This is a genomic window from Syntrophorhabdaceae bacterium, from assembly GCA_028698615.1.
Classification (GTDB): domain Bacteria; phylum Desulfobacterota; class Syntrophorhabdia; order Syntrophorhabdales; family Syntrophorhabdaceae; genus Delta-02.
In genome coordinates this window covers 20453-62081 of record JAQVWF010000015.1, presented here as the reverse complement: position 1 = coordinate 62081, position 41629 = coordinate 20453, and the positions used below count along the sequence as shown (strand labels likewise).

The 41629-nt window shown below is 53.2% G+C and carries 36 protein-coding genes, 2 tRNA genes, 1 other RNA gene and 2 pseudogenes; 26 read left to right on the top strand and 15 right to left on the bottom strand.

Going from position 1 to position 41629, the window contains the following annotated elements; genetic code table 11:
- Positions 1–2: 2 nt before the first annotated feature.
- Positions 3–96: transfer RNA gene (locus tag PHC90_07520), tRNA-Ser, on the bottom strand.
- 570 nt (positions 97–666) lie between these two features.
- On the opposite strand from PHC90_07520, the gene PHC90_07515 reads away from it, so the two are divergent.
- The 18 genes and pseudogenes from PHC90_07515 (at position 667) to PHC90_07430 (ending at position 18545) form a co-directional block, all read left to right on the top strand.
- The gene (locus tag PHC90_07515) at positions 667–1152 is read left to right on the top strand and encodes a crossover junction endodeoxyribonuclease RuvC (protein MDD3846193.1); all 486 of its coding nucleotides are present in this window, start codon (positions 667–669) and stop codon (positions 1150–1152) included.
- Entirely contained in the window at positions 1149–1763 is a 615-nt protein-coding gene (locus PHC90_07510; protein ID MDD3846192.1) for an OB-fold domain-containing protein, read from the top strand. Before PHC90_07515 ends, PHC90_07510 begins: the two co-directional genes overlap by 4 nt.
- The gene (ruvB, locus tag PHC90_07505; GenBank protein MDD3846191.1) at positions 1760–2830 is read left to right on the top strand and encodes a Holliday junction branch migration DNA helicase RuvB; all 1071 of its coding nucleotides are present in this window, start codon (positions 1760–1762) and stop codon (positions 2828–2830) included. The genes PHC90_07510 and ruvB overlap by 4 nt, the downstream gene beginning before the upstream one ends.
- 114 nt (positions 2831–2944) lie before the next feature.
- Positions 2945–4234, top strand: coding sequence for an adenylosuccinate synthase (locus tag PHC90_07500; protein ID MDD3846190.1), 1290 nt, complete (start codon positions 2945–2947; stop codon positions 4232–4234).
- A gap of 119 nt (positions 4235–4353) precedes the next feature.
- The gene (locus tag PHC90_07495; GenBank protein MDD3846189.1) at positions 4354–5049 is read left to right on the top strand and encodes a glycosyl hydrolase 108 family protein; all 696 of its coding nucleotides are present in this window, start codon (positions 4354–4356) and stop codon (positions 5047–5049) included.
- A gap of 149 nt (positions 5050–5198) precedes the next feature.
- Complete coding sequence (gene rpsU / locus PHC90_07490; protein ID MDD3846188.1) at positions 5199–5408, top strand: 30S ribosomal protein S21; 210 nt, start codon at positions 5199–5201, stop codon at positions 5406–5408.
- A gap of 6 nt (positions 5409–5414) precedes the next feature.
- On the top strand, positions 5415–5861 hold the full coding sequence (locus PHC90_07485; GenBank protein MDD3846187.1) for a GatB/YqeY domain-containing protein: 447 nt from the start codon (positions 5415–5417) through the stop codon (positions 5859–5861).
- A 21-nt stretch (positions 5862–5882) separates the two neighbouring features.
- The gene (locus PHC90_07480; GenBank protein MDD3846186.1) at positions 5883–8174 is read left to right on the top strand and encodes a Smr/MutS family protein; all 2292 of its coding nucleotides are present in this window, start codon (positions 5883–5885) and stop codon (positions 8172–8174) included.
- Positions 8171–9883 carry a DNA primase gene (gene dnaG / locus PHC90_07475; GenBank protein ID MDD3846185.1) on the top strand — a complete coding sequence of 571 codons (1713 nt, stop codon included), beginning with the start codon at positions 8171–8173 and terminating at the stop codon, positions 9881–9883. The genes PHC90_07480 and dnaG overlap by 4 nt, the downstream gene beginning before the upstream one ends.
- Before the next feature lie 10 nt (positions 9884–9893).
- Positions 9894–10196, top strand: a pseudogene (locus tag PHC90_07470) (sigma-70 factor domain-containing protein).
- A gap of 489 nt (positions 10197–10685) precedes the next feature.
- Positions 10686–11441 (top strand): annotated as a pseudogene (gene rpoD / locus PHC90_07465) (RNA polymerase sigma factor RpoD).
- 329 nt (positions 11442–11770) lie between these two features.
- Positions 11771–12562: an electron transfer flavoprotein subunit beta/FixA family protein gene (locus tag PHC90_07460; protein ID MDD3846184.1), complete on the top strand. Its 792-nt coding sequence runs from the start codon at positions 11771–11773 to the stop codon at positions 12560–12562.
- Positions 12563–12577: 15 nt separating this feature from the next.
- Entirely contained in the window at positions 12578–13558 is a 981-nt protein-coding gene (locus PHC90_07455) for an electron transfer flavoprotein subunit alpha/FixB family protein (protein ID MDD3846183.1), read from the top strand.
- A gap of 5 nt (positions 13559–13563) precedes the next feature.
- The gene (locus PHC90_07450; protein ID MDD3846182.1) at positions 13564–14853 is read left to right on the top strand and encodes an FAD-dependent oxidoreductase; all 1290 of its coding nucleotides are present in this window, start codon (positions 13564–13566) and stop codon (positions 14851–14853) included.
- A gap of 11 nt (positions 14854–14864) precedes the next feature.
- On the top strand, positions 14865–15143 hold the full coding sequence (locus tag PHC90_07445) for a 4Fe-4S dicluster domain-containing protein (protein ID MDD3846181.1): 279 nt from the start codon (positions 14865–14867) through the stop codon (positions 15141–15143).
- A 246-nt stretch (positions 15144–15389) separates the two neighbouring features.
- Positions 15390–16928, top strand: coding sequence for an adenylate/guanylate cyclase domain-containing protein (locus PHC90_07440; protein MDD3846180.1), 1539 nt, complete (start codon positions 15390–15392; stop codon positions 16926–16928).
- Between the two features lie 140 nt (positions 16929–17068).
- The gene (locus PHC90_07435; protein MDD3846179.1) at positions 17069–17800 is read left to right on the top strand and encodes an ABC transporter ATP-binding protein; all 732 of its coding nucleotides are present in this window, start codon (positions 17069–17071) and stop codon (positions 17798–17800) included.
- Complete coding sequence (locus PHC90_07430; protein ID MDD3846178.1) at positions 17790–18545, top strand: ABC transporter permease; 756 nt, start codon at positions 17790–17792, stop codon at positions 18543–18545. The genes PHC90_07435 and PHC90_07430 overlap by 11 nt, the downstream gene beginning before the upstream one ends.
- Before the next feature lie 7 nt (positions 18546–18552).
- Here the strand turns inward: PHC90_07430 and dacB are convergent, their stop codons facing one another.
- The 7 genes from dacB to PHC90_07395 form a co-directional block, all read right to left on the bottom strand.
- A complete protein-coding gene (gene dacB / locus PHC90_07425) occupies positions 18553–20067 on the bottom strand; it encodes a D-alanyl-D-alanine carboxypeptidase/D-alanyl-D-alanine-endopeptidase (GenBank protein ID MDD3846177.1) in 1515 nt (504 codons plus the stop codon).
- Positions 20068–20109: 42 nt separating this feature from the next.
- The gene (locus PHC90_07420) at positions 20110–21756 is read right to left on the bottom strand and encodes a glycosyltransferase family 39 protein (protein ID MDD3846176.1); all 1647 of its coding nucleotides are present in this window, start codon (positions 21754–21756) and stop codon (positions 20110–20112) included.
- Between the two features lie 6 nt (positions 21757–21762).
- Complete coding sequence (locus PHC90_07415; protein ID MDD3846175.1) at positions 21763–23337, bottom strand: glycosyltransferase family 39 protein; 1575 nt, start codon at positions 23335–23337, stop codon at positions 21763–21765.
- Between the two features lie 206 nt (positions 23338–23543).
- Positions 23544–23911, bottom strand: an RNA gene (rnpB, locus tag PHC90_07410) — RNase P RNA component class A.
- Positions 23904–24302 carry a ribonuclease HI family protein gene (locus tag PHC90_07405; protein MDD3846174.1) on the bottom strand — a complete coding sequence of 133 codons (399 nt, stop codon included), beginning with the start codon at positions 24300–24302 and terminating at the stop codon, positions 23904–23906. Before PHC90_07405 ends, rnpB begins: the two co-directional genes overlap by 8 nt.
- The gene (locus PHC90_07400) at positions 24302–25012 is read right to left on the bottom strand and encodes a C4-type zinc ribbon domain-containing protein (protein ID MDD3846173.1); all 711 of its coding nucleotides are present in this window, start codon (positions 25010–25012) and stop codon (positions 24302–24304) included. Before PHC90_07400 ends, PHC90_07405 begins: the two co-directional genes overlap by 1 nt.
- Positions 25013–25119: 107 nt before the next feature.
- Positions 25120–25192, bottom strand: a tRNA-Ile gene (locus tag PHC90_07395).
- A gap of 226 nt (positions 25193–25418) precedes the next feature.
- Here PHC90_07395 and PHC90_07390 point away from each other — a divergent pair.
- From PHC90_07390 to PHC90_07370, 5 genes are read left to right on the top strand one after another with little or no spacing between them, the layout of a single operon-like run.
- Positions 25419–26765 (top strand): NADP-dependent malic enzyme, encoded by a 1347-nt coding sequence (locus PHC90_07390; protein ID MDD3846172.1) that lies wholly within the window; start codon positions 25419–25421, stop codon positions 26763–26765.
- 9 nt (positions 26766–26774) lie between these two features.
- A complete protein-coding gene (locus PHC90_07385; GenBank protein MDD3846171.1) occupies positions 26775–27614 on the top strand; it encodes a fumarate hydratase in 840 nt (279 codons plus the stop codon).
- Positions 27611–28168, top strand: a complete 558-nt coding sequence (locus PHC90_07380; protein ID MDD3846170.1) for a Fe-S-containing hydro-lyase — start codon at positions 27611–27613, stop codon at positions 28166–28168. The genes PHC90_07385 and PHC90_07380 overlap by 4 nt, the downstream gene beginning before the upstream one ends.
- Before the next feature lie 59 nt (positions 28169–28227).
- Positions 28228–29319 (top strand): inositol-3-phosphate synthase, encoded by a 1092-nt coding sequence (locus PHC90_07375; protein ID MDD3846169.1) that lies wholly within the window; start codon positions 28228–28230, stop codon positions 29317–29319.
- A 10-nt stretch (positions 29320–29329) separates the two neighbouring features.
- On the top strand, positions 29330–29911 hold the full coding sequence (locus PHC90_07370) for a CDP-alcohol phosphatidyltransferase family protein (protein ID MDD3846168.1): 582 nt from the start codon (positions 29330–29332) through the stop codon (positions 29909–29911).
- 76 nt (positions 29912–29987) lie between these two features.
- On the opposite strand, the gene ispG is transcribed toward PHC90_07370, so the two are convergent.
- Entirely contained in the window at positions 29988–31049 is a 1062-nt protein-coding gene (gene ispG / locus PHC90_07365) for a flavodoxin-dependent (E)-4-hydroxy-3-methylbut-2-enyl-diphosphate synthase (protein MDD3846167.1), read from the bottom strand.
- 128 nt (positions 31050–31177) lie between these two features.
- Between ispG and PHC90_07360 the strand changes: the two genes are divergently transcribed.
- Positions 31178–31522, top strand: coding sequence for a hypothetical protein (locus tag PHC90_07360; GenBank protein MDD3846166.1), 345 nt, complete (start codon positions 31178–31180; stop codon positions 31520–31522).
- A 201-nt stretch (positions 31523–31723) separates the two neighbouring features.
- Here PHC90_07360 and PHC90_07355 read toward each other — a convergent pair whose 3' ends face one another.
- The 4 genes from PHC90_07355 to PHC90_07340 form a co-directional block, all read right to left on the bottom strand.
- Positions 31724–33067 (bottom strand): sodium:proton antiporter, encoded by a 1344-nt coding sequence (locus PHC90_07355; GenBank protein MDD3846165.1) that lies wholly within the window; start codon positions 33065–33067, stop codon positions 31724–31726.
- Between the two features lie 4 nt (positions 33068–33071).
- Entirely contained in the window at positions 33072–33911 is an 840-nt protein-coding gene (locus tag PHC90_07350) for a cytidylate kinase-like family protein (protein ID MDD3846164.1), read from the bottom strand.
- Positions 33912–34162: 251 nt separating this feature from the next.
- On the bottom strand, positions 34163–34807 hold the full coding sequence (locus PHC90_07345) for a TrkA family potassium uptake protein (GenBank protein ID MDD3846163.1): 645 nt from the start codon (positions 34805–34807) through the stop codon (positions 34163–34165).
- Positions 34808–34816: 9 nt separating this feature from the next.
- Positions 34817–36196: a TrkH family potassium uptake protein gene (locus tag PHC90_07340; GenBank protein ID MDD3846162.1), complete on the bottom strand. Its 1380-nt coding sequence runs from the start codon at positions 36194–36196 to the stop codon at positions 34817–34819.
- Between the two features lie 593 nt (positions 36197–36789).
- Between PHC90_07340 and PHC90_07335 the strand changes: the two genes are divergently transcribed.
- Positions 36790–37359, top strand: coding sequence for a helix-turn-helix domain-containing protein (locus PHC90_07335; GenBank protein MDD3846161.1), 570 nt, complete (start codon positions 36790–36792; stop codon positions 37357–37359).
- Between the two features lie 74 nt (positions 37360–37433).
- On the top strand, positions 37434–39224 hold the full coding sequence (locus PHC90_07330; protein ID MDD3846160.1) for an AAA family ATPase: 1791 nt from the start codon (positions 37434–37436) through the stop codon (positions 39222–39224).
- 77 nt (positions 39225–39301) lie between these two features.
- Here PHC90_07330 and PHC90_07325 read toward each other — a convergent pair whose 3' ends face one another.
- A complete protein-coding gene (locus PHC90_07325; protein MDD3846159.1) occupies positions 39302–40237 on the bottom strand; it encodes a tetratricopeptide repeat protein in 936 nt (311 codons plus the stop codon).
- A gap of 177 nt (positions 40238–40414) precedes the next feature.
- Positions 40415–41629 (bottom strand): MFS transporter (locus tag PHC90_07320; protein MDD3846158.1); only part of this gene is annotated, 1215 nt, incomplete at its 5' end.

Below are 41629 nucleotides of genomic sequence, written 5' to 3'. Positions count from 1 at the left end.
TATGGCGGAGAGGGTGGGATTCGAACCCACGGTACGCTTATTAGACGTACAGCCGATTTCGAGTCGGCCCCGTTATGGCCACTTCGGTACCTCTCCGTATGGTGAAGAACTGCTTGAGGAGCAATGCGCTCTTATCCTCCAGAATACCACCTGCAACGTTTACCTTGTGGTTAAGGGGCAGGGTGTTGACGTCGATGATGGAGCCGAAGGCGCCGCGCCTGTCATCGTGGCAGCCGAAAACGAGTCTTTCTATGCGCGCTTCGATTATGGCTCCCGCGCACATGACGCAGGGTTCCATGGTGACGAAGAGCGTGCATCCGGTGAGACGGTAATTGCCTCGGCTCGAGGCTGCATCCCGCAAGGCGATCATCTCCGCGTGCGCGCCGGGATCGGTCAAGGTCCGCGTCATGTTATGGGCCCGGGAGATAATGGCGCCGGTTTCGTCCGTCACCAGGGCGCCTACCGGGACCTCTTCTTTGGTCCACGCCGCGCGGGCCTCTGTGAGACACATCTCCATGTATTCTTCGTCAACCATCCCTCAAGTATACTGATAATGGTGCTTGAAATCAACTGCCCAGTACCTATCTTCTTGGTTTACAAAGACTATCCATCCTGTTATGATGATTATCGATTACCTGACCAAGAGCGATACGAATATGGTGGATAATGATCATTCTAGGCATTGACCCAGGTCTTGCCAGTACCGGTTTTGGGGCACTGCGATGCGACGGACCGGCGCCGGTGCTCCTGAAATGCGGGCACATAAAGACTTTCTCCCATGATAGGATGGCGGACAGGTTGATGCAGATCCATCAGGACGTCGATCGCATCATCGATCAGGTGCAGCCCGACCTTGTTGCCCTGGAAGATGTTTTTTCCCTTGTTCGCTACCCAAGGGCGGGCATACTTCTCGGAAGTGTCCTCGGGGTTCTCTACCTGACTGCCCGGCAGAAGGGGATTCCCGTTCAGGAAATCGCGCCGAAGGAGATCAAGAATTCCCTCGTGGGCTTCGGCAATGCCGGCAAGAAGCAGATCAAGGACGCCGTGGTGAACACGCTGAAGGTTGGAGACATCTCCTCCTTCCATGCATCTGATGCGCTCGCCGTGGCGCTTGCGGTCTATTACCGCAGGGACTACCGGAGGGTGGTGTGATAGCCTATCTCGAGGGAACACTGAAGAGCATCTATGATGAACGCTTGACCCTGCTCGTGGGCGGTGTCGGGTATGATGTTCTCATGCCTGCCTTCGTGATGAGTGAGATCAGAAGGTTAAAGAAGCCGGACGAAGAACTGAGCCTTTATGTTTCTTTCCACCAGACCGAAAGACAGCCCAAGCCGGTCCTTGTCGGTTTCAGACATGAACTGGACCGGGAGTTTTTCGAGCTTTTCATCACCGTTGAGGATATCGGGCCCATGGCGGCCATAAAGGCGCTCACGAAGCCCATACGGGAAATAGCGCGCCATATCGAGGAAAAGGATGTGAGATCACTGCGCAGGTTGAAAGGGATAGGCGAAAGAAAGGCCGACAAGATCGTGGCTACCTTGAAAGGAAGGGTCGCGAAATATGCTCTCATGCCTGAAACAGCAGTTACCGCCCCGATCGCCGAAGATTTCGTAAAGGAAGTCGAGCAGGTGCTCATTACCCAGCTTGGTCATAAGATCTTCGAGGCGAGGCAGATGATAGAGGAGGCGATGAAGAGAAACCCGCGAATCGCTTCATCGGAAGAGCTTTTTGAGGAAGTGTACAGAGGACAGAAACAATGATCGAGGAAGAAACCTCCTCGGAACTCTCAGAGCTTTACAGGAAGGAAGACAACACCGACGGCGACACCGTCGTCACCCTTCGACCGGGCCGGATCTCTGAATATGTCGGCCAGGATACCATTGTCGAAACGCTCCAGATAGCCATCGAAGCGGCGCTGAAAAGGGGCGAACCGCTGGAGCACCTTCTCTTCAACGGGCCTCCGGGTCTGGGAAAGACCACGCTGGCACATATCATTGCCAACGAGATGGGGACACGCATCGTCACATCGTCGGGTCCGGCACTGGAAAAAGGCGGTGATCTGATGGGCCTCCTGACACACCTGGAACGGGGCGATATTTTCTTCATCGATGAGATCCATCGCATCCCCAAGATCGTCGAGGAATTCCTGTACCCCGCAATGGAGGATTTTGCCGTTGACTTTATCTTCGACAAAGGTATCCATGCCAGGACCCACAGATATCGTCTTGAACAATTCACCCTCATTGGCGCGACAACCCGTTCCGGCCTTCTATCATCGCCGCTGAGGGAGCGTTTCGGCATCGTGAGAGACCTTGATTTTTATAAGGACGATGACCTCCTGAGTATTATAAAACGATCCGCATCCATACTGGGTGTTACCGTCGATGACGAGGGCGCTTATGAGACGGCAAGGCGGGCCCGCGGCACCCCCAGGGTGGCGAACAGGCTCCTGAAGCGTGTCCGGGATTATGCCGAGGTCAGGGCCGGGGGAGTGATAACGAAGAGCGTGGCCATAGACGCATTGAGCCTTGAAGGTATCGACGACCACGGGCTCAGCGAGACGGACAGGAAGCTCCTCAGGACCATCATTGTCAATTACAAGGGAGGCCCCGTGGGCATCGAGGCGCTGGCTGCGACGCTGCAGCTCGAGTCGGACGTGCTGATCGAGGTCGTGGAACCCTTTCTGCTCAAATCAGGATTCATCATCCGTACCTCCCAGGGGAGAAGGGCCTCGGATAAGGCATTTTCTCATCTGCAGATCCCCCTTTTGGGGACAGGGCCCATGAGTGGGCTTTTTGACCCTCCGTCCCAGAAAAAAGAGAAATAGGCAGGTCTTTCCCATCAATCGCCTCAAAGAGTCAAAATTCCCGATTAGGCTTGATTTTAGCGGGAGAGTATATTAAAAAAATATGTTCATCAACGAAAAGCGCAGGAGAAAATCATGGCCAATGTGGGAGTTGTCGGGGTTCAGTGGGGCGACGAAGGCAAGGGGAAGATCATTGATTATCTGAGCGAGTTTGCAGATATCATAGTCCGGTTTCAGGGTGGGGCAAATGCCGGTCACACTATCGTCATCGGTGACAAAAAGGTCATCCTCCATCTTATCCCTTCGGGAATTCTCCGTGAAAAGACCTATTGCGTTATCGGCAACGGCGTGGTTATGGACCCCGAAGTACTGGAAAAAGAAATAGAAGAGCTCAGGGGTCTCGGTTATCTCAAGAATGAGAAACGTCTCCTGATAAGCGGTTGCACCCACGTAATCATGCCTTACCATAAAAAGCTCGATGCCCTAAAGGAGTCGAGGACCGCGAAGAAGATAGGAACAACAGGAAGAGGCATTGGCCCCGCCTACGAGGACAGGGCCAGCAGGATGGGCATCCGTGTCATTGATCTCATCGACAGGAAGATCTTTCGTGAGAAACTGAAGGCCAACCTGGAGCTGAAGAATTTCCTCATCCGTCGCTATTATAAGGACGAGCCCCTGATGATCAGGGACATCCTGAAAAAGTTTGAACCCTATCGGAAGATGCTCAAAAAGCATGTCACCGATTCAACATCTTTCCTCCACAAGGCGCTGACAAAGAAGAAAAGGATACTCTTCGAGGGAGCCCAGGGCACCTTCCTTGATGTAGACCATGGGACGTATCCGTATGTCACCTCTTCGAACACGATAGCCGGCAACATTTCGTCCGGTGCCGGCGTACCTCCGAGCGCTGTCAATTACATCCTGGGGATATGCAAGACCTATACGACCCGGGTCGGGGAAGGACCCTTTCCGACGGAGCTCACCGGTCCCGAGGGAGAGCTCATGAGAAAGGTGGGCGACGAATACGGAGCGACCACGGGCAGACCGAGACGGTGCGGATGGTTCGACGCGGTTCTCGTGAGAAGGGCCGTCAGGCTGAACGGCATAAACGGCCTGTCCCTCATGAAGCTTGATGTCCTCGATTCGTTCGATACCATCAAGATCTGCACTCATTACAGAATCGGCAAACGCCTCCATGATGAGCCGCCAATGGCCCTCCAGGATTTCTATCGCTGCGAACCCCAGTATGAGGAAATGCCGGGCTGGAAAACATCAATAAAGGATGTCCGCAGCCTTGATGACCTGCCTCCACAGGCCCTGAATTATATCAGGCGGATTGAAGAACTCGTCGGTGTTCCCGCTGCCATAGTGTCCACGGGGCCCGACCGGGGAAGCACCATCATTCTCAAGAACCCTTTCGGTTAATTCGGCCGGCTGTCAGAAATTCGACGCTCAAATCAGCCCTCTGGTGCTTTTTCCAGGGGGAGCCGCTGTAACCCATGAAAATCTAAGATGTGGCATGTTTGTTGCAAAAATCAGGTATTATGGCCACCAACCTTGATATCACACAAACAGCATCCATGCTTCAGTATCTGCAGAACGGTCGAAAAAAGGCGGAGAGTTTCATAGTCAATCCCGACCCCACAGGTTTTCAGGATGTTCTGCTGCGTTCGTTGACCAGCGGCCAGGCACAGCAGTTCAACCCGATACAGACAGGGCCCGGCATCGACCCGGCGGCCGGTTTTAACGATGAAGATGCCAAGTTCCGCAAGTGCCTCGATTTCGTCCTTGAAAAGGAGGGAACCCGGCTCGTCAAGGAGGACGGCGAGAGAGGGGCATCCCGCTACGGTATATTGCAGTCTACCGCGCGAGCCCTGGGATACAGGGGAAGTATCAAGAACATTACCAGGGAACAGATAGAGGGCATCTACCGGAAGCTGTGGGAGAGATCGGGCGCGTCATCGCTGCCGTACCCCCTGTGCGTCGTTCACTTTGACACCTATGTCAACAGCCCGGCAGCGGCCCAAAAGATCCTGCGGAGATCGCAGGGCAACATTGACAGCTATCTGGGAATGAGGGAACAGCGCTATGTGAGGCTTGCCGCCGCCAAACCGCAGGTATATGCCAAGTACCTGAAAGGCTGGAAGAACAGAGTGAACAGCCTGAGGACCGTGGTGGCGGAATTCGAGAAGAACACCATGTATGCGCGCAACGATCTCTCCACCATCAAAAAAGGGTAGCATCGCGATAGAACCCGTGAGCATGACCGACCTTTTCCCGATTGAACAATATCAATGTTTGACCGCTGAAATCTGTTGACTTTGGCTGTTTTTTCGGGTTTTAATAAGTAGCTTAAATAAACGGATCAAATGGAGGGAGGGAAGAATGGATGCCAGCAGTTATAATAAGAGAAGGTGAATCCTTCGAGAGTGCCCTCAAGAGATTTAAGAAACAGTGCGAGAAAACCGGGATTCTCTCCGAGATCAAAAAAAGAGAACACTACGAAAAACCCAGCGTAAAAAGGAAGAAAAAAATACTCGCTGCGAAGAAGAGAGCTCTGAAAAAACTCAAAAGAAGCATGGATAAAGGCCTTTACTAGGAGTAAATGGACTATAAATCCACAATTGAAGAGGGTTTAAAAGAGGCTTTAAAGAAGAGGGACCAGATAAGGGTGTCCGTGTTCCGGATGCTCCTTGCCTCCACAAAGAACAAGGAAGTCGAGAAAATTAGACCTCTGTTGGACGAGGAGTTCTACGCCCTCGTTAAGACGTCGATCAAACAGCATAACGATTCCATTGAAAGCTTCAGGAAGGGTGGGCGCCCCGAGCTCGTCGAAAAGGAAGAAAAAGAGCTGGAGATCCTCAAGGAGTTTCAGCCCCCTCAACTGTCGGAAGAGGAGATCCTCAAGGGAATAGAAGAAGCGATTGCAGCCGTCGGCGCAACGAGCCGGAAGGAAATGGGGAAGGTAATAAAACTCCTCATGGACAAATTTCCAGGAAGGATCGACGGCAAAATGCTGAGTACAATGGTGCTTAATAGACTGTCGTCGTGATGACGGCAGTCGAAAGCCCCTATGATCGATAAAACGTTATCATACCTTGATTACCTCAAGCTCCGGGATGTCATCTTACAATTCTCTTCAACACCCTTTTCCGGAGACGACCTGCGTCAGCTCCGGCCCCTTGATGACATCGAAGAGATAGAGAGGCGCCATGACCGGATAGAAGCCGTCATGGATGTTATTAAATGGGACGGCAGGGTGCCTCTCTCGGACGTTCCCGACGTTGTTGGGGTGCTCAAGAGGGTTTCCATCAGGGATTCCGTCCTTGAGCCCTCGGAACTCCTTTCCCTGACAAACTTTCTGCGGGCCTGCGAAGACATAGCCGGCTTTCTCGCCAGGGTGTTCAAAAAGAGCAGCTTCATTGACGAGCTTGCTGCGGGGATAGACGGACTGCCCGGACTCTACAAACGGGTCGTGCGCTCTGTCAATGCAGAAGGCTACCTCGAGGACAGCGCTTCCTACGATCTCTCCCGCATACGGACAGAGCTTTTCATGAACAGGGAGAGGATAAAGAAACAGCTCGATAGGATCATGGGCCGCGAGGCGATGCGTCCCATTATCCAGGATGATTACATATCCTTGAGGAACAACAGGTACGTCATCCCCCTTAAGCCTAACTTCAACGAGGCCATCCAGGGCATCGTACACGACTATTCACATTCCCTTAAAACCTCTTTTGTAGAGCCCGTCGAATGCGTGGAGTCCAACAACAGCATCAACGTTCTCGTCAATGAAGAAAAAGAGGAGGAGAAGAAGATCCTCTACGAGCTTACAGAGTTCGCACGGGGATTCAGGGAATCTCTCGAGAGGAACGTACAATGTCTGGCCGAACTCGATCTCTTCCATGCCATGGCGATTTTCTGTCACGAATTCGGGTGCGTCAGGCCCGAGGTCAGGCCTTCGGGCGGCCTGGAGATAAAGAAGGCAATCAATCCCTTCATAGCGATGTCGCGGAAGAATGACGCCGTGCCTATTGATATCGTCATGAAAGAGAACGAGAAAGTGATGATCATAAGCGGCCCCAATGCAGGGGGAAAGACCGCCGCGCTGAAAACGATCGGCCTTCTGTCGCTGATGGCGAAGACAGGCCTCTTCATCCCGGCGGCCGAAAGGCCGGTCATTCCCATGTTTTCGAATATCTTTGCCCTTATCGGAGACGAACAGGACATTTCGATGGAACTCAGCAGTTTTACCGCTCACATGTATGCCATTAAGGACCTCTATCTCAGCGCCCGGAGGGACGAACTTGTTCTCATTGACGAGATAGGCGGCAACACGGAGCCTCAGGAGGCATCGGCGCTGGCAATGGGGGTCATCGACGCCTTCGTTGAGAAAGGGTGCCGCGTCGTTGTCACGACTCACCTGAATCTTATCAAGGCATACGGATACATGAAGGAATATGCGATGAATGTCGCGACCTCTTTTGATACGCAGAACATGAAACCCCTTTACCAGCTAATCTACGGGACTGCCGGCTACTCGAATGCGATCAATGTGGCCAGAAAGATCGACGTGCCGCAGGTGATAATCGAAAAGAGCTATGCCTATTTCAACGAGCAGGAATTCATGCTCAACGATCTCATAACAAGCCTCGAGGAAGAGAAGGCAAAGGCCGGCCAGGAGCGCCTGGAACTGGCAAGAACCAAGGAAGAGGCTCGCGAGCGCTTGAAGGTCATCAGGGAAAAGAAGGATGAGTACCTGAGGAAATGGGAAGGCAAGGCCCGCGAAAGACTCCTCGAACTGGACATCGAGATCGATGAAATCAAAAAAGAGGTTGCAAAAAAGGAAAGAACGTCTATAACAAAGAGTAAGGAGAAAATACGTTCCCTGAAGGAAAGGTTGGGGGGACCCGCTAGGGAGGTCAGGGAGGACATCGGAATAGGCGATTATGTTCTCGTGAAGACACTGGGAAGCAAAGGGTACGTCGTTGATATCGACAAAGAGGGAAGTGTTTTTGAAGTCGCCGTAGGGAATGTCAGAACGAAGTTGAAACGGATGTTTATCGCGAAGGCCGTCGAAGGTCCGAAGCGGGTATCGAAAGACAAGTCCGAGATAAGCGTAGAGAAAATAGAGCAGCGGGATCTGAAGATCGTCGGCATGCGTGTCGAAGAGGCGTTGAAGACAGTCGACACCTTTCTTGACCGGGCCGTCATTGAAGGCATATCGCAGGTCAGGGTCGTTCACGGGGTCGGTACGGGCCGGCTCATGCAGGCCGTTAGAGACCGCCTTGCCGAGACTCCTTATGTACGCACATTTCGCCCCGATGAGCGCAACAGTGGTGTCACGATAGTGGAGCTTACATGAAGGCATCGCTTGACGAACTCCTGCAGAGAGTGAACATCATCGATGTCATATCTCAGCATGTGAAGTTGAGAAAGGCCGGCAAGGACTACATGGGCCTTTGCCCCTTCCACAAGGAAAAGACGCCTTCATTCACGGTAAGCGTCGAAAAACAGATCTTCTATTGCTTTGGCTGCAGGGAAGGGGGCAATGCGGTCAACTTCATAATGAAATACGAGAACCTCACCTTCCTGGAGGCCCTGGAGCATCTCGGCCGTCAATATGGGATAGAGGTGGAAAGAAAAGGGGACAGAAGGAAGGCGGGTCACTATGATGCCCTCGGGAAGCTGTGCGATTACTACGAGAAGGGACTCAAGCGTACAAGCTTCGCCCGGGAATATCTCGAGAAACGAGGGATTTCCACGGAGATAGCGGAGGAGTTCAGGCTTGGCTACAGCGCGCGTTCTCGCGGGGCTTTGAAGGCCTTTATCAGAGCGACGGAGATACCTGCCGACATATTCATGAGTACCGGCATTGTGAGGATGAAGGAGACCGAGCTCTACGATATGTTCGGGGGGAGGATCGTTGTCCCCATCATCGATGTCAACAAGAGGGTCATCGGTTTCGGTGGAAGGACACTTGAAAAGGACGGCATACCCAAGTATGTGAACTCTCCGGAGTCCTCCGTTTTCTCGAAGCGAAATTCCCTGTTCGGAATCGACAGGACAAAAAAACATATTACCGACAAGGACGAGGTTTTTATTGTCGAAGGGTATTTCGACATGATCGCTCTCTACAGCGCGGGTCTGAAGAACGCAGTTTCCACGCTGGGCACGTCTGTGACAGAGGGACAGATCACGAAGTTGAGGAACTACACCGAGAATATCACACTGATGCTTGATGGCGACGAGGCGGGGATCAAGAGCGCATTGAGACTCATCGGTCTTTTCGCCGAGATGGATGTCAACGGAAACATGGTTGTCCTTCCCGAAGGGCATGACCCCGACAGTTTCATCCGGGAAAAGGGTGCTCATGCCATCGTGGAGATCGCCGGGGACAAGAAGCCCATTCTTGACTTCTATTTCGACTACTATGCCGAAAGGGAGAAAATGACGACGGTCAGGGGAAAGCAGGTCTTCATCAAGCAGGTGATGCCTCACGTCGAGGCCATTCACGACAGGGTCAAAAAGAGGCTGTACATCAAACGTCTCTCCGAATTGACCGGGGTTGAAGAAGAGCATTTTGCGGTCAGAAGAACATATGAATTGAATAACGGGGCTGCCAGGGCAGACGACACAAAAGGCGTGATCGAAAGAAAGGTCATCAATGTCTGCATAACACGCCCCGATCTTCTTGAATTCTTTAAAGGAAAGGAGGTTTTGCGGTACATTAACGATGCCGATGTGAGAGAAGTCTTGACCAAAATGGTAACTTGTTTTGAACAGGAAAGGAACCTTGATGTGAGGAACTTCATCGAGACGCTTGAAAAGGAGGACCTGAAAGGGCTTGTCCTCGACGCGGCCTTTGGTGACGCTCATTTGAACGCGGATGAGCCCGAGAAGGTGCTTTTGGACTATTTCAAGTATATCGAGCGCCAGTTCTTCAGGGAGAAGTCGAAGAAGATCACAGAGAAGCTTGCCGAGGCGGAAAAATTGGGGGACGCATCGGCGATCACAGAACTCCTGGAACAAAAGAGGCAGGTATTGACGCATATAAAAAATAATTTTTTATAAAGAGGTGGCCATGCCTGAAAAAGTAAGGAGATATTATCCTTATGAAGAGAATCTTGAGAACAGGGAACTGTACGCATTCATATCTGACGGCGAAAAGCCCAACAACATCCTCGATGATATCGATCTTTTCGAGATCGAACACCGGGAGGAAGTGAGCGGCGTGGAGAGCGCCGGGGCCGATGAGGTTCTGGAGGGGGATATTGAAGAAGTATGTGACGACGATCTGATCAACCCTATCCGTCATTACATCAAGGAGATGGGCAGTATGGCGCTCTTGACGCGGGAAGGTGAAAAGGAGATCGCACGTCTCATGGAAGAGGCAAAGGAGGAGATCAAACAGGTCCTTCTGTCATTTCCAGGCACCGTTAAGGAACTTCTCAGCGCCCTTATGGCGCTCAGAACATCGAAGGCGGCCGTGAAGGACATCACCGTCGAGGCTGACGACGAGGAGGAGGGAGACACCGAACTTGAATATCAGCGGGAAAGGGTGATTGCCCTTCTCGAACGCCTCAAGGAAGAGCACGTGAGGTCGAAGGAGAACACGAGGGGCGGGCACGACGGCCGCAGCAAGGAAGTGCAGAAGATCATCATGGAGATCAACCTCAGCAAGAAGATCACGGAAAAGATCATCCTGCGCATGAAACGGTACGTCGACCGCATCGATAAGATCGACGTGGAGATTGCCCGGTACAAAAGGTCAAAGGAAAGGGGAAGCAAAAGACATCTCCAGGCCCTCATGAGCAGAAAAATGAGGATCGAAGATGAGATAGGTATCTCTTCAAGGCTCCTGAAACATTACCTGAAGCGGGTCGAGAAGGCGGAACGCGAGTGCGCCGGAGCCAAGAACGAACTGGTCAAGGCCAACCTCCGTCTTGTGGTGAGCATCGCGAAGAGATACATAAACAGGGGCCTGTCGCTCCTGGACCTTATCCAGGAAGGAAATATCGGCCTCATGAAGGCAGTCGACCGTTTCGAATACAAGCGAGGCTACAAGTTTAGCACCTATGCCACCTGGTGGATACGCCAGTCCATTACGCGTGCCATCGCCGATCAGGCAAGGACCATACGCATTCCCGTCCACATGATAGAGACCATCAACAAGATCATCAGGGTGTCCCGCGGCCTCGTGCAGGAACTCGGCAGGGAGCCCTATCCTGATGAGATAGCCGACAGGATAGGATTTTCGTCGGAAAAGGTCAGGAGGGTGCTGAGGATAACAAAGGAGCCCATTTCTCTGGAAACGCCCATAAACGATGACGAGGATACGCATCTGGCGGATTTCATCGAGGACAAGAATGTGCTTACACCGCAGGATTCAGCCATTTACGAAGACCTCGTGACAAACCTCAACTCCATCCTTTCGACGCTCTCACCAAGGGAGGAAAGGGTGGTGAGGATGCGTTTCGGACTGGGGGAAAGGCAGGATCATACCCTTGAAGAGGTCGGACAGGTATTTGAGGTCACCCGTGAACGGATCAGGCAGATCGAGGCCAAGGCTTTGAAAAAGCTCAGGCACCCGATGAGGGCGAAGCTCCTGCGCTCTTTTGTGGACCTGTGATATCAGGAGATAATGACCAACGAAGAAGATAATGACCAATTTACCAGTAACCAATTGACCAAACGAGAAACAGGACAAAGTTGCGGCGTCTGCTCCCGTTTGGTTATTGGTTATTTGCCGTCTCTCCATTTGCCAATTTTTCCTTGACAAAGGGGGCGCCGGTAAAATAATTTATGCAAAATCTTCTCGTATCCAGATGATAAACTGAGAACAAACAAGGGGTTTTCTTATAGCTTGGTATAGATGACTTGAATCTTGCTTGACTCCCGGCAGTTCGTTGTTTTTCGTGGTTTTCGGTACAAATCCACACATTAGAGGAGGCTGAAGAAGTGAAGGTCCTAGTGTTCATGAAACAGGTGGCTGATACGGAGGCGCGGATCATCATAAGCTCCGATCAGAAGACTCTCGAGATAGAGAATAAGTATGTTGTGAACTTCTTCGACGAATTTGCCGTTGAAGAGGCAATACGGATCAAAGAGTCGTTGAAGGACGTGGAAATAGCGGTGTGCACCTTCGCGCCACGCAGGGCCGTCGAGGCCTTGAGAACGACGATCGCCATGGGTGCCGACAGGGCTTTCCTCATCGACAGCACGAACCGGGAGACCGACGATCCCCTTATCGTTTCCCGCATTCTTGCCGGATTCGCAAGGAAAGAGGGATTTGATATCATACTCTGCGGGCGTCAGGCCATGGATGATGAAAGCGCCAATGTAGGCCCCATGGTGGCCGAATTCCTGGCGCTGCCTCACGTAAGCCATGTGGTGAGGCTCAGCGTCACGGATGCGGGCACGGCCGAGGTTGTAAGCGAGATAGAAGGCGGCAGGAGGGTGTCGGAGGTTTCGCTGCCGGCCCTTTTCACCGCTCAGAAGGGTCTTAATGAGCCCAGGGTGCCTCTCATCACGGGAGTGATGAAAGCGATGAAGACCGAGATAGCCATTGTCGATCCCGCGGCCATCGAGACACCATTTGGCCCTATAGACAGCGAGGCGTCGAAGATCACGGTGCTTTCCTACGAGCTGCCTGCGAGCCGCCCTGCGGTTCGCATCATAGACGGTGCGTCTCCCGAAGAGAAGGCGCAGAACCTCGTAAAGGCGTTGAAAGATGAAGCTAAGGTACTGTAAAGAGGAGGATTGCGCATGACCAGGGACGTTTTGGTCTTTATAGAATGCAGGGACTCTATGCCGAGAAAGGCATCGCTCGAATTGTTGTCCGTCGGCAGGGACATGGCCTCAAAATTCTCTTCCACGCTTCTTGCGGTGATGCTGGGGTCCGGGTTGAAGGAGGCGGCCGATGTCGTAAGCCGCTATGCTGATAAGACCATTCTTGTGGACAACGGTTCATTTGCGGACTACGGTTGGGACATCTACGGGTCGGCCCTTGAGGAGATATTGAGGAAGTACGAACCCATGATCGTTCTGGGCACGTCATCAGTAACGGGCAAGGACCTGTTTCCAAGAATGGCCGCGCGCCTTCAGGCGGCCATGGTATCCGATGCAGTCGGCGTTGATCTCGGAGGAGAAGGGGTAAAGATAAAGAAACCTCTTTTTGGCGGCAAGGTGATCTCATGGCTTGCGCCCAGTTCGGATTCGACGGTCATTGTCACCTTCAGGCCCAATTCTTTTGCCGTTGCTGATGCAGGCCAGAGGGGCGATATCATTGAGGAAGGGGCGGCCGGGACCAGGAACCCGGCTATGAAAACCCTGTCGTCTGGAAAGACCGGCTCCGTGAAGGTCGATCTTCAAGAGGCGGATTTCATCATCTGCGGAGGCAGGGGCATGAAGTCTGCCGAGCATTTTGCAGTGCTCGATGAAATAGCTGACCTCATGGGCGGCCGTACGGGTGCGTCAAGAACGGTGATTGACAGCAAATGGAGAGAATACGATGACCAGATCGGAAAGAGCGGTAAAACGGTGTCTCCAAAGCTGTACATCGGCTGTGGTCTTTCCGGCGCCCTTCACCACATCATGGGGATGGACACATCCAAGGTTATTGTTGCCATCAACAAAGACCCGAACGCTCCCATATTTCAGTATGCCGATTACGGCATCGTTGATGATCTTTTTGCAATCCTTCCCCCCTTGAGGGACCAACTGAAGAAGACGCGGGAAGAGATGTAGGGACGATGGACAAGATCGATGTCGTGATCGTTGGCGCCGGTCTCGCCGGTCTATCCTGCGCATTCGTCCTCGCCGGCCACGGCCTGCAGGTCGTTGTGGTGGAGCGTGGTGACTCTCCGGGCAGCAAGAACGTGACGGGGGGCAGGCTTTACCTGAAGCCGATAAGGTCCATGGCGTCGGATATGCTCGACGGTGCTCCCTTCGAGCGCAAGGTTGTCCGCGAACGCTGGAGTCTCCTGGGGGGCGGAAACTCCATCAGCCTCGATCATACAGCCGACAGGTTCAGGGAAGATGACCACAGCTATACGGTTCTCAGGGCCCGTCTCGACAGGTGGCTCTCCGAGCGGCTTGTGGCCAAAGGCGTTTTTGTCATTCCAAGGTATCGTGTCGATGACCTTTTGTGGGAGAACGGGGCCGCGGCCGGGATAAGATCGGGGGCGGAAGAGATCCCTGCCCGTGTCGTCGTGGCGGCGGACGGCGTTCTCTCTTTTATGGCCGGCAAGGCCGGATTAAGGCCCCCCATGACGCCGAAGGGTTTTGCCGTCGCCATGAAGGAAGTCCTCGAACTGCCCGAAGAGAAGATAAATGACCGCTTTAACGTCGCCGCCGGCGAAGGCGTGGCCCATCTTTTTCTCGGTGACGTGACAAAGGGCATTTTCGGAGGCGGTTTCCTCTATACGAACAGGGATACCCTTTCCCTGGGGGTCGTGGCGGGCATCAACGCGATGATGGAAAGGGCCCCCGCGATAGATGCCCCGACCCTCCTCGAAATGTTCAAAGAACGCTACGAGATGCGCAGGATCCTCGAGGGGGCGAGGATCGTCGAGTATTCCGCACACGTCATTCCCGAGGGAGGCTATAAGGCCATTGGAAAACTCTGCGGCAACGGCATTCTCCTTGCCGGTGATGCCGCGGGTCTTGCCTTGAATATGGGTGTGACGGTGCGAGGGATGGAATTTGCCATCGCCTCCGGCATAGCAGCCGCCGAGGCCATCGTCGAGGCGAACGCATACGGCGACTTTTCGGAAAAAGGTCTCTCAGGCTACGAAAAACGGCTCAGGGAGGGCTTTGTCATGAAAGATCTTGAGGCATGCAGGGACATGCCGGGCTATCTTGAAAATGAATCGTTTTTCTCTTACTACCCCGAAACCTTCCCCGGTCTTCTCGAGAGGATCATGTGGTTTGACGAAAACCCCAAGGGACCTTTGGGAAAGGCGCTGTGGAACGGATTGAGGTCATCGGGTGCGTTGAGCATAAGGCGGCTGCTCGAACTCTACCGCATAAAGAACATCTGAGGTGAAGCGACATGAAGATAGATGAAAAGCTGGCCCTTGATGCCTTCAAGACGGACAGGGAAAGCCATATTCTTATAAACCATGATATCTGCAGGTCGAAATGCACGGCCAGATACTGCCTGACGATCTGTCCGGGCCATCTCTATACATTCAACGAAGAGGACGATGAGATAGTTGTCGAATACGCCGGCTGCCTGGAATGCGGCACCTGCATGATAGCCTGCAGGGAAGGCGCCATCCAATGGAATTATCCCAAGGGCGAATGCGGCGTACAGTACCGGTACGGATGAGAGACAGTTTCAGGTTTCATGTCTCAGTCTCCAGAAAAAGGAGCTTCCTTTCACTGGCTTGTGATCTTGTCGTGATCGAACCCTGAGACCGGCAAGCCCCGCAACAAGCCCCGTTTCTTGCCCCCTTAAACGAGAAAGGCAGACTGCTTCCAGTTATACTGTCCAATTATTCTCTTGACAAGCGACTTATACTGTATAAATATGTAAAATATTGGTGAAACTACGCTGTAAACGGGGTGAAAAGGGATGGGCGAATCGAACAGTCGCAAATGGATAGACAGTAAGGAGCTTTTACATAAGTCGGCGATATCGAGGGCAACCCTCAACAACTATATCAAGCTCGGCATTATCCCGAGGCCGGTTGTGAAGAGCCCGGTGGAAAGCCAGAGAGGGACGAAGAAGATCGGCTATTTCCCGGAAACTGCCTTAGACACTATCAGCGAGATAAAAAAGCTAAAGGGACAAGGCAAACCCATGGAAGTTATCGCCAGGGAGGTGGGGGTGCCCTCCGGAGAGCCCGTTTACGGCGGGCCTGAGCGTCGCAGCTCCATCGCGCAGGCTGCACCCGTCGAGATATCGGATGGGGGGCTGCGGCTCACCCTCGATGAGATCACCACACCGGCGTATCTCCTGAACTATCAGTTCGAGATCGAGTGGATCAACGAGGCCGCGGAACAGAGCATATTCGGCAAGCCGATCAGGTCGATAAGGGATGTCGAGTTCAGAAATGTTTTCCGGCTTTTCCTGAGCTGGGAGTTCAGTCATTTTGTCAGGAACTGGGAGGACTTCCTCAGTTACCACATGGCGTTCTACAAGGTAAAAATGGACAGGGGGCAGCTCGGTCAGCTTTATACGGGTATGTCCGGCAGGGAAACAGAGTATCTGGAGGGGGCCTATGACCGTGCTGAAAAGATGCCCTCGGAGAAGATTTACGGCCATCGCGTCGACATTGAAGGACACGCCGGATCCCGGGAAGAGTATTTTGTATACACAACGTTTTTTCGCGAGGGAATGTTCTTTCTCTATGTCCGGGCGGACAGGGCTCAAAAAAGCATTACCGAATTCCTGTCCAACCGCGAGACTGTCGTACGCGATCTGCTGCAGCAGCGTTTGCCCACCCTCGTTTCCTTCAGTGTGCTTGTCGCCGATCTGCAGAACTCTGTTCGCATATGCGCAGAGCTGCCTCCCGAGGAATACTTCGAGCTTATAAACAGCATGTGGAGGATACTGGAAGAATCCTTCAGGCGTTTCAACGGGATATATGGCAAGAGGATAGGCGATGGCGTGGTCTACTATTTCCTGAAGAAGCAGGACCCCGATTATCTCATGAACTCGATCAACTGCGCGCTGGCGATACGGGGGAGGATGGCGGATTTTTCCAACGAGTGGAAGGTTCGGAAGAGATGGCTCAACGACCTTTACCTCAACATAGGCATAAACGAGGGGCAGGAATACTTCAGCACCACGACACCGTCCTCGACGAATATTGAATTTACCGCCCTGGGTGACACGATCAACTATGCATCGAGATTATCTAACCTTGCCCGGTTCGGCACGGTCCTGACCACGAAGAATGTAATTAACCACCTGGGTGACGACGATAAGAGAGCGATCCGCTATGGCATCAGGAAAACGTCGGAAGAGAGGGAAGTCTTTGTGGAAAACGTCTTTTCCCGCATCGACGACCTTCTCAACGGAAACGACACGTGGCGCCAGCGTTTTGCCGACATCGCGACCCTGCCTGTAACGGAGATCGCGGAGAGAAGAACGGCAGCCCCGAAGTAAGATAGCGAGCATTTGGTCTTTTCAGACATCTCATGGGATCTGTGGGTTTGTTGCAGGCGCGTAATCCCATTAGGCGCTTCGTATGACGAGTTGTCTCCTATTTCTTTCCCGCATTGTTTTCTGCTATCATTACATCATTCATGGAGATCATTACCGCCAGGAATCTGACGAAGGATTATGATGGGTTCAGGGCTGTCGACAGCGTCAGCTTTTCCATCCATTCGGGGGAGTGTTTCGGCTTTCTGGGGCCCAACGGGGCCGGCAAGACGACGATCATGCGCATCCTCCACTGCTTCCTTCCGCCGACGGGAGGTCAGGTCAGGATCCTCGGGTATGACGTCACGAAGGATCCGAGTCTTATCAAGTCGCGCATGGGGGTGATGCCCCAGGACGACAGTCTCGACCCCGACCTTTCCGTCATCCAGAATCTTGTCGTTTACGGCAGGTACTTCGACATGCCGAAAAGGAAGACCGTGCCCCTGGCGAAGGAGCTTCTTGCCTCCGTGGGTCTCATGGAGAAGATGAAGGCCAGTATCAGGAGCCTGTCGGGGGGTATGAAAAGGAGCCTCCTTCTCGTCAGGTCCATCGTGAACGATCCCGACGTCATCATACTCGATGAGCCGACGACGGGCCTTGACCCCCACAGCAGGCAGATGGTCTGGAGGAGGCTGGAAGGTCTGAAGCGGCAGGGCAAGACCCTCCTCTTGACGACGCACTACATGGAGGAGGCCGAGAGGCTTTGCGACCGCGTCGCCATCATGGACAGGGGGAAGATCATCGTTATCGCTTCGCCCAAAGACCTCATGGAAGAACATGGAGGAAATCTGGAAGCGGTCTATCTGAAGCTTGCGGGGAGGAAGCTTGAAAATTAAGCGGGCCCTTCGGGTGTGGCAGAGGCATTTCACGGTCTACAGGAAGCTTTACATGTCCAGCATCGCCCTTAACTTTGTCGAACCCCTCCTCTACCTCGTCGCCTTCGGTTTCGGTCTCGGGGGATATATCACCGAGGTTCAGGGGAGGCCTTACATCAATTTTATAGCGCCGGGCATCATAGCCTCCTCATCGATGTTCGCAACGGTCTACGAATGCACCTACGCCACCTATGTCAGGATATTCTATCAGAAGACATTTGACGCCATCCTTGCGACGCCTGTCAACATAGACGACCTCATAGCGGGCGAGCTCATATGGGGGGCTACGAAAAGCGTCCTCTACGGCATCATCATTATCGCCACGATAAGCGTTTTTCATCTCGTCGATTCCTTCCTCATCGTTCTTGTCGTCCCCGTTCTGTTCATGAGCGGCCTCATCTTCGCAGAGATCTCCCTCGTATGCGTGGCCCTGGTTCCGGGTGTCGATTCCTTGAATTACTTTTACACACTTTTTCTGTCTCCCATGTTCCTCCTTTCGGGGATCTTCTTTCCCCTCGAAAACCTTCCCGCCATTGTGGGTAAGGTGGCCTGGTTCACACCCCTTTACCACCTGACCAATATTTGCAGGGCCCTTGCCGCCGGATCTCCCGGCAATGCGGTGGAGGGCGCAGTGTGGATAATCGTCGTCGTCATTATCCTCTCCCCTCTTCCTTTCAAATTGATGCGCAGGAGAATAATCAGGTAGCGGCCGCTTATTGTTCTGGTGAATGATGATCGAGGAGCTTGAGGACGACTCTGTCCGTCATCGTGTCCACAGCGGACATTGCGGTATGATTGTTCGAGAAGATGGAAAAGACAAGCCTTTCGCCATTCCTCGTCGTCACGTATCCCGACAGGCTTCTTATGTGTGTCATCGTCCCTGTTTTTGCACGTATCCTGTCTGCGGCACGAGAACCTTTGAGCCTGTTGCCGAGGGTGCCGTCCACGCTCATGATGGGAAGGGATTCGAAGAAATATGAAGCGTGGGGACCCTGTGCCATGATTCTCAGTACCTGAGCGACACTGTCGGGCGTAACGAGGTTATGCCGGGAGAGGCCGGACCCGTCGGCCATGACAACCCCGGTTGTATCGATGCCGGCATTGCTTAGGATGACAAGGGCCGCCGCGGCGGACCCTTCGGTCCGCGTGGCACCCGTCGTCCTGCCCACCGCAAGGAGAAGCAACTCCGCATAGAGGTTGTTGCTGAGTTTGTTGACCACCTTGATGATCTCGGAAAGCCGGGGAGAATGGTGGATGGCAACTGTTTTCCAGACGCCCTTCATTTTTCTTGCCGATATGTCCACGGTTTTAGGACAATTGCGGGCGCAGAGGATCTGTCCTTTCATGCCGATCCCGGCGGCCGCAAGGGTTTCCTTGAAGACAAAGCCTCCGAAGTGGGCCGGATGGTTCACAGCTACGTAATGGGTCATCATCTGGCTGCCCGGACCGATGGAGCCGGCTATCGACAGGGTCCTCGGCGTCGTGTACTCAAGGTTGATGGTGTCACGGCCCGTGTCCTTCCTGCCCTCGAGACGATTGACGAGGCGGACATAGTCCGTGACCGGTTCCATGACCAGGCGCGCCTCTTTCCCCGGTTTGACGGCCGGGGTTATATCAAGCTGTATGCAGTTGTTGTTGTATGTAAAGGCGTCCCTGGGGGCACAGAAGCAGCTTGTCGCATCTGAGTCCCAGCCGGTCTCGCGGGGCGGTCCCGAGAAGCCCGAGTTGTCGATGACAAGATCGCCGCGGATCTCCCTAATGCCCATTTCCCTCAACCTTTTCGACCACACCCGGAATACGTGGAGCACATCGCCGCCATAGAAGTATCCCGATATCGTGGGATCGCCCGACCCCTCTATGATGAGATCGCCGTGAAGCACACCCGAAGCTACCGAACCATTCGTTGCGAGCCTTGTCTCGTACCGGAAATCGGGTGATAGGGCGAGGAGGGCTGCCGCCGTGGTGAAAAGCTTCATATTGGATGCGGGCACAAATAGCTTGCCGGCATTGTATTTGAAGATCCTTTCCCCTGTGGTCAGAGAGTCGATGACGATCCCCATGTGGGCGGAACTGAGTGCGGGGTCGTCGAGGATCGTCTCGAGATCGTCCTCAAGACTCTGCGTGGCATCTGCGCGGGCAGCCGGAGGAGAGCAAGGGCACAGGAGCACGAGCAGAACGAGGATGGCCTGAAATAGCCTGAGCACCGCGGGGGTTGTGTCTTTGCTCATGGGATAATCGGGAAACATTATGGGGCTGTGCGACCTCACCCGTCAATAGTTGGCAATGAGACAGCGGTCGTTCTGACAGACGCGTGTCCTCAGGCGTCCGGGAAAACGCTCCTCCAGGTCTTCTATCCTCTTGAACTTTGTGATAAAGAGGACCTTTTTCCCGGAGCCGACAAGGCGAAAGAACTCCTCTTCATCCATGAACACTTCCCTGGCATCGTCATATTTCGCGCCCATGGCAAGCTCGCCCGCGTATGATGCGATCCTGATGGGCCTTCCGAGGTAGAAGGGAACGGTCAGGTCCAGTGCGGAGTAATTGATTATGAAGTCCGGCCGGACCTTCTCCTCCAACGCCGCCAGGGCCAGTTTCTTGGCAGTGTTGACCCTGTCTACCACCCCTGAATGGGCCATTATAGCCAGAATAGTGGAAAGAGAAAAAAGGAAAAGAATGGCGAAAAGGTTTTTCGGCACCCTGAAATTCTTGAAAAAGAAAAGGACAAGGCATACCGCCGCAGTGAGGGATATCCAGAGGGAGAAAGACCGCAGGTCGTGTGTGATGGACGGGGCATCCATCGAGATGTCCGCAATGTAGGCCATGAAGTCGGGACTGAAATACAAAAGGCAGGAGAAGGCCAGTATTGCCATGAAGAGACAGTAGATGATGACCTCCCAGCCCCGGTGGAACAAGGACTCCCTGTTCTCATAAAAAAGGATCCCAAGGGGCAGGGCGAGGGCTGGAAACACAGGGAGAATATAAGGTGGAAGCTTCGAGCCGGAGACGCTGAAGAACACGAAGACAAGAGCTGACCATATGAGGAAGAATCTGCAATCCTGTCTTTTCCAGGCGAAAAGGGCGGCGCGGGGAATGAAGAACGACCAGGGAAACATCCCACCGAAGAGAATGGGTATGAAATAGAAGATTGGCCCGCCCCGTTTGTGCTTTGACGATATGAAGCGCAGGAAATGCTGATCCACGAAGAAGAAGTCGAAGAACTCCCTTTCCCTGATGGAGATGATGATGAACCAGGGGGCCGCGATGGCGAGGTACAGAAGGGAGCCCCGAAGGGGTTTCATCTGCCGTATGAAGGAGATGTTCCTTTCCGTCAGGAGGAAGATGAAGATGGTCCCGCAAAGGAGAACAGGCGCAACGGGGCCTTTCGTGAGCGTAGCCAGGGCCATGGCCGCATAGAATCCATAAAGGAAGGCGTCCTTTTTCTGCCGGTAGTGCCCGTAAAAGCACAGAAGGGCCAGAAAGAGCCAGAAGGTGAGGACCATGTCCGTGGTGACTATCCGCGCCATTCCGATCAGACCGAACGACGACAGAAGGATGAGGGAGGCGAAGGCCGCCGCCCCCTCGTCGACCCATCTGCGGGCAAAGAAGAAGAGGCACAAAACACAGAGAAGGGCCGCAAGGGCATTGGGAAACCTGAAGGACCACTCGCTTATCCCGAAAGCCTTGTACGACAATCCAACAGCCCAGTAAAGAAGGGGGGGCTTTTCAAAGTACCGGACATCATTGAGGCGGGGAACGGTGAAATCCCCGCTTTGCACCATCTCTTGCGGTATTTCGGCGTATCTTCCTTCGTCGGGCTCCTTCAGGGAATAATCGCCGAGACCATAGAAGATGAAGGCATAGGACAGGACAAGAAGGATGATCGTGTATTTGACAAAGGTCTTTCCTGGTCGTCTCATTGGTCCTTATCCGTCATGTTCGCGCTTAAAGCTGAAGAGAACCATTGCCGTGTCCCCGATGCGGTCTTCCGTTCGTATCGCGGCGCCGGGGATGGCCTCCATCACTTCTGCCGCATCGCGCTTTCGGGTAAGGAGGTAGAATTTCTTCTGGCCCGATGCGAATTCCCTGAGCCCGGCAATGTCATGCTCCTCCACGTGGACGGCAAATCTCCCGACGTAGTATACATAAACTCCGCGCATACTGCCATAGTAGACCCAGGGGACATCGTCACCCGCGAGGGCCCGTATCTTTTCGGCCATGGGTTTCGGTGACTTGTACCGGTTCCACTTTTCGAATATGGAAATGTTCCCCGTCATGTAGGCCAGGGCCATGAAGACGGCAATCGAGGCGAAGGCGGCTCGCGCGCTGTGGAACCTGATCGAGAGAAAGATGAGGATACCGATGCCGATGGCCAGCGAACCGAGTATGATCCTTTCAGGCAGGAATTCGCCATAAAGAGGTGTTCTGTACACAAGAAGCGCTATGCCCAGGGCGCAGAAGATGGCTGCCGTCAAGGAGAAGGCTATTCTGTTGTACACCCTTTTCCCATCGGCGATCGTCCCCGATACGATGACCGCAAGGGCCGGCAATGCCGGAAGCATGTACTTGCTGATCTTTCCCGACGATAGAGAGAGAAAGAAAAAGAACCAGACGAACCACACCGCGAAGAAGCGTGTGCCCCGGTTGCTTTTCCATCCCTTCACGGCTGCATAGAGGCCGAGGGGTAAAAAAAGGCTCCAGGGGAAGAAATCCAGGGGAAGCGTCGTGAAGTAGTAATAGAACGGCCTTCTGTGGCTCCAGGCATCGAAGAACCTCAGGAAGTTCTGGCGCAGGATGTTCTCGTAGAGGTAGGGGAATCCCTCCCTGACGTATACTGCGAGGTACCAGGGAAAGACGATGGCAACGAAGAGGAGGATGCCAAGCCACGTGTGTCGGCAAAGGAGTATCCCCAGTTCCTTCCGGGAAGCGCAATAGAGAATAACTACGGGAGCGGCGAGCGCCACGGCGAGAGGCCCCTTCGTCATGAAAGCGAGTGCGAGACAGATGAAGAAAAGGTAGTACCAAACCTTTTTCCCCGTTTCCATGAAGTGAAAGAACAAGAGCAGCGCAACAACGAGGGCCGCCGAAAATACCATGTCAACCTGCAGATAGCGGGCCTGCCAGTAAAAAAGAGGCGTCAATCCCAGTATGGCGACGCTGTACAGGGCACGAGTCAGGCCAAAACCCGAACGGACAACCAGGAAAATAGCGATGATAGTGATGATGGCGGCGAAACTGGAAGCGAGGCGCATGGAGGTCTCTTTTGGGAGCCATCGGAACGTCTTCGATGAAGCGAAGACGGCGTAATAGAAAAGCGGCGGTTTTTCGCCGTAGGCTTCATTGTTGAGGTGAGGCACGACGAGGTCCCTGTCGAGCTCTCTGACGATCTGCGCAAAGTCTCCCTCATCGGGAGCCCAGAAATCCCGGCTCCCGATGTTGGTAAGAAAAAGTAGTGCACTGGCTACAAGGATCAAAATGAGTGCGGCCCGGCTGCTTTTCATCGCAACAGACTATCCTAAATAACGTTAAAACGAAAGGACAAATGACCCATGACCACAGGAAGGGACAATAGCCAACCGAACTGAGAATAACCGGTGACCAAACAACAAAGATAATAACCAATGACCAGATCTCAATGACCAGGAAAAGAGAAAAGAAGTCTTTCAGGTTTGATCACTGGTAAATTGGTCATTGTCTTTTTGTATCATTAAAAGGGTAGACTGTAAGCCGGGTTCTGTTTTTCCGCTGCGGGCGGAAATGGTGATCATTTCTCTAAGGATCCGGGTTGCCCCGGACCTCAAGCGGCCTACCCGGGTACTGGACGGGCCATCCATGCCACCTTTAAGGCGGCACCCTCTTTGGCCTTGCATCGGATGGGGTTTACAAAGCTCCCGCGTCGCCGCGGGACTGGTGGGCTCTTACCCCGCCATTTCACCCTTACCCCCTTGCAGAGGCGGTATATTTTCTGTTGCACTTTCCCTGGGGTTGCCCCCGGTTCCCGTTAGGAACCATCCTGCCCTTCGATGCCCGGACTTTCCTCCCCGCTTAACGCGGAGCGATCACCCGTCTACCCTTTTAATATGGCATCCTTCGCGAGTTTATCCGCATCCCGGTTTTGTTCCCGGGGTATATATTGTATCGTAAAATGTTCGAAATTGCCCACGATTTCTTTGACCCGCCGCACATATGTGAAGAGCGTCATATTCTTGACCTTGTAGACCCCCGTAACCTGGTTCGCCACAAGCTGCGAATCGGTGTACACGGTTATATCTTTCACGGACCGCTCCACGGCGCTTGTCAGGGCATGAAGAAGTGCCTCGTACTCGGCCATGTTGTTCGTCATTTCGCCGAGAAAGATCCCCTTGGTGAATATGACGTTTCCCTTATCGTCCCTGGCAATTATCCCGGCGCCGGACTTTCCGGGATTGCCGGAGGAAGCCCCGTCAACATGAACATGCCAGTGCATCAGTCATTATCTCTGAAGAAGAGGATCCGGTTGCAGCTTGGACATTGAATGAGCCGCTTGTTCTTTGTGACCTCAATAAAAAGCTGAGGGGGGATGTTCATATTGCAGCCGAGACATACTCCGTTGCGTACGTTGGTGACCGCGATGCCTCCCCGTCCTTCGCGCAGAATTCCATAAATCGTTCGCAGGTTTTCGCTCACGATGGAGAGAAGGTTGTCCCTTTCCGTGGTGAGCTTTGCTATCACCTCGTCCATTGACTGTGTTTCCTTTTCTATCTCCGCCTTTTCTATCTCCGATTCCTTTTCCAGATTTGCGAGTTGTATCGTGGAAGCCTCGTAGTCCCTCTTGAGATCTTCCACCTTGTCCATGAGGACGAGAACATCTTCTTCGGTCCTGTCGTTCGCTTCCTTCGCGGATTCGATCTCTTTAAGGAGCGCCTGGTATTCTTTGTTTGTCTTCACGTCATAGAGCTTCACTTCCAGTTTCTTTATCTTTTCTTTCTCCCCTTCCAGTTCTTTCTCTTTCTTGTGTCGTTCCTTTTCCAGTTCCTCGATGATCTCCTTTTCCTTGTCGATCTTGTCGCGGATCCCGGACAATTCGTTTTCCATTTGCCTGAGTTTTCTGGGTGCCAGAAGAAGCTTCTGCTCTCCCTCCATTATCATCGATTCTATTTTCTGTGCCTCAAAAAGGGTTTCTAGTTCCTGCTCCACTGTATTGCCTCCAAAAAAGAAGAAGGGGTGTACCTGATGGTACACCCCTTCCAAGTGAGTTGATAATTCCGTTCTATAAGAAATTTTTTCACCATTTATTCATTTTATGGGCCCACTTGGGTTCGAACCAAGGACCTACCGGTTATGAGCCGGTGGCTCTTCCAGCTGAGCTATGGGCCCACTTTGATAATAAAATAAACGATTTCATCTCGGTTTGTCAATGACTGAATGGACCTGCGGTCCGGGTAATGGGCTCCAGGTGATGGGCAATGGGAAGAACCAAAGAATCATTTTCCATGACCTATTGTCCGTTACCCGACCTTTCTCTATTTTTCAATTCCATTTTCCGGCAAATCTATACTACAATGTCGACACAACTATGAATTTAGGGAGGAGGAGCCGTCTCATGAGCGACGACAAGGTCACCAAGGAAGAGCTTCTTGAAAAGGCCAGGAAGCCGGCGCTGGATGCGATGAAGATGCATCCTTTCTACAAGGGAAAGATTGAGATGGTTCCCAAGTGCGTCATCAGGGACATCGATGATTTTGCCATATGGTACACACCGGGCGTGGCGGAACCCTGTAAAGAGATACAGAGGGATCCCGACAAGGTGTTCGAATATACCAATAAGGGGAACACCGTTGGTATAGTCACCGACGGAACACGGGTACTGGGTCTCGGCGATATCGGGCCCATGGCCGGACTACCCGTTATGGAAGGCAAGGCGCTTCTCTTTAAGTACCTGGGGGGTGTCGATGCATTTCCTATTTGTCTCGACACGAAGGATCCTGACGAGATAGTGCGGACCGTAAAACTCATCGCCCCCGTTTTCGGGGGCATCAACCTCGAGGACATCGAGAACCCCAAGTGTTTCTACATCCTGGAAAAACTGAGGGCCGAATCGCCCATCCCGGTCTGGCATGATGACCAGCAAGGTACGGCGGCCGTTACCCTTGCCGGTCTTGTGAACGCCCTCAAGATTGTGGGAAAGAGGATCGAGGATGCCAGGATCACCATGATAGGCATAGGATCCGCCAATGTCTGCATAGTTCGGATGCTTATCAAGGCCGGGGCCGATCCAAAGAAGGTGATCGTCGTGGACAGTAAGGGAATACTCAACCGGAAACGCGATGACATCAAGCCAAATTACAAGGAAAAACTGGAGCTCGCCGGGATGACCAACGGGGAGAACCGTGAAGGCGACACTGCGGCGGCATTGAAGGGGCAGGACGTTCTTATAGCTCTTTCGAAGTCGGGACCGGATGTGATTCAGAAAGATTGGGTGGCGTCGATGGCCGATAACGCGATCGTTTTCGTTTGCGCCAACCCCATACCTGAGATGTGGCCCTGGGATGCCAAAGAGGCCGGGGCCCGCATCGTCGCTACGGGCAGGAGTGATTTTCCCAACCAGGTGAATAATTCCGTGGGGTTCCCGGCCATATTCCGGGGCACCCTCGATGTCATGGCCCGGACCATCACAGACGAGATGTGCATCGCGGCGGCCTATGAACTTGCCCGGTGTGCCGAGGATAGGGGGCTCGCCGAAGACCACCTTCTCCCGACGATGAATGAATGGGAGGTCTTTCCCAGGGAGGCCGTGGCGGTCGCAAAAATGGCCATGAAACAAGGCGTCGCGCGCCTGACGATCGACGAGAAGGAACTCTACAACATGGCGGTCACCAAGATCCGCAGGGCTCAGGACGAAGTGGGTCTTCTCATGGAGAAGGGCATCATAGCGCCCTACGTCGGTTAAGGAGCCCCTATGCGAGAGATCCATGTGGACGAGATCGTTTCCGTTGTCGAACGTTTGTTCATCGACGCCAATATCGAGCTTTCCGATAACATGTACGGTGCCATCCGTGACGCCATAGAGAAGGAGAACTCGCCGGTGGGCAAGGAGGTGCTCAGGGAGCTTCTCAAGAACGCCGACACGGCCCGGGAAGAGCATATGCCAATATGTCAGGATACGGGTCTCGCGGTGACCTTTCTCGAGATGGGTCAGGACGCGCACATCCTGGGGGGCGATCTTACGGAAGCCGTTTCCGAGGGCGTACGCCGCGCATACCGCAACGGCTACCTCAGAAAATCCTGTTGCCATCCCTTCAGCAGGAAGAACACCGGAGACAATACACCTCCCATCATTCACACGAAGATCGTGCCCGGAGACAGGATGAGGATCACCGTTCTGCCGAAAGGCGGCGGGAGCGAGAACTACGGGGAAGTGCGGATGCTCATGCCCGCGGAGGGCAAGGAGGGGGTCAAGGCCTTCGTCCTTGAGATGGTGCGCAAGGGAGGTCCGAATCCGTGTCCTCCCATTACCGTGGGAGTGGGCATTGGCGGCAATTTCGAGACATCGGCGTTATTGTCCAAGGAGGCCCTCATGGTTCCCGTCGGTGCACGACATGATGACGAGGAACTGGCCGCGATGGAGAGAGAAATGCTGAATGAGATCAACGAAACCGGTATAGGCCCTCAAGGGTATGGGGGTACAGTTACGGCGCTCGATGTCCACATAAAGATGGCTCCCTGCCATCTCGCCTCGCTGCCGGTGGCGGTCAATATTCAGTGCCACGCCCACCGCATCAGGGAGGCTCTGTTATGACATCGGGCATCAAAAGAATAACGACACCTCTTGCGGATGATGTTACAGGTTCTTTGAAAGCAGGTGAAAAGGTGCTTCTCAGCGGTTTTGTCTATACCGCCCGGGACGCGGCACACAAGAGATTCGCCGAGACCCTCGAGGCGGGTGGAGAGCTGCCTTTCGATATCAGGGGCCAGGTAATCTATTATTGTGGTCCGGCGCCGGCGCCGCCGGGCAAGGTTATCGGCTCCTGCGGACCCACCACGAGTTCCCGCATGGATGTGTATGCGCCAAGATTGATCTCCCTGGGCTTGAAGGGTATGATAGGGAAGGGCAAGCGCTCTGAAGGTGTCAGAGGGGCCCTCAAGGAGCACAAGGCGGTCTATTTGGGAGCGACAGGGGGGGCCGGTGCACTGCTCGCGCGCACCGTCGTCGCGGCGGACGTGATCGCTTATGAAGATCTCGGACCTGAAGCGGTCATAAGGCTCGAGGTAAAGGACATGCCGCTTTTTGTCATCAACGATACACATGACGGAGACCTTTACCAGGATGGCATGGAGCGCTACAAGAAGTGATGTCCATTTTGACATTTTAGGGCAAATATTCTAAAAGAAATGCAATAGAAGGAGATGCAATGCCAGAGATTCGTGTTGCCATTGCCGGTGTGGGAAACTGTGCAAGCTCGTTGGTACAGGGTATCTTCTACTACGCCCGAAAAAGCGAAGACGTTGTCGGCCTCATGCACACCGATATCTGCGGCTACAAGCCGTGGGACATCAAGGTCGTGGCTGCTTTCGACATTGATGAGCGCAAGGTCGGGATGCCTCTCGAGAAAGCCATTTTCGCGGCCCCGAACTGCACAAAGACCATAGAAGCCGAGATTCCGCTCACAGGTGTCACCGTCCTCATGGGCCATGTCCTTGACGGTGTGGCGCCCCATATGAAACAGTATCCACCGGAGCGCTCCTTCGTCGTTGCCGATGAGCAGCCTGTCAATGTGGCGGCGATTCTCAAAGAGTATAAGGTCGACATTCTGCTCAACTACCTGCCCGTAGGTTCCGAGAAGGCGGCACGATTTTACGCCGAATGCTGTCTGGAATCGGGGGTCAGCCTGATAAACTGCATCCCCGTTTTTATCGCTTCAGATGATACCTGGGCCAGGCGTTTCGAAGAAAAGGGGATACCCGTGGTAGGCGATGACGTCAAATCCCAGATAGGGGCGACGATCATACACAGGACCCTCGCCAAGCTTTTCAATGACCGCGGGGTCAAACTCGACAACACGTATCAGCTCAACACCGGCGGTAACACCGATTTTCTCAACATGCTCAACAGGGAGCGGCTGAAATCCAAGAAGATATCGAAGACGGAGGCCGTGCAATCCACCCTTGATGTCCCCATTCCGGCTGACAACATCCACATAGGCCCCTCCGATTACGTGCCCTGGCAGAAGGACAACAAGATCTGCTTCATGAGGCTCGAGGGAAGGATATTCGGCGACGTACCCATCGACTGTGAATTGAGGCTTTCCGTGGAGGATTCCCCGAACAGCGGCGGTTGCATCATAGATGCGCTGAGGTGTTGCAAGGTCGCCCGCGACAGGGGCATAGGCGGAACTCTGGAGTCCATCTCGGCCTACACCATGAAACATCCCATCCGGCAGTACCCGGACGAGACGGCGCGGACGATGGTGGAAGAGTTTATCAGGGGCGAGAGGTTCCGGTAGGGGGCCCCAAGTGATAAGCTCGAAGATTGGTCACCGGCTTGATCCAGCGATCCTTTTCTTGTACAGATCCATTTTCGGACAAAAAGTAATATCACCCAACGTCATAAGCTGCGCGGGTGCCTTATTCGGCTTCCTGGCGGCCGCGCTGATCTTCATGGAGTATCCGGCGACCGCTGCGGCGTGTCTTCTCACGGCCGGTTTTTTTGACATCCTCGATGGCGCTATCGCCCGCGGCTCCGGCAGGGTGACGCGTTTCGGCGGTTTTTTTGACTCCGTCCTCGACAGGTACACCGACATGTCCGTAATGGGTGCCATCCTTTTCGTCTACGTCCGTCACGGAAGTATGGAATACGCCATGGCGACCCTCGTCGCGGCAATAGGCACGGCGCTTATACCCTATGCCCGTGCCCGGGCGGAGGCCGCATCACTCTCCGGGAAAACAGGCCTCCTCGAGAGACCTGAGCGGCTTGTCCTTCTCATCGTCGGCCTCTTCATCCCCTTCCTCCTGGGCTGCATCATCATAGCTCTGGCAGTCCTCACCCATGTGACGGTGGCGCAGAGAATTCTCCATGTATGGAAACAGACGAAATAAAGACGGTTTCAGGTTTCAGGAAAAGACATTTACTGACCGGCGCACTTGAAAAGACTCTCAGATATAAAACCGTCTTCTATCCGTTTACCATATTAAAGATCTCTTCCTGGAGTATGTTTTTCGCCATTTCTCTTGGGATGCCGGATTTGACGACCGTGCCTTTTTTAAACAGCATGGCGCTGTTTGCGCCGAAGGCGAGACCTATGTCCGCCTCCCGTGCCTCACCGGGGCCGTTGACCTCGCAGCCCATGATGGCCACGTCCAGATAGGAGTCGAACTGGTTGACTTCCTTTTCGAATTCCTCGACTATCGCGGCGAGGTCGACCTTGGTTCTGCCGCATGTGGGGCAGGAGATTATGTTGATGCCCCGTTTCCTTAGCCCAAGATCGCGCAGGATGTGGTAGGCGGCGATGACCTCGTATAAGGGATTTCCTGTCAGGGAAACCCTTATGGTGTCTCCTATACCCTCATGGAGGAGTATGCCGATGCCTATGGCCGATTTGATGGCGCCGGAAAAAACGGGACCCGCCTCGGTTATCCCCACGTGAAGAGGGTAATCGGACCTTTTCGCGAACTTCCTGTAGGCGTCGATGGTCTCCCTGATGTCGGATGCCTTGAGGGAAACCTTGAGTTGGGTCCAGCCGATATCTTCAAAGAGATTGATGTGATAAAGGGCGCTTTCCACCATGGCATCCGCACCGGGTCTCGCATGGTTCTTGAGAACCCTTTTCTCGATGGAACCGATGTTCATCCCGAGCCTGACAGGCGTCTTCGTATCAAGGGCCATGGCGGCGATCTCCCGCATCTTGCGCAGGTTGTTGATCGTGCCGGGATTTATCCTGATCCCGTCTATGCCAAGTTCCATTGCCTTCAAGGCTATCTTGTGGTTGAAATGGATGTCGCCTATGATGGGCACCTCCACTTCCTTTTTGAGAAAGGGGATGATCTTGCAGGTCTCTTCCTGGGGCAGGGCGATCCTGACCAGTTCGCATCCGGCCTTTTTCAATTCCCACGTCTGTTCGAGGGTTTCACTGAAATTCTCCGGGTTTGTTTTGAGCATGGACTGGACGACAATAGGACTTCCGCCGCCTATGGGGACCCCTCCGACCTTGATCTGCCTGGTTTTCTTTCTTTTCATTGTTTTTCCTTACGAGACATGACTGAATTCTTTTGTATCATATCCCGCGGCCCCGCCACATGTCAATTGTCACAACAAGGGAAAAAAATAGCTCCCCCGGGGGTCAACTGTGATATATTAAGAAACTTATGGACACCGGGAAAAAAAGAGGTATTGCATTGATCATTATCGGGATATGTATCCCCTTGTTTGCTCTCCCCTTCGTTTCCGGTTTTGATAAGGACAAAGGGTTCTTGTACAATCTCTATAACGTCGGCATAAGGCTGACAGAAGAAACAGCGGCCGAGGGTGCACGATCAGTCGACGGAGCTACCGCCGGGCAGACGTCAAAATCCCCCTTTTCCCTGGAGAAGATGAAGCTCGACAAGATACCTTTGAGATTTCTTCTGATTCCCACGTTCATTCTGGCTTATATCGGGATTGTTATGATCGAGAGGGCAAGATCGAGAGCCCGAGACGATCTGAAGGCGTGAAAGAGTTGATACGCGGCGTCATCGAAATGGGCGCGGTGTGTAACATCCCGTGTTTTGCGGCCAACCCCTCTTTTGAATGTGATAAACAACGCCATATGTTCCCGTAATCCAGCCACCGGATCACTAAGAGCCTTCAAAAACGATAAATGAATGACGCCCCCCGGTACCGAAGACCTGCGGTGACATGATTGTTTAAAAGTATCAGAGGAAGAAGACAAGCATGATCAAGAGGAATACGGGGATGAGGAAAGTAACAGACCACAATATATATCCGAAGAAAGATGGCATACTGACGTTGTTTTCTTCGCATATCGCCTTGACCATGAAGTTCGGTCCGTTCCCTATGTAGGTGTTGGCCCCCATCAATACAGCGCCTACCGAGATGGCCCTGAGATACATCTCGGGCACACCGACAATGAGATTTTTCACAATGCCCAACGTGTCGGCGACGTTCTGGGCGGAAGAGAAGAAGATCAGGTATGTCGGGGCGTTGTCGAGGAAACTGGAGAGAATGCCCGTGATCCAGAAGAACTGCCATGGTTTTGTGATGCCGAGTTCGCTTCCGCTCATGCTGAGGATCTTCATAACAGGCACCATGGTCACGAATATTCCGGCAAAAAGGATAGCCACCTCGATGATGGGGTGATACGTGAAGGCATTTTCTTCACGAAGGGCGACAGACGTGAAATATATGGAGAGGGCCACGGCTGCGAGCATGACGATCTCTCTTACGATCTGGGGGAGGAAGAGTGAGCCTATGACCATGAGAAGAAAGACAAAATTTATCTTGCCCTTGATCTCCACCTTCTTATGGGGCATCTCATCGACTGCCTCCAGGAAGGAACTGGAGCTTTTAATCTCTTTTCTGACCATATAAGAATCGAGGAGGAAGAAGATTCCCAGAAGGATGAATACCGCGAAGATCCAGATGGGGAAGAGCTTCATCGTCCAGACAAAGGGAACGCCCCGCAGAAAACCGAGGAACAACGGTGGATCACCGAGCGGAGTGAGAAGACCGCCGATGTTTGAAACAAGGAATATAAAGAATATAAAGACGTGCGATAGGTGTTTTCTTGCCCGGTTTGCTCTGAGCATGGGCCGTATGAGCACCATGCTGGCCCCCGTTGTGCCGATGAAGTTCGCAAAGAAGGCGCCGATGAACAGGAGGAGCGTGTTCAGCATCGGCGTACCTCTGGCACCGAGTCGGATGACGATCCCCCCCGAGATTGTGAAGAGGGAGCCCAGGAGAATGATGAAAGAAATATACTCCTGCAGGGCGTGGGTGAGGAGAATCCATTCATACGTCAAAACCGCGAAGGCGGCGGGTATAGCGAGAAGAAGGGTTAACACGGCATAGTTCTTGGACCACCACTCCGGCAGAATCAGGGGAAAAATTGCGATGGACAGGAGGAGAATAACGAAAAACATGCAAGTCCACAAAGGGAACCGGGAACCAGTGTATTGCTGGAAATAGTAGACAATGGAAAGCAAAACGGCGAGATACCCCGTCGTGGCTAAAATTAAAAGGATCCGTTGTTTTCTCATAGCATTAGTATATGAGACGTGAAAGCACTCCGACTCTCAATTGGTCTTCAACCTTCTTCAGGTCCTTAAGGTTCCAGAGGGCCTTAAGAAGCCGTTTCTTTTTCTCCTCACTCCCTATGACCCCCTTCACGAGGAGCGTATCGAGGCCTGTCGCCTCGAAGGCAACCTTGCCGAAATCGCCGGCGATGTCCCTGCCGGCAAGAAGTATCTCTGCTTTCTTCTCGAGGAGCTTTTTTCTAAGAAATGTCTGAGCCTCTTCACGGTTGACTTCGGAAAAGTGTTTCTTCGCGAAGCCGGCGGAGAAGGTCAGGGCGTCGTTGAGCGATATGAGGCTGGCGTTGAATGTGATATGGAATTTCAGAGGGTCGAAGAGGTCCGAGTCGAAGTAGTAGCTGATGAATTTATTTTTTGCCCTGTCTTTTTGCTCGATGAGGTCGAGCGCCTCCTCGTAGGATATGTATTTATCGGCGGCTATATCCCGGATACGGTCGGACATGTTCCTCACGACCTGTATGCTCAGAAGCCCGGGATAGTGTTCGAGGATGATATGAGCCCCGCCGCCGACGAAGACGATGTCGTGCTTCAGGGCAAAGTCGTAAATGCATGCGGAAAGAGCCAGTTTATAAAAGCTTTTTCGTGACAGAAGGTCTTTGGAACGCTGAAGCAGGGAAGGGCTTGGTTCGTCCTCGAGGCTCATGAGCAAAGCCTCGGACACCTCGGGATCACGGCCGATCTTATTGATGAATGCCTCATCGGCATAGACAAACCCGAGGGTGTCAGCAATGCGACGGGCAAACAAACTGCCAGCAGATCCGTAGGATCTTGAGACGGTTATCACCATCATAATGGGGCCATTGCTTCATAGCCTATCGCTTTTCGTCACATAAGGCAACAGGAAATTGCCCTGCTGGATACTTTTTTCTAACCCTTGGAATCTATGGGGGAAATACGGTGTGATAATCATTGTGAAACGAATTTAAGGAGAGGGTCTTTTCCCCCCGCGAGAGAGGGGGATGAAAGGATCGTTGAAGAGTCCCGCGCCCGGCAGATCATTCCGGTCGCCCGGTGTGGGGGAGAATGACGGAACACCCCCTTTTATTGGAGCCCGTCTATGTCCTTCGACTTTCCGATGACGACCAGTATCTCGCTGTCTTTTATCACGTAATTGGGAGGCACCATCCTTATTGTGTCTGTAAGCGTGTCTCTTATGGCAATGGCATTGATATTATGCTTGCTCCTGAGGTGCACCTCGGCGAGTGTTTTTCCGTGGAAGGCTACAGGCGGGGCGATCTCACCAATGATATAATCCTCCGCGAGGGGGATGTAGTCGAGAATGTTCGGGGTTATCAGGCTTTTTGCAACCTTGTTTGCCATCTCTTTTTCCGGGATGATAACCTCCGTCGCGCCAACGCTTTCCAGGACCTGTTTGTATTCGACGTTCGGTGCCTTGACTATAATGTTCCTTATCTTCAGCTGTTTCAGGTGGAGAGTTATCAGTGTGCTTGCCGCAAGATCTTCGCCGAAGGACACGACGACCACGTCGTTCTCCCTCAGGCCTAAGGATTCCAGGATATATTTCTCCAGGCCGTCGCTCACTATTGCCTTCGTAGCAAACTCAGCTATCTCCTGTACCACATCTTTATTCTTGTCGATGGCAATGACCTCTATACCGCTCTTGTAGAGTTCCTTTACCAGGTTGAAACCGAAGATCCCGATACCGATGACGACGACCCTTTTCATTTCTCCTCCTTAACCGACCATCACCGTTTCCTCGGCGTAGGCAATGCTTTTCTTTCGTGAGGCCAGCGTCAGCGCGAGGGCCAGCGTGAGGGGGCCGACCCGCCCTGCGAACATGAGAATTGTAATACCGAATTTCTGTATGCTGCTTAACTGCGATGTTACGCCCATCGACAGACCAGCGGTCGCGAAGGCGGAAACAGCTTCGAATAGATATTCCAGGAAAAAATGACGGGTTTTGTCCGGCGGCAAGGAAGAGGACTGGAAGAGAAGGAGAAAAGACGTGACGAGCACGACGGACAGAGCCGAGGCGAAGATTATGGAGATGGTTTTTGTGACTGTTTCCTGGGGAATGGTCCGGTTGAAGACATTGACGTGAATGCTTCCTTTGAGGCGGTTCCAGATAAGGAGAAAAAGTATCGCGAGGCTTGTAGTCTTAATTCCTCCCCCTGTCGATCCCGGGGAAGCCCCTATGAACATGAGGATCATAAGGATCAGAATCGATTCATTGGTCAGGGCGCCTATGTCGACAGTATTGAAGCCGCAGGTTCTCGCGGTAACCGATTGGAAGAGGGCAACGAGTACACGTGACTCTACCCCGAGGCCTTTCAGCAGATGGTCTTTCTCCAGAACGTACAAGAGTATTGCTCCCACCGCTATGAGGACGCAGGTAGTGATGACGACTATCCTGGTATGTACCGAAAGCCTTTTCTCCCGGTCTTTGTTGCGATCCAGCATCTCATGGATGACGACAAACCCGGCTCCACCCACGATGATGAGCGATATGATCGTCAGGTTAATACCCGGGTGGTCACGATAGGCCGTCAGGCTGTCGGAAAAGAGCGAGTATCCACAATTATTGAAAGCCGACAGGGCATGGTAGACCGCCCGCCAGGCTGCTGTGCCGGGGCTGGCCTCATCAACGAAGCACAGGAACAGTATCGCTGTTCCCGCCGCTTCGATAATAACGGTGTAGAGAATGACGGATTTGAGAATATGCAAGAAATCGATCCCCGGGGAATGGATGAGTGTTGATTGGACGATGTCCCTGCTCTTGGCTGAAATGCCGAGGCCCATCATTCCCAGGAACAGGACGGAGAACGTCGTGATGCCGAGGCCGCCCGCCTGCATGAGGAAAAGGGTTATGATCTGGCCGCTCAGGGACAGGTCCCTGCCAATGTCTATGACGGCGAGACCCGTGACACACACGGCTGATGTGGACGTGAAAAGGGCATCGACGAAACTGAGTCGCCCCTGCTGGGAGCTCGACGGAAGTGACAGCAATACCGTTCCGACGAGAATAATAAAAATAAACCCGAGGATAAATATGCGTGCGGGTGTAAGGCGCCGGGCAAGGTAAAGTCTTACCGGAAGGAAGGGATTAGTCGACATTTCATATGCCTGATGGGTGACATCCTACCTCACTGCAATGGCAAATTGCAACAGTTATGCGTGACAAGGGACTTCCCCTGCGGCGCCCCTTCCGCGATTACGCTGTAAAGAGAAATGCGTTGACAGAGGCTGCCACATCTTTTATATTGTGAGTCGAACGCACAAGCATAGTGATTGTATGACCTTCCTGGATGGCGGCGGGATCATGAAGACGATAGAATATGTTTTTATCCGTTTTGCCGGTTATGGTTCTCGTTTTGCCTCATCGAGCATCTCCTGTTTGCCCGCCACTGTTGCGGTCTCTGGTAATTCAAGGAAACCATCGGGTTCGATACCATTGAGCGATTGCCGTGTTTTGCGGCTCTTCAAGTTGTAAGCGCAAGGGTTTGGTCAGGAGGGAAATGCCAGATTGTTTGCCCGAGGAAATTTGATTGACAGCTTTTTTGGAATAAGTTTTAATGTAGTGAGTTCGGTTTCGCAAGTAAATTAATACAGAATGCGCATAAATATCGGTTTTAATAGTGAAGTAAAGGGTTTTTTAGAGATGGCGATAATGACGACATATAATAAATTTCCTTAGCTAAAGGGGAGTCATGGAAAAGATTTGCATAGTCAAACGGAGAAAGACGGCAGCGCAGACGGCACAGGATCCTGTTGTTGAGATTCATACAGCCCCGCCTGCCACAAATCCGGTTTGCGACCAGGAAGTCACCGAGATAGAGCAAATCCCCGAGGTATCGGCCCCCGCTCCCATGATAGGTTCGCCCGAGAGCTTCAATATCCAGGACGGAGATCATCTCATATTCAAGGAAGTGGCGGGAGAGGAAGAGCAGATCTTCTCCATCGAGCTCAGTCCCCAGCAATCGGAGGTGGTCCAGTCCATGAACTGCATAAAAGACCTCTTGAGCGGTAAGCATCATGGGGTGAAGATGTCCATGGAACAGACAGCCGACGGGAGCACGGCGTTCAATTTCCATTTCAAGCCTGTTTATACCACTCGCATGCTGAACCTTAATGACGTTTCAACAATGCTCCAGATAAGCAAGAGCATGCTCTACCGCCTGGTGAAGGAAAGGGAGATCAAAAGTTACAAGATAGGGAAACTCAGGCGGTTTCTCCTTGAAGATGTCGTGGATTACTTGAGCGGCAGTTTGCAGATGTAACGAAAGAACAATGACGCTGTGATGAGAATCAGCCAGGCAGTGCCTGTTTGCCTGACAGAAGGAGGATACAACACATGTACACCGACTACTGGGGCCTAAAAAAGCCGCCGTTCGATAATGTGCCAGACCCATCGATGTATGTCGATTCTCATCTTTCAGTAGAAAATACCGTAGCAGAGACGCTCTTTGCGATCGAGGAGGGAAATGAGTGCCTCACCGTGATCGTGGGCGATGTTGGCCTTGGCAAAACGTTGTCGCTGCGGCTTATTCTCGACTCGCTCGAACAGAGCAAGTACAAGATAGCTTTTGTAACAAACCCCGACATGTCCTTCGTGCAGATACTCCGTGAGATCATAGGCCAGCTAACGGGCAAGGAATGCGAGATCCGGGGCAAGACCGAGCTTCTTGAGGTTTTCAACAAATTGCTTTTTGAGACGGCCGATGAGGGCAAAAAGGTCCTTGTCTTCATTGACGAGGCAAATGCCATATCTCCGACGAACCTCGAAAGCCTGCGGCTTCTCACGAACATGCAGGACGATACGAGAAATCTCTTCACCATAGTCCTTGCAGGCCAGATGGAACTTGCAAAGAGGCTTGAGCATCCCAAGAGGGCCAACCTGTTCCAGCGAATAGGCACCTACAACAGGATCGAGAAGATGGAGAGCGAAGAGCTTGTAAGGAATTACGTCGGCACACGGTTGAAAATGGCTGGCGCAGCGAGGGATATATTTACGGATGACGCCATTCGCAGGCTTTATCAGTACTCCGAGAACGGAGTGCCCCGCCTTATCAACAAGATAGCAAAATTATGCCTTAAGGCGGGAGAGACGAATAATTTTGACGTCATTACCGGAGACGTTGTCCAGCAGATCGGTCAGCGTTTTCTGAAGATGACAGGCCCTGCGGTGCAGAAGAGAAGTCTTAAGGAGCGGCCGGCGAGGAAGGCAAAGGCAGCCCAGCTGCCTGACATAGAACCAGCTCCAGCCGGGATGACGCAACCACCGGAGAGGCCCGTGATGGCCGCACCTCCACCACCTCCACCGATAGGTGCGCCACCACCACCGGAGAGGCCCGTGATGGCTGCACCGCCGCCACCACCGCCGCCACCGCCACCGCCACCGCCACCGCCACCGCCACCGCCACCAGTATTGGAACGGCCGGCGTCCCCTACCGCGACGCCTTCGGCTCCGGGGGGCCAGTTTTTTGCCGGTCCCCCGATGTCGGGGAAAGAGCCTGTCCAGGAGGAGCTTGAGACAGTTCCTGAGGCAAAGGAAGAAACTGAGCCGGTGCGTGTTGAGGCTGAGCCGGAATCAGGACGGGAACTGAGATTCCAGAGAGAAGCTGAACCGGTAGTCGAAGAGACGACGCCGGAGCCGGAGCCCGAGGAAACATTCACGCCCGCCGAGGCAAAAGAAGGGATCATCGAGATGGCCGCACCGCCACCTCCACCTCCACCTCCACCTCCACCTCCACCTCCACCTCCACCTCCACCTCCACCTCCACCTCCACCTCCACCGCCACCGCCACCGCCACCGCCACCGCCACCGCCACCGCCACCGCCACCGCCACCGCCACCCGCGGAAGAGGCTGCTCATGTTCAGATACCCGTCGAAGGTGTCGCGGAAGAGGTCGAGACAGAGCCGGATGTGGTATCTGTCGCCGGGTGCAAGATCAAGATAGAGATACCTCCTCACATTGTGGAGCAGACAAGGGATACAGGTATCGATCAGAAGAGAAAGGTCGCGGGGGTCCTGGCCGCCCAGACACTCGAAAAGAATCCCCAGCTTACCGCTTCGCCGACGGTTGACCCCGTCTCCGTGTGGAGTGAAATACTGAGCGTCATCATGAAGAAATTGGAGGGATAGGAGAGGGCAATAACCAGGAGAAAAGCACTTCTTCAGCCCCGGTATTGGGGATTGATTATTGGTGCTTGGTCATCTGGTTATTGGTCTATAACTGTTCTTTCTTCCCTTGACCTGTGGAGCCGGATCATACCCAGCAATTGTTTTGCCTCCCGGTTGTTGGGGTTTACAGAAGCCACATACTGCAGTCTGCCTTTAATCCCTTCCAGCATGGCCGGGTCCGGATCGGAGCGGTATTGAAGATATTGCAGCCGGGCCAGGTTGTAATGAGCATCTTCCTGGTAGTTGTTGATAATGAGGGAATTGCTGTATGCAAATATGGCGTGGTCGATGCTTCCCAGCGTCTCGTAAATATACCCCAGGTAGTTCCATGCCGCAGTGTTGTCGCCGTTCAATTCGACGATACGCGCAAAGGCATCGAAAGCCTTCCTCGGCTCACCCTGTTGTATGTAAAGACGCCCGAGATTGAAGAGGGCCTTTAAATGATGGGGGTCGATGGCGAGGGTGTGCCCGTACGCCTCGATGGCTTCGTCAAACATGTCGTGCCGGTCATAGGTGGCTGCCAGGAAAAAATGGGGCTGAGCGGCGTTAGGGTCCACCTCGATGGCCTTCTTCCATAGATCGATGGCCCCGTTATAGTCGGCCTGTATCTCAGCGATGTTGGCGAGATTGACGAAGGCCTCCATGTGCCGCGGGTTGATCTTCAGCGCGTGTTCGTACATCTGCTTCGCGCTGCCGAAACGGTCCATTTTTTCATAGGCATAACCGAGATTGATATATGCCTCTATATTTTCGGGTTCAAGCTGGGCGACGCGGGCGAAATATTGCAGGGCCTTCTCGTATTGTTCCCGCTTGAGATGGATAAGTCCGAGGTTGACATATGCATCAGTGTAAGCGGGGTCGAGGTGTATGCACCTCCTGTATGCCTTGATGGCCTTGTCGACGGATTGTTCAAGCAGATGATAATGATAGGCTTCAAGAAACCATTGCTGAGCAGTCTTCTTTGGTGTTGCCATTCAATCTCCGGCCATTATCGCATAAGGCAACAAAACAGTAGCAAAAGCGGCGCTGGCGTGTCAAGACTAAAGCCCACACTGCAAGTTTCAAGAAACACAGGAGAATGACAATAGAACCACACCCGGGATAGGATTCTCCTGCCTGAAACGTGAAGAAGAAAGCCTTTCGTCCGGACGTCAGGCTTTCTTCTTGAGGATCAGAGATCCGAACGCTCCCAGCAGTGAGACCCCTGCGGAAAGGAGGAATGCGTAAGTGAAGGTCCCCGTGGTGTCCTTTATGTAGCCTCCCGCCAGCGGGCCCAGGGCCTGACCTATGCCGAAGAATAGAGTTATGAAGCCGAGACCGGCAGGAGCGAGGCGGCCGCCCACGGCGTCTCCCGATGCCGCGGCCATGATGGTGGGGATAGAAAAGGCGGCTACGCCGAAGATCACCGCCGATACGTAGAAGCCCGTGGTGTCCCTCCAGAAGGCGAAGATGAGGTAGGACAGAGCAAGGGTGAGGTAGGCGATCATGGATCCGTACCTTCTCCCGAGCACGTCGGATATCCAGCCATATATGACGCCGCAGAATATGCTGAAGATACCGAGTACGGCAAAGATCCTTCCCGCCGAGATTGAGCTTACCCCCATCTCCCTGGTGAGGAAAGCGACGAAAAAGGTGAGATAGATAATATAGGAGAATCCATACATGAAATAGACCACTCCCAGTTTCCAGATCTCCGATTCCACGACAACGTCCTTGAAGGCCGAAAAGAGGGTGACCTTCGGGCCGCCTTTTTGCTCTTCGACGCCCCCGTACATGGAAAGACTTTTTTCGGAAGGGCTGTTTCTCAGGAAGGCATAGCAGACGAAAGCGAGAACGAAGACCGCTATCCCCAGGAAATACCATGCGTAGCGCCACCCGTCTTTTCCAAAAGCCGAGATAATGGGAGGGAGGATTATCCCCGAGAGGAAAAGCCCCGTGCCTATGCCGCCGGATACTATCCCCGTTGCAAGTCCTCTTTTTTGCGCGATGAACCAGGCGGCCGGCAGGGCCATGATTGGAACGTAGCTTCCCCCGTTACCCAGCCCGGCTATAAGCCTCATTACAAAAGCGAAGGAAAAAGAATCGGCAAAACCTGTAAGGAAAAGGCTTACTCCGATCACAAGAAGGGAGAAGAAAACGACCCGCCTCACTCCAAAGCGGGCGGCGAGAAAGCCGCCTATTATGGCGAGACTGAGATAGCCGATGAAATTACCCGTCGCGATGGATCCAAGCTGCGTGTAATTGAGCATAAGGCCGTCTTTCATGGGCGGCAGAATGACCGAATAGGACATCCTGCCGAAGCCATGGGCCAGAATAGTGACGAGTGCACCGGTGAAAGCGATGATCCATGCGTAATGCACCATTAT

Excerpts from the sequence above, each read along its gene's own strand:
- PHC90_07450 (MDD3846182.1), top strand. The coding sequence starts at position 13,564 with ATGGACAAGATCGATGTCGTGATCGTTGGCGCCGGTCTCGCCGGTCTA.
- PHC90_07380 (MDD3846170.1), top strand. The coding sequence starts at position 27,611 with ATGACATCGGGCATCAAAAGAATAACGACACCTCTTGCGGATGATGTT.
- PHC90_07375 (MDD3846169.1), top strand. The coding sequence starts at position 28,228 with ATGCCAGAGATTCGTGTTGCCATTGCCGGTGTGGGAAACTGTGCAAGC.
- PHC90_07420 (MDD3846176.1), bottom strand. The coding sequence starts at position 21,756 with ATGAGACGACCAGGAAAGACCTTTGTCAAATACACGATCATCCTTCTT.
- PHC90_07480 (MDD3846186.1), top strand. The coding sequence starts at position 5,883 with ATGATCGATAAAACGTTATCATACCTTGATTACCTCAAGCTCCGGGAT.
- PHC90_07515 (MDD3846193.1), top strand. The coding sequence starts at position 667 with ATGATCATTCTAGGCATTGACCCAGGTCTTGCCAGTACCGGTTTTGGG.
- dacB (MDD3846177.1), bottom strand. The coding sequence starts at position 20,067 with ATGAGCAAAGACACAACCCCCGCGGTGCTCAGGCTATTTCAGGCCATC.
- PHC90_07445 (MDD3846181.1), top strand. The coding sequence starts at position 14,865 with ATGAAGATAGATGAAAAGCTGGCCCTTGATGCCTTCAAGACGGACAGG.
- PHC90_07385 (MDD3846171.1), top strand. The coding sequence starts at position 26,775 with ATGCGAGAGATCCATGTGGACGAGATCGTTTCCGTTGTCGAACGTTTG.
- PHC90_07355 (MDD3846165.1), bottom strand. The coding sequence starts at position 33,067 with ATGAGAAAACAACGGATCCTTTTAATTTTAGCCACGACGGGGTATCTC.
- dnaG (MDD3846185.1), top strand. The coding sequence starts at position 8,171 with ATGAAGGCATCGCTTGACGAACTCCTGCAGAGAGTGAACATCATCGAT.
- PHC90_07440 (MDD3846180.1), top strand. The coding sequence starts at position 15,390 with ATGGGCGAATCGAACAGTCGCAAATGGATAGACAGTAAGGAGCTTTTA.
- PHC90_07495 (MDD3846189.1), top strand. The coding sequence starts at position 4,354 with ATGGCCACCAACCTTGATATCACACAAACAGCATCCATGCTTCAGTAT.
- PHC90_07345 (MDD3846163.1), bottom strand. The coding sequence starts at position 34,807 with ATGAAAAGGGTCGTCGTCATCGGTATCGGGATCTTCGGTTTCAACCTG.
- rpsU (MDD3846188.1), top strand. The coding sequence starts at position 5,199 with ATGCCAGCAGTTATAATAAGAGAAGGTGAATCCTTCGAGAGTGCCCTC.
- PHC90_07350 (MDD3846164.1), bottom strand. The coding sequence starts at position 33,911 with ATGATGGTGATAACCGTCTCAAGATCCTACGGATCTGCTGGCAGTTTG.
- PHC90_07390 (MDD3846172.1), top strand. The coding sequence starts at position 25,419 with ATGAGCGACGACAAGGTCACCAAGGAAGAGCTTCTTGAAAAGGCCAGG.
- PHC90_07335 (MDD3846161.1), top strand. The coding sequence starts at position 36,790 with ATGGAAAAGATTTGCATAGTCAAACGGAGAAAGACGGCAGCGCAGACG.
- PHC90_07340 (MDD3846162.1), bottom strand. The coding sequence starts at position 36,196 with ATGTCGACTAATCCCTTCCTTCCGGTAAGACTTTACCTTGCCCGGCGC.
- PHC90_07485 (MDD3846187.1), top strand. The coding sequence starts at position 5,415 with ATGGACTATAAATCCACAATTGAAGAGGGTTTAAAAGAGGCTTTAAAG.
- PHC90_07330 (MDD3846160.1), top strand. The coding sequence starts at position 37,434 with ATGTACACCGACTACTGGGGCCTAAAAAAGCCGCCGTTCGATAATGTG.
- PHC90_07435 (MDD3846179.1), top strand. The coding sequence starts at position 17,069 with ATGGAGATCATTACCGCCAGGAATCTGACGAAGGATTATGATGGGTTC.
- PHC90_07360 (MDD3846166.1), top strand. The coding sequence starts at position 31,178 with ATGGACACCGGGAAAAAAAGAGGTATTGCATTGATCATTATCGGGATA.
- PHC90_07415 (MDD3846175.1), bottom strand. The coding sequence starts at position 23,337 with ATGAAAAGCAGCCGGGCCGCACTCATTTTGATCCTTGTAGCCAGTGCA.
- PHC90_07325 (MDD3846159.1), bottom strand. The coding sequence starts at position 40,237 with ATGGCAACACCAAAGAAGACTGCTCAGCAATGGTTTCTTGAAGCCTAT.
- ispG (MDD3846167.1), bottom strand. The coding sequence starts at position 31,049 with ATGAAAAGAAAGAAAACCAGGCAGATCAAGGTCGGAGGGGTCCCCATA.
- PHC90_07455 (MDD3846183.1), top strand. The coding sequence starts at position 12,578 with ATGACCAGGGACGTTTTGGTCTTTATAGAATGCAGGGACTCTATGCCG.
- PHC90_07405 (MDD3846174.1), bottom strand. The coding sequence starts at position 24,302 with ATGCACTGGCATGTTCATGTTGACGGGGCTTCCTCCGGCAATCCCGGA.
- ruvB (MDD3846191.1), top strand. The coding sequence starts at position 1,760 with ATGATCGAGGAAGAAACCTCCTCGGAACTCTCAGAGCTTTACAGGAAG.
- PHC90_07500 (MDD3846190.1), top strand. The coding sequence starts at position 2,945 with ATGGCCAATGTGGGAGTTGTCGGGGTTCAGTGGGGCGACGAAGGCAAG.